Annotated in this window: 47 protein-coding genes and 1 tRNA gene (2 of these 48 only partly in view); 33 read left to right on the top strand and 15 right to left on the bottom strand. The window is 69.7% G+C overall.

Features of this window, described 5'->3' with window-relative positions:
• The 7 genes from AC4PMY_RS11485 to AC4PMY_RS11455 all read left to right on the top strand — a co-directional run.
• Positions 1-2704: the final stretch of a hypothetical protein gene (locus tag AC4PMY_RS11485; RefSeq protein ID WP_491622766.1), read on the top strand. 5684 nt of this gene lie to the left of the window's left edge; 2704 of the gene's 8388 nt are visible here — the last part of the coding sequence; its start codon lies off the left edge, out of view; its stop codon occupies positions 2702-2704.
• Positions 2705-2821: 117 nt separating this feature from the next.
• On the top strand, positions 2822-3772 hold the full coding sequence (locus tag AC4PMY_RS11480; RefSeq protein WP_491622765.1) for a DUF5819 family protein: 951 nt from the start codon (positions 2822-2824) through the stop codon (positions 3770-3772).
• On the top strand, positions 3769-4794 hold the full coding sequence (locus AC4PMY_RS11475) for an HTTM domain-containing protein (RefSeq protein ID WP_491622764.1): 1026 nt from the start codon (positions 3769-3771) through the stop codon (positions 4792-4794). Before AC4PMY_RS11480 ends, AC4PMY_RS11475 begins: the two co-directional genes overlap by 4 nt.
• Before the next feature lie 257 nt (positions 4795-5051).
• Positions 5052-5840, top strand: coding sequence for a DeoR/GlpR family DNA-binding transcription regulator (locus tag AC4PMY_RS11470; RefSeq protein ID WP_085512485.1), 789 nt, complete (start codon positions 5052-5054; stop codon positions 5838-5840).
• A complete protein-coding gene (locus AC4PMY_RS11465; protein WP_491622763.1) occupies positions 5837-6838 on the top strand; it encodes a 1-phosphofructokinase family hexose kinase in 1002 nt (333 codons plus the stop codon). The genes AC4PMY_RS11470 and AC4PMY_RS11465 overlap by 4 nt, the downstream gene beginning before the upstream one ends.
• Before the next feature lie 98 nt (positions 6839-6936).
• Positions 6937-8979 (top strand): PTS fructose transporter subunit IIABC, encoded by a 2043-nt coding sequence (locus tag AC4PMY_RS11460; protein ID WP_491622762.1) that lies wholly within the window; start codon positions 6937-6939, stop codon positions 8977-8979.
• A 79-nt stretch (positions 8980-9058) separates the two neighbouring features.
• Positions 9059-9328, top strand: a complete 270-nt coding sequence (locus tag AC4PMY_RS11455) for an HPr family phosphocarrier protein (protein ID WP_056014456.1) — start codon at positions 9059-9061, stop codon at positions 9326-9328.
• 197 nt (positions 9329-9525) lie between these two features.
• On the opposite strand, the gene AC4PMY_RS11450 is transcribed toward AC4PMY_RS11455, so the two are convergent.
• Together AC4PMY_RS11450 and AC4PMY_RS11445 are read right to left on the bottom strand one after the other, a co-directional pair.
• Positions 9526-10161, bottom strand: coding sequence for a response regulator (locus tag AC4PMY_RS11450; RefSeq protein ID WP_491622761.1), 636 nt, complete (start codon positions 10159-10161; stop codon positions 9526-9528).
• Positions 10155-11351, bottom strand: a complete 1197-nt coding sequence (locus AC4PMY_RS11445; RefSeq protein ID WP_491622760.1) for a sensor histidine kinase — start codon at positions 11349-11351, stop codon at positions 10155-10157. Before AC4PMY_RS11445 ends, AC4PMY_RS11450 begins: the two co-directional genes overlap by 7 nt.
• Before the next feature lie 193 nt (positions 11352-11544).
• Here AC4PMY_RS11445 and AC4PMY_RS11440 point away from each other — a divergent pair, with 193 nt between their 5' ends.
• On the top strand, positions 11545-12111 hold the full coding sequence (locus AC4PMY_RS11440) for a heme-binding protein (RefSeq protein WP_079003139.1): 567 nt from the start codon (positions 11545-11547) through the stop codon (positions 12109-12111).
• Between the two features lie 86 nt (positions 12112-12197).
• Here AC4PMY_RS11440 and AC4PMY_RS11435 read toward each other — a convergent pair whose 3' ends face one another.
• Both AC4PMY_RS11435 and AC4PMY_RS11430 read right to left on the bottom strand, forming a co-directional pair.
• Entirely contained in the window at positions 12198-16106 is a 3909-nt protein-coding gene (locus AC4PMY_RS11435; protein ID WP_491622759.1) for a glycoside hydrolase, read from the bottom strand.
• A 202-nt stretch (positions 16107-16308) separates the two neighbouring features.
• Complete coding sequence (locus AC4PMY_RS11430) at positions 16309-17349, bottom strand: LacI family DNA-binding transcriptional regulator (protein ID WP_064296049.1); 1041 nt, start codon at positions 17347-17349, stop codon at positions 16309-16311.
• Between the two features lie 150 nt (positions 17350-17499).
• Between AC4PMY_RS11430 and AC4PMY_RS11425 the strand changes: the two genes are divergently transcribed.
• The 6 genes from AC4PMY_RS11425 to recR all read left to right on the top strand — a co-directional run bounded on the left by AC4PMY_RS11425 (position 17500) and on the right by recR (position 26181).
• Entirely contained in the window at positions 17500-18423 is a 924-nt protein-coding gene (locus AC4PMY_RS11425) for a carbohydrate ABC transporter permease (protein ID WP_064296050.1), read from the top strand.
• Positions 18423-19373, top strand: coding sequence for a carbohydrate ABC transporter permease (locus AC4PMY_RS11420; protein ID WP_064296051.1), 951 nt, complete (start codon positions 18423-18425; stop codon positions 19371-19373). Before AC4PMY_RS11425 ends, AC4PMY_RS11420 begins: the two co-directional genes overlap by 1 nt.
• Before the next feature lie 137 nt (positions 19374-19510).
• A complete protein-coding gene (locus AC4PMY_RS11415; RefSeq protein WP_064296052.1) occupies positions 19511-20863 on the top strand; it encodes an ABC transporter substrate-binding protein in 1353 nt (450 codons plus the stop codon).
• 117 nt (positions 20864-20980) lie between these two features.
• A complete protein-coding gene (locus tag AC4PMY_RS11410) occupies positions 20981-22738 on the top strand; it encodes a glycoside hydrolase family 35 protein (RefSeq protein WP_491622758.1) in 1758 nt (585 codons plus the stop codon).
• A gap of 248 nt (positions 22739-22986) precedes the next feature.
• Entirely contained in the window at positions 22987-25578 is a 2592-nt protein-coding gene (locus AC4PMY_RS11405) for a DNA polymerase III subunit gamma and tau (protein WP_491622757.1), read from the top strand.
• 3 nt (positions 25579-25581) lie between these two features.
• A complete protein-coding gene (gene recR, locus AC4PMY_RS11400) occupies positions 25582-26181 on the top strand; it encodes a recombination mediator RecR (protein ID WP_056014479.1) in 600 nt (199 codons plus the stop codon).
• Positions 26182-26443: 262 nt separating this feature from the next.
• Here the strand turns inward: recR and AC4PMY_RS11395 are convergent, their stop codons facing one another.
• Positions 26444-27196: a GNAT family N-acetyltransferase gene (locus AC4PMY_RS11395; RefSeq protein WP_064296091.1), complete on the bottom strand. Its 753-nt coding sequence runs from the start codon at positions 27194-27196 to the stop codon at positions 26444-26446.
• 212 nt (positions 27197-27408) lie between these two features.
• Between AC4PMY_RS11395 and AC4PMY_RS11390 the strand changes: the two genes are divergently transcribed.
• The 6 genes from AC4PMY_RS11390 to AC4PMY_RS11365 all read left to right on the top strand — a co-directional run bounded on the left by AC4PMY_RS11390 (position 27409) and on the right by AC4PMY_RS11365 (position 34251).
• A complete protein-coding gene (locus AC4PMY_RS11390; protein WP_064296092.1) occupies positions 27409-28695 on the top strand; it encodes an aspartate kinase in 1287 nt (428 codons plus the stop codon).
• 113 nt (positions 28696-28808) lie between these two features.
• Positions 28809-29876 carry an aspartate-semialdehyde dehydrogenase gene (locus tag AC4PMY_RS11385; RefSeq protein WP_071259000.1) on the top strand — a complete coding sequence of 356 codons (1068 nt, stop codon included), beginning with the start codon at positions 28809-28811 and terminating at the stop codon, positions 29874-29876.
• Between the two features lie 34 nt (positions 29877-29910).
• On the top strand, positions 29911-30642 hold the full coding sequence (locus AC4PMY_RS11380; RefSeq protein ID WP_082916156.1) for an SGNH/GDSL hydrolase family protein: 732 nt from the start codon (positions 29911-29913) through the stop codon (positions 30640-30642).
• Positions 30643-30757: 115 nt separating this feature from the next.
• Positions 30758-32224, top strand: a complete 1467-nt coding sequence (locus AC4PMY_RS11375; RefSeq protein ID WP_064296094.1) for a malate:quinone oxidoreductase — start codon at positions 30758-30760, stop codon at positions 32222-32224.
• A 72-nt stretch (positions 32225-32296) separates the two neighbouring features.
• Positions 32297-32944, top strand: a complete 648-nt coding sequence (locus AC4PMY_RS11370) for a thymidine kinase (RefSeq protein ID WP_071259006.1) — start codon at positions 32297-32299, stop codon at positions 32942-32944.
• Positions 32941-34251: a UDP-glucose dehydrogenase family protein gene (locus AC4PMY_RS11365; protein WP_064296096.1), complete on the top strand. Its 1311-nt coding sequence runs from the start codon at positions 32941-32943 to the stop codon at positions 34249-34251. The genes AC4PMY_RS11370 and AC4PMY_RS11365 overlap by 4 nt, the downstream gene beginning before the upstream one ends.
• Here AC4PMY_RS11365 and AC4PMY_RS11360 read toward each other — a convergent pair.
• Entirely contained in the window at positions 34227-34664 is a 438-nt protein-coding gene (locus tag AC4PMY_RS11360) for a VanZ family protein (RefSeq protein WP_079003130.1), read from the bottom strand. The genes AC4PMY_RS11365 and AC4PMY_RS11360 overlap by 25 nt on opposite strands.
• A 179-nt stretch (positions 34665-34843) precedes the next feature.
• Here AC4PMY_RS11360 and AC4PMY_RS11355 point away from each other — a divergent pair, with 179 nt between their 5' ends.
• The 4 genes from AC4PMY_RS11355 to AC4PMY_RS11340 all read left to right on the top strand — a co-directional run bounded on the left by AC4PMY_RS11355 (position 34844) and on the right by AC4PMY_RS11340 (position 38345).
• A complete protein-coding gene (locus AC4PMY_RS11355; RefSeq protein WP_064296098.1) occupies positions 34844-36643 on the top strand; it encodes a DUF4012 domain-containing protein in 1800 nt (599 codons plus the stop codon).
• Positions 36644-36766: 123 nt separating this feature from the next.
• On the top strand, positions 36767-37300 hold the full coding sequence (locus AC4PMY_RS11350; protein ID WP_491622756.1) for a hypothetical protein: 534 nt from the start codon (positions 36767-36769) through the stop codon (positions 37298-37300).
• Between the two features lie 308 nt (positions 37301-37608).
• Positions 37609-38148, top strand: a complete 540-nt coding sequence (locus AC4PMY_RS11345) for a hypothetical protein (RefSeq protein ID WP_491622755.1) — start codon at positions 37609-37611, stop codon at positions 38146-38148.
• A gap of 123 nt (positions 38149-38271) precedes the next feature.
• Positions 38272-38345, top strand: a tRNA-Pro gene (locus tag AC4PMY_RS11340).
• Positions 38346-38502: 157 nt separating this feature from the next.
• On the opposite strand, the gene AC4PMY_RS11335 is transcribed toward AC4PMY_RS11340, so the two are convergent.
• The 3 genes from AC4PMY_RS11335 to AC4PMY_RS11325 form a co-directional block, all read right to left on the bottom strand.
• Positions 38503-39477 carry a metallophosphoesterase gene (locus tag AC4PMY_RS11335; protein WP_254773548.1) on the bottom strand — a complete coding sequence of 325 codons (975 nt, stop codon included), beginning with the start codon at positions 39475-39477 and terminating at the stop codon, positions 38503-38505.
• Positions 39478-39626: 149 nt separating this feature from the next.
• Complete coding sequence (locus tag AC4PMY_RS11330; RefSeq protein WP_138945022.1) at positions 39627-42179, bottom strand: transglycosylase domain-containing protein; 2553 nt, start codon at positions 42177-42179, stop codon at positions 39627-39629.
• A gap of 121 nt (positions 42180-42300) precedes the next feature.
• Positions 42301-44640, bottom strand: a complete 2340-nt coding sequence (locus AC4PMY_RS11325) for a transglycosylase domain-containing protein (RefSeq protein ID WP_071259016.1) — start codon at positions 44638-44640, stop codon at positions 42301-42303.
• A gap of 108 nt (positions 44641-44748) precedes the next feature.
• Here AC4PMY_RS11325 and sp36 point away from each other — a divergent pair, with 108 nt between their 5' ends.
• A complete protein-coding gene (gene sp36 / locus AC4PMY_RS11320; protein WP_162852301.1) occupies positions 44749-44904 on the top strand; it encodes a Sp36 family protein in 156 nt (51 codons plus the stop codon).
• Positions 44905-44927: 23 nt separating this feature from the next.
• Positions 44928-45398, top strand: a complete 471-nt coding sequence (locus AC4PMY_RS11315; RefSeq protein ID WP_064294650.1) for a RidA family protein — start codon at positions 44928-44930, stop codon at positions 45396-45398.
• A gap of 75 nt (positions 45399-45473) precedes the next feature.
• On the opposite strand, the gene acs is transcribed toward AC4PMY_RS11315, so the two are convergent.
• Entirely contained in the window at positions 45474-47465 is a 1992-nt protein-coding gene (gene acs, locus AC4PMY_RS11310) for an acetate--CoA ligase (RefSeq protein WP_491622754.1), read from the bottom strand.
• A 411-nt stretch (positions 47466-47876) separates the two neighbouring features.
• On the opposite strand from acs, the gene AC4PMY_RS11305 reads away from it, so the two are divergent.
• Positions 47877-48521, top strand: a complete 645-nt coding sequence (locus tag AC4PMY_RS11305; RefSeq protein ID WP_491622753.1) for a SatD family protein — start codon at positions 47877-47879, stop codon at positions 48519-48521.
• Positions 48518-49315, top strand: a complete 798-nt coding sequence (locus AC4PMY_RS11300; RefSeq protein ID WP_491622752.1) for a hypothetical protein — start codon at positions 48518-48520, stop codon at positions 49313-49315. The genes AC4PMY_RS11305 and AC4PMY_RS11300 overlap by 4 nt, the downstream gene beginning before the upstream one ends.
• 43 nt (positions 49316-49358) lie before the next feature.
• On the opposite strand, the gene AC4PMY_RS11295 is transcribed toward AC4PMY_RS11300, so the two are convergent.
• The 3 genes from AC4PMY_RS11295 to uriH are packed head-to-tail and all read right to left on the bottom strand — an operon-like array spanning position 49359 to position 52673.
• Positions 49359-50282 (bottom strand): ribokinase, encoded by a 924-nt coding sequence (locus AC4PMY_RS11295; RefSeq protein ID WP_491622751.1) that lies wholly within the window; start codon positions 50280-50282, stop codon positions 49359-49361.
• A 10-nt stretch (positions 50283-50292) separates the two neighbouring features.
• Positions 50293-51729: a uridine transporter UriT gene (gene uriT / locus AC4PMY_RS11290; RefSeq protein WP_491622750.1), complete on the bottom strand. Its 1437-nt coding sequence runs from the start codon at positions 51727-51729 to the stop codon at positions 50293-50295.
• Entirely contained in the window at positions 51726-52673 is a 948-nt protein-coding gene (gene uriH / locus AC4PMY_RS11285; RefSeq protein ID WP_064294656.1) for a uridine-preferring nucleoside hydrolase UriH, read from the bottom strand. Before uriH ends, uriT begins: the two co-directional genes overlap by 4 nt.
• A gap of 150 nt (positions 52674-52823) precedes the next feature.
• Here uriH and AC4PMY_RS11280 point away from each other — a divergent pair, with 150 nt between their 5' ends.
• The 3 genes from AC4PMY_RS11280 (at position 52824) to AC4PMY_RS11270 (ending at position 56110) form a co-directional block, all read left to right on the top strand.
• Positions 52824-53903 (top strand): LacI family DNA-binding transcriptional regulator, encoded by a 1080-nt coding sequence (locus AC4PMY_RS11280; protein ID WP_371263738.1) that lies wholly within the window; start codon positions 52824-52826, stop codon positions 53901-53903.
• A 111-nt stretch (positions 53904-54014) separates the two neighbouring features.
• On the top strand, positions 54015-55049 hold the full coding sequence (locus AC4PMY_RS11275; protein WP_491622749.1) for a TadA family conjugal transfer-associated ATPase: 1035 nt from the start codon (positions 54015-54017) through the stop codon (positions 55047-55049).
• The gene (locus AC4PMY_RS11270) at positions 55046-56110 is read left to right on the top strand and encodes a type II secretion system F family protein (protein ID WP_491622748.1); all 1065 of its coding nucleotides are present in this window, start codon (positions 55046-55048) and stop codon (positions 56108-56110) included. The genes AC4PMY_RS11275 and AC4PMY_RS11270 overlap by 4 nt, the downstream gene beginning before the upstream one ends.
• A gap of 45 nt (positions 56111-56155) precedes the next feature.
• On the opposite strand, the gene AC4PMY_RS11265 is transcribed toward AC4PMY_RS11270, so the two are convergent.
• Together AC4PMY_RS11265 and AC4PMY_RS11260 are read right to left on the bottom strand one after the other, a co-directional pair.
• Entirely contained in the window at positions 56156-56719 is a 564-nt protein-coding gene (locus tag AC4PMY_RS11265; RefSeq protein ID WP_491622747.1) for a hypothetical protein, read from the bottom strand.
• A complete protein-coding gene (locus AC4PMY_RS11260; protein ID WP_079706884.1) occupies positions 56716-57066 on the bottom strand; it encodes a PadR family transcriptional regulator in 351 nt (116 codons plus the stop codon). Before AC4PMY_RS11260 ends, AC4PMY_RS11265 begins: the two co-directional genes overlap by 4 nt.
• Before the next feature lie 175 nt (positions 57067-57241).
• Between AC4PMY_RS11260 and AC4PMY_RS11255 the strand changes: the two genes are divergently transcribed.
• Together AC4PMY_RS11255 and AC4PMY_RS11250 are read left to right on the top strand one after the other, a co-directional pair.
• A complete protein-coding gene (locus AC4PMY_RS11255; RefSeq protein ID WP_191941614.1) occupies positions 57242-57454 on the top strand; it encodes a DUF4244 domain-containing protein in 213 nt (70 codons plus the stop codon).
• Positions 57455-57499: 45 nt separating this feature from the next.
• Positions 57500-57671, top strand: the 5' portion of a protein-coding gene (locus AC4PMY_RS11250; protein ID WP_491622746.1) for a TadE family type IV pilus minor pilin. Its footprint extends 140 nt past the window's final position; 172 of the gene's 312 nt are visible here — the first part of the coding sequence; its start codon is at positions 57500-57502; the stop codon falls past the right edge of the window.

The following is a 57671-nucleotide window of genomic DNA, read 5'->3' as shown; positions in this document are numbered from 1 at the left end:
CCCGGTCACGGTAACCGCACTCGGCGTCGTCTCGGCGACCGAGGCGACCACCACCGTCACGGTCGAGGCGACGGTCTACGACACGGCGATCACCCTCACACCGGACACGGTGAACCCGGGCCAGACCACCACGGTCACCGGTACCGGCTTCCAGCCGAACGAATCGATCAGCGTCTCGATCCCCGGCGGCAACCCCGTCGTGGTGACGGCGGACGGCGACGGTGGGTTCACCGCGACGCTGCCGGTGCCGCCCGGAACGCCCGCCGGTCCCGTCACGGTGACCGCGGTCGGTGAGACGTCAGCGACGCCTGCTGAGGCGGAGCTCACGGTCGAGGCCTACGAGACGGCGATCACCGCCGACCCGAGCACGGTCACGGCCGGCGGAGCGACGCTCGTCACAGGCACCGGCTTCGCCGCGAACGAGTCCGTCACGGTCTCGGTCCCGGGCGGCACTGCTGTCCCGGCGACGACGAACGGCGGCGGTGAGTTCTCGGTCGGGATCACCGTTCCGGCGAATGCGCCGGTCGGTCCGCTGGTCGTCACGGCGGAGGGAGCGGTGTCGCAGGCTCCGGCCACCGCGACCGTCACGGTCACCGCCATCGTGTTCTCGCCCGTCATCACCGCTTCCCCGGACGCGCTGATCGCCGGTGACACGACGGTCATCACCGGATCGGGCTTCGCAGCCAACGAGACGGTCACGGTGTCGATCCCGGGCGCTCCGGTCGTCACGCAGGTGACGAACGCCGGCGGCGGCTTCACCGTGACCCTGCCGGTCCCCGACGGCTACGCGCTCGGCGACGTCACGGTGACGGCACTCGGTGCTGCATCGGACGAGCCGGCGACGACGATCATCGAGATCCTCGCGTACGACACGGCGATCACGGTCGATCCGTCGTCGGTCCTGCCGGGTGAGTCGGTCACGGTCGACGGGACGGGCTTCGCCGGTGGGGAGACCGTCACGGTGTCCATCCCGGGCGCACCGTCCGTCACCGTGGTGACGAACCCCGATGGTTCCTTCACCGTGGACCTGCCGATCCCGGACGACTACACGCCTGGCCCGGTGACCGTCACGGCCGAGGGCGACGTCTCCGAGACGCCGGCCGAGTCCGAGGTCACCATCGAGGACGGAGCGGTCGACGTGGACACCGACGCCGCTGCGGTCGACGTGGACGCCGCTGCTGACGTCGACGCCGCGGCCGACGTGGACGCCGACGTGGACGTGGACGTGGACGCTGCTGCCGACACTGACGCTGCTGCCGACACCGATGCTGCAACGGATGTGGATGCGGATGCGGATGCGGCTGCTGACACGGATGCTGCCGCCGACGTCGACGCTGCTGCGGACGTGGATGCTGCTGCTGATGTGGATGCCGCGGCCGACACGGATGCTGCTGCGGACACTGACGCTGCCGCCGACGTGGATGCTGCTGCTGACACGGATGCTGCTGCCGACACGGATGCTGCTGCTGACACTGATGCAGCATCCGTGTCGGCAGCAGCATCAGATGTGGATGCTGATGCGGACACTGACGCTGCGGCCGACGTGGATGCTGCGGCTGACACTGATGCTGCGGCCGACGTGGACGCTGCGGCTGACACCGATGCTGCGGCCGACGTGGATGCCGCTGCCGACACGGATGCCGCTGCTGACGTTGATGCCGCGGCCGACACGGACGCTGCTGCGGACGTGGATGCTGCTTCTGACGCTGATGCCGCAGCCGATGTGGACGCTGATGCGGACACTGACGTTGCTGCCGACACGGATGCCGCTGCTGACACGGATGGTGCTGCGGATGTGGATGCCGCTGCGGATGTGGATGCCGCTGCGGACGTGGACGCTGCTGCCGACACGGACGCTGCGGCTGACACTGATGCTGCTGCCGATGTGGATGCTGCTGCGGACACCGATGCTGCTGCGGACGTGGATGCCGCGGCCGACACGGACGCTGCTGCGGACGTGGACGCTGCTGCGGACGTGGACGCTGATGCTGACGGAGATACTGCGGCCGACACGGATGCTGCTACAGATGCGGACGTCTTCGTCGATGCCGATGCGGCTGCTGATGTGGACGCTGTCGACACGGACACAGCCGCGGATGTCGATGCAGCCGCTGACACCGATGCAGCGTCCGACGGAGTGGATGTCGACCTGAACGCAGATGTCGACACCGACACCGCGGCGGACGCGGACACGGCGACCGACGCGGACACGGCGACCGACGCGGACACGGCGTCCGACGCCGACACCGCAGCTGACGCCGACGGTGACACCGATGCCGGCGACGACCGCCTGGCTACCGTCAAGTACTCGACGATCGTCCGTGACACCGGCGTCATCCAGGAGGTCTACGCCACCGGCTTCGAGCCCGGCGAGACCGTCTCGGCGACCGTCTTCTCGACGCCGTTCGCCCTGACGCCCGTCATCGCAGACGCCTCCGGCAACGCCACCCTCACTTTCCCGGTCGACTCGTCGATCGAGCTGGGTGCCCACCGGGTGGAGCTCTCCGGATCCGTGACCGGCGACCTGCCGCTTGACCGCGAGGCGACCGCCTTCACGGTCACCGCGGTGGCCGCCGCAGCACCGGGGTCACGCCCCGGTCTCCCGAGCACCGGTTTCGACGGCCTGTGGCTCGGGGGACTCGGCGCCACGATGCTCCTCCTCGGAGGTGCCTTCGTGGCTACGCGACGGGCGCGTCTGGAGTGACCCCGCCGAGTGGGCCGCGCCGCATTCGGGTCGGCGCGGCCCACTCCTTCCCCCGCGGACGGCACCACCGAACGGGTGCCCCCGCGGTTCATCACCACCCAGCACCAAGGAGGAACCGTGACTCCGATCACACGCACATCCGTGGGGGAGCGTTCTGACGCCCTTCGACAAGCTCAGGGACCGGAAGGGGCTCAGGGACCGGAAGGGGCTCAGGGACCGGACGGCGCCGAGGAACCGGACGGCGATCAGGCACCGGCGTCCGGTCGGCAGGACCGGGGAGCGGGATCGTCTCGGGACGAAACCGCCCCGCCGAAGCGGGCCGCGCGCATCGCCGCCGCGGTCTCGATCGCCCTCGTCGGCGTCTACGTCGCCGGCACACTCGTCATCGTCTCGCCGACCACGCCCGTCCGCGGAGCCGTCGTCGCCGCGGCCGGCCCGTACTTCACGCAGAAGTGGAACGTCTTCGCGCCGAGCATCATGAAGACGAACATCACCTTCTCCGTGCAGGCCCAGTGGCGCGACGCCGACGGCACGCTCGTGAAGTCCGACTGGGTCAACGTCACGAAGCTCGAGCAGCAGGCGGTCCCCGGCCACGCCGAGCCGTCGCGGATCCAGAAGTCCTCGTGGAACGCGATGCTCGCCTACAACACCCGGTACCTCGCGCTCGACGCGAAGCAGCGCGAGATCGTCCGCGACACCTTCATCCAGCGCGCCGACGGTGGCGGGTATCGCGCGCAGTCGGCCGAATCGCTCATCGCCGACCTCGACGCCGTCAGCACGACCCCAGGCTCAGGGCAGGGCGACATCGTCCGGTTCCTCCGCTACGACTACATGCTCAAGGAGTACGCGACCGCGTTCTCGACGGCGTACTTCGACCAGGACGTCGAGCGCGTCCGATGGCGGATCGACCGCACCCGCCCGAACGACTTCGACAACCGTTTCTCCGAGGAGCAGCAGTTCGACGACACCGCCGTCACCTTCGGCTGGCGGCACGTCGACGACGTCATCGACCCGGAGACCCTCGCCGTCTACCGGGACGTCATCGCCCGCTACGGGGGTGCACGATGAACGCCGTCCGCGCGCGGTTCGACCGGTTCGCCGGCTGGGTCACGGGTGCCAAGCACGCCGGCTACAGCCTCTCCGCCCTCCGGATCCTCTACGGTGTCGCGATCGTCAGCTTCCTGTTCACGAGCCTCGCCGATCGCCACTACCTGTGGGGCGTCGCATCGAAGTGGGTCGACCCGGAGGCGGACCGTCGCGCGTGGTTCCCGCTGTTCGAGCTCGTCTTCACGAAGGACAGCGCCTTCGTCTTCGACGTCGCCTACGGGGTGCTCATCGTGCTCGGACTGCTGTTCCTCATCGGCTGGCAGACCCGGTTCGTCACACCCGTCCTCCTCGTGTTCTGGGTGGGGCTCGCGACCAACAGCACGGTGCTGACCAATGGCGGCGACACCATCATCCGGATCACGCTGCTCTTCCTCGTGTTCGCCGACCTGTCGCGTCATTGGTCCGTCGACGCGTGGCTCGCCAAGCGGCGGGGTCGAGCGCCGCGGCCGATCCTGCGCGGTCGGTTCGCGATCCCGGCGTGGCTCGCGAACGCCGCCAACAACACGGCGGTCCTGCTCTGCGCGTACCAGATCATGCTCGTCTACGTGAACTCCGGCATCTACAAGCTCATGGGTCCCGAGTGGCGTGAGGGCACGGCGTTCTACTACTCGCTCGTCCTCGACGTGTTCCGGCCGTTCCCCGCACTCAGCGACCTCGCCTGGCAGGTCGGTCCGTTCGTCTGGGTCGCCACGTTCCTGTCGGTCTGGGTGCAGCTGCTGTTCCCGGTGCTGATCCTGTGGCGGCCGACGCGGATCCTCGCGCTCGGCTTCACGATCCTGATGCACCTCGGCATCGGCCTCTTCCTCGGGCTGTGGCCGTTCTCGCTCGCGATGATCGCGCTCGACCTGCTCTTCGTCCGCGACCGCAGTTGGGTCGCCGTCGGTCGGTGGGCGTCGCACGCCGGGGGAGTGCTCCGCCAGCTGCTGCCGGAGCGCCAGAGGACCGAAAGACCCGTCACGACGTCGGCCGGTTCGCCGTCGTGACCACAGCCGTCTCGCGCGTTCGGGTGCGAGACGAACCGGCGGTCGGCGCCACGGTTGCGCCGACCGCCACCTCCTTGCCGGTCCCGTCCCTCGCGCCCTGAGGTCCCCTTCCGTTCGCCCATCTTTGGGCGAACGAACGCTCCCTCGCCCAAAAATGGGCGAACGGACGCGACTGGATCTGTGTTTCTCTGTGTTTGTGTGATACTTTCTTCGCACTGCAAGCCTGCAACACCGGAAACGAAGGTCAAGGACGACGCATGTACGCGACGGAGCGGCACGAGCACATCACCAGCCGGGTGAAGACGAGCGGACGGGTCTCCGTCGCCGACGTCTCCCGCGAGCTGGGCGTCACCGCCGAGACGATCCGCCGCGACCTCGACCAGCTCGAAACCTCCGGCGTCCTGCGCCGCGTCCACGGCGGCGCCGTCTCCGCAGCGCGTGCCTCCGTCGCCGAGGCCAGCCTCGCCGATCGCCAGGGCCAGCGGAGCGACGCGAAGGCCACGATCGCCCGTGCTGCCCTCCGGCTCATCCCGGCCACGTTCAGCGGCTCGATCGTCATCGACGCCGGGACGACCACGGCCCACCTCGCCGACCTCCTCGTCACCTGGCGCCCGGCCACCGCCGGCCAGACGCTCACGGTCATCACCAACTCCGTCCCGATCGCCGCGACGCTCCACCACTGCGACCACGTCGAACTCCACCTCCTCGGTGGACGCGTCCGCGGCATCACGAGCGCGGCGGTCGGCAGCACGACCGTCGACGAGCTCGGCCGGTTCCGCCCCGACATCGCCTTCGTCGGCGCCAACGGGGTCAGCGCCGACTTCGGCCTCAGCACGCCGGACGAGCTCGAGGGTGCCGTGAAGTCGGCCATCGTCCGCGGTTCGCGCCGGGCCGTCGTCCTCGCCGATGCCGCCAAGCTCGGTGAGGAAGCGCTCATCCGCTTCGCCGCCCTCGACGAGATCGACACCGTCATCACCGACGAGGTCGTTCCGACGACCCTTGGGGACGCCCTCGAGGCTGCGGGTGTCGAGGTGGTCGTCGCATGATCATCACCCTGACCGCCAACCCCTCGCTCGACCACACGGTGGAGCTCCCCGGTGTCGTCGAGCGCGGTGAGGTCCTCCGCGCCCTCGCCAGCCGGGAGCAGCCGGGCGGCAAGGGCGTCAACGTCTCGCGGGCCATCGCCGCAGCCGAGCTGGCGACCATCGCCGTCCTGCCCGGTGAATCGACCGACCCCATGATCGAGTCGCTGCGCGCGCAGGGGATCGACGTCCTCGCCGTCCCGACCGGGCAGCCCGTGCGCCGCAACATCACGCTCACCGAGCCCGACGGCACCACCACCAAGATCAACGAGCCGGGCCCGCTCCTCACCGAGGACGACGCTGCACGTCTCGTCGACGCGACCGCCCGTGCCGCCGCGAGTGCCGAGTGGCTCGTCATCGCCGGTTCGCTGCCGCCCGGCCTCCCCGCCGACTTCTACGCACGCATCGTCCGGGCCGCTCGCGCCCTCACCGACGGCACCCGCCCGCTCGTCGCCGTCGACAGCTCGGGGGAGCCGCTCGCCGCCCTCCTCGCCGCCTTCGCCGCCACCGGGGAGCGCGTCGACCTCATCAAGCCGAACGGCGCCGAACTCGCCGAACTCACCGGCACCGCGTCCGGCGACGAGATCGAGGCAGACCCGGCGCTCGCCGCGTCCGTCGCCGCCACGCTCATCGGCACCACGGACCGACCCGGTCCGGTCGCCGCCGTCCTCGTCACCCTCGGCTCCCGTGGCGCCGTTCTGGTGGAGGGTGACACCGCCTGGTCGGCCCGGGCCCCGAAGATCGTCGCGCGCAGCACCGTCGGCGCGGGGGACTCCTCCCTCGCCGGCTACCTGATCGCCCGAACCGCAGGTCTCGCACCTGCAGCACGCCTCGCGCAGGCCGTCGCCCACGGAGCCGCAGCCGCGGCACTCCCCGGCAGCGACGTACCGGCGCTCAGCGGGACGGACGCCGCCGCCATCGGCGTCGTCCAGCTCCCGCAGCGGATCCCCTCCGCCCCCTGACCACCCCGGTCCCTGACCGCCCACCCCGGTCCCTGAGCTTGTCGAAGGGCCGCCCCGACCACCCGAAGCACCAGCATCCGTTTCGAAGGAGAACCCAGATGTCCACCCCACTCATCACCCCAGGGCTCGTCGCCCTCGACGCCGACCTCGGCACCGATCGCGCGGGTGTCATCCGCGCGCTCGCCGAGCTCGTCGTCCGCGCCGGCCGTGCCACCGACACCGAGGCCCTCTTCGCCGACGCCTGGGCGCGGGAGAGCAAGACCGACACCGGCATCCCCGGCGGCATCGCGATCCCGCACTGCCGCTCGGCCGCCGTCACCGAGCCGACGCTCGCGATGGCCCGCGTCTCGCCGCTCGTCGACTTCGGTTCCGACGACGGCCCGGCCGACCTCCTCTTCTTCATCGCAGCCCCGGACGGCGCCGACCAGGCGCACCTCGCCCTGCTGTCGAAGCTCGCGCGCTCGCTCATCAAGCCCGAGTTCGTGACCTCGCTGCGTGAGGCGCCCGACGCCGCCGCGGTGGTCGCCCTCGTCGATGGTGCGCTCGGTGATGCACCCAAGCCGGCAGCGGCTCCTGCGGCCGAGCGCGCCGCGACGGCTCCCGTCGAGGCCGGCGACCAGACCGCAGGGCCCGTGCTCATCGCGGTCACCTCGTGCGCGACAGGCATCGCCCACACCTACATGGCGGCCGACTCGCTCGCCGCCACCGCCAAGCGCCTCGGTGTCGAGCTGCACGTGGAGACGCAGGGCGCCTCCGGTGCGACCCCGCTGCCCGCCGACGTCGTCGCGAAGGCGCAGGCGGTCATCTTCGCCGTCGACGTGGACGTCCGCGACGTCACGCGCTTCGCCGGGAAGCCGGTCATCAAGGCTCCCGTGAAGCGCGGCATCGACGCCCCGGAACAGCTCATCAACGACGCGGTCGCCGCGATCTCGAACCCGAACGCCCCGCGGGTCGCCGCCGCCGCCGGTGACGCCTCCGCGTCGACGTCGGACAAGAAGGACGCCAACGTCGGTCAGTCGATCAAGCGCTGGCTGCTCACCGGTGTCAGCTACATGATCCCGTTCGTCGCGGGTGGCGGTCTGCTCATCGCCCTCGGCTTCCTCCTCGGGGGCTACGACATCACCGAGAACGCCGGCAAGATCATCGTCGAGAACAGCCTCGTGAACCTGCCGGCCGGTGGACTCGGCGCCTACCTCGGCGCCGTCGCGTTCTCCATCGGCAACGCCTCGATGGCGTTCCTCGTCCCGGCCCTCGCCGGCTACATCGCCTACGCCATCGCCGACCGACCGGGCATCGCGCCCGGGTTCGTCGCCGGTGCCGTCGCCCTCCTCATGAGCGCCGGCTTCCTCGGCGGGCTCGTCGGTGGTCTGCTCGCCGGTGGTGTCGCCTACGGCCTCGGTCGCCTGAACGTGCCGCGGTGGTTGCGTGGGCTGATGCCCGTCGTGATCATCCCGCTGGTCGGTTCGATCGTCGCGTCCGGTCTCATGATCCTCGTCCTCGGCGGCCCGATCGCCGCGCTCATGAACGGCCTCAACGGCTGGCTCTCCGGCCTCACCGGCGTCTCGGCGATCCTGCTGGGCGTGATCCTCGGCACGATGATGGCCTTCGACCTCGGCGGCCCCGTCAACAAGGTCGCGTACTCGTTCGCCGTCGCCGGTCTCGGTGCTGGCACGCTCGCCAACCAGGCACCGTGGCAGATCATGGCCGCCGTCATGGCTGCCGGCATGGTGCCGCCGCTCGCGATGGCGCTCGCCTCGACCGTCCTCAGTCGTCGTTCGTTCACCGCGGTCGAGCGGGAGAACGGCAAGGCCGCCTGGCTGCTCGGTGCCGCGTTCATCAGCGAGGGTGCGATCCCGTTCGCCGCGGCCGACCTGTTCCGCGTCATCCCGGCGTCGATCCTCGGTGGTGCCGCCACCGGTGCGCTCGTCATGGCGACCGGCGTGACCTCGCAGGCGCCGCACGGTGGCATCTTCGTGTTCTTCGCCATCGGCAACATCGGGATGTTCGTCCTGTCGGTCGCGATCGGCACAGTCATCACCGCGATCGCCGTCGTCCTGCTCAAGCGGTTCGCCCGTCGTCGTCCGGTGGAGGGTGCCGACACGGCAGCCCCCGCGGTCGCCACCGAGCCCGCGACCGTCTGATCCGTACCCGTCCGATCCACAGCCTGACCTGATCCACTGGTCCGGCCGGCACCAACCGAACCGCAGAAGGAGCATCATCATGGCCGAACGCCAAGCCACCATCGCCAGCCGCGTCGGGCTGCACGCCCGCCCCGCCAAGCTCTTCATCGAGACGGTCAAGCGCCAGCCGGTGCCCGTCACGATCGAGCTGGGCGACTCTGGCCCGCTCGACGCTTCGAGCATCCTCACGATCATGAGCCTCGGCGCCACCAACGGCGACGTCGTCACCCTCCGCGCTGAGGGCGAGGGTGCCGACGAGGCGCTCGCCGAGCTCGCCGGTCTCCTCGAGACGGACCTCGACGCCGAGTAGTCACCCCGCACCACGAAGCCCCGCCGCCCGAGTCATCTCGGACGGCGGGGTTTCCTCGTGGGCCCGTCGACAGGCTCAGGGAGCGTGGAACCGTTCCGGTCACTGAGCTTGTCGAAGTGCCCTCGGGGAACCGTTTCGTGTCGTGCGTGGTTGCTCGTGGACCCTTCGACAGGCTCAGGGAGCGGGCTTTCGCGGGTTCAGCGGTGCTCGGGCGGGCGGACGATGCCGCGCTGTCGAGCCGCGGCGATAGCGGCGCCGCGACCGTCCACCCCGAGTTTCGTGTCGATGTGCGCGAGGTGGGTCTTGACGGTCGTCTCGCTGATGAACAGCCGACGCGCCAGTTCGCGGTTGCCGAGACCGTCCGTGAGCAACTCCAGGATCTCGGCCTCGCGCGGAGTCAGGGCTTCCTGGCGATGTTGCAGGTGATGCATGAGCCGTGATGCCACCGGTGTGCTCAGCGCGCTCTGTCCCATCGCTGCCGTTCGCACCGCGCGGAAGATCTCCTCGGGCGACGACGTCTTGAGCACATACCCGACGGCTCCTGCGTCGACGGCCCGGACGATGTCGGCATCCGTGTCGTACGTGGTGAAGATCAGTACTTGCGGTGCCGGGCTGAGCGCGCGGAGACGCCTGGTCGTCTCGATCCCGCCGATCCCGTCGCCCATCGCGAGATCGACGACCACGAGGTCCGGCTGCACCTCGGCGACCAGTGGAACCGCGTTCTCGCCGGACGACGCCTCACCCACGATCTTGAGGTCGGGTTGGGTCTGCAGGATCAGGCGCAGACCCGCTCGCACCACGGCATGATCGTCGACCAGGACGAGCCTCAGCACGTCGACCCCGCATCGGTCGGGAGCTGGGCGACGATCACGGTGCCGTCACCGGGGGCACTCTCCACCGTGAACCGACCGCCGAGTTGCTCGATCCGCTGCCGCATCGCCCGCAGCCCGTAGCCGCCGGTGCTCGACGGTTCGGGGACCGCCGACGCATCGAATCCGACCCCGTCGTCGGCGATGTCGACGACGACCTGGTCGGCCAGACAGCTGAGGGTGACGTGGATCGCCGATGCGCCGGCATGGTGATCGGCGTTCTGCACGGCACTCTGACAGACGCGCAGGATCGCATGGGCGATCTCAGGCGGGTAGGGCCTCGGCTCGCCGTCGATGCGCAGCTGGGCGGCGGGGGTCTCCGCGACCAGATGTCCGAGCGCGGATGCGAGACTGATGCCGTCGAGCCGGGGTGAACCGAGGTCGTGGACCAGGTTCCGCGCCTCGCCGAGCGTCGAGCGGATCAGCTCGACCGCCTCGCGCAGACGGGCGCGGCTGGTGGCCGGAGACGTGTCGATCGTCTGCGCGGTGGCCTCCATGATGAGGAGCGAACTCGCGAGTCCCTGGGTCACGGAGTCGTGGAGTTCGCTCGACACCCGTGCTCGCTCCTGAGCGATCCCGGCTTGTCGCTCGGTCGCGGCGAGTCGCTCCTGGGCTTCCGTCAGTCGACGGATGAGCGCCGCCTGTGTCCGGTTGTCCGACTCGATCCGTGAGGTGACGACGCTCACGAGCGCAGCCACCACCGCTGTCCCCACCACGATCGTCCAGTCGAAGCCGCCGGTGAGGACGAGGAGCGAGCGCGCACAGACCGCGGCGAGACCGACGGCGATCCACGCGGTCGGGAAGGCGCGGCGTGCGAGGAAGTAGACCGAGAACGCCGTCCACCAGAAGCTCGGGGCGATGAGCACGAGCAGCGTCCACAGTGCGAGCAGGATCACGACGAGGATCCGGTGTCGGACGCCCGTCTTCCGCGTGGCGAGGAGGTAGGCGGCCGCGGTCGCGACGGTCAGCGCAGCGACGGTCCAGTTCACCGCCTCGACCCCGTGACTCATGACGTATCGCACGGCCGAGGTCACGAGCAGCGCGAAGAAGGTGAGGTTGAGCACGACGTCGAGGGGCGTCGCGCCGAGGGCTGCGGCTCGGCGGTACGGGCGGGAGTCCGGGGTCGATTGGACTGATGTTCGAGCGTCTGACATGGGACCTTTCCGGCGATCCCTCCATGCTAGGCGAGCCTTCGAGGGCCTGCCTCATCCGAAGGGATGAGGGCCGGTCCGCCGTCGGCCCGACCGGATCCGGGCGGCGCGGACGAGGTGGAGGCAGCACCGCCCGGACGAGAGTTGTCGGAGCGCATCATCCGATGCCGAAGCACGAACAACCCAGAGGAACACCATGAAATCGTCACGCACCGCACGCCTCGGCACCATCGTCGCCGGACTCGCCGTCCTTGGAACCTTGACCGCCTGCACCGGCCCCGCCTCGCCGACGACCGCGACCTCGGCGTCGCCGGTGGCCGAGGCCGCGGAATCCCGGACCGTCGAGCTTCCTCGGCTGTCCGCCGACGCAGCATTGGAAGCTGCGACCGCCGCGCTGGACTCGTGTCGAGCGAGCGGGGTCGGGTTCGTCACCGTCTCCGTCGTCGACCGCTTCGGTCAAGTGCAGGCCGTGGTCCGCGGTGACGGCGCTGCGGAGCACACCCTCTCGGCGTCGGCCGAGAAGGGATACACGGCGGCGGCGTTCGGAGCCAACACCTCCGAGCTGACGGAGCGCCTGCCGGAGGGCGGCGGGGCGACGCTTCGCGACCTCGAGGGGACGCTGTTCCTGGCAGGCGGGGTGCCGATCAAGGTCGGTACGGCGACGATCGCGGGTATCGGCGTCGGTGGGGCCCCGGACGGCATGGTCGACGAGGGTTGTGCGGCGGCGGGCGCTGCGGTCCTGGCGGAGGACGCGGCGAGCTGACGGTCGGCTCACCGGAACGCGAACGCCCGTTCGCCCACGTTTGGGCGAACGGGCGTTGCGTCGCCCGAAGATGGGCGAATGGAGGGCTAGCTGGCTGTGCGACGGCGACGCGCGAGCAGCACCGAGGCGAAGCCGACGAGGCCGAGGAGCAGCGCGACGAGCCCGACGCCCGATACGTCCACGCCCGTGCGCGACAGCGAGTCGGCGCCGGCGGCTGAACCACCCGAGGGCGAGCTCGTGCCGTCACCACCACCGACCGCGCCACCACTGGAGCCCGTGCCAGGACCGGTTCCGGGGTTCGTCCCCGGGCCGGTTCCGGGATCGGTCCCCGGGTCTACCGCGGCGGCGAGCACCGTCACCGGCGAGGACGTCGTCTCCACCGGCGCGAAGCCATCGGCCGAGACCGTGACCCGCACCGCGAGCGCGGCACCCGCACTGCCGGCGGGCGGCGTGAACGTCGCCGTGTCGGCACCGTCCACGACCTCGTCGTCGAGCAGCCAGGCGTAGACCACGGTGGCGTCCTCCGGGTCCACCACGACCGCCGCGGTCGTCGGCACGCCCTCGCGGGCCACGCTCGACAGCGTCGCGGTCGCGACCGCCGTCCGGGCGAAGGTGATCGTCGTCGACTGCGTGGTCACCCCGTCAGCCGCCGTCACCGTGATGACGACACCGTCGGTCGCGTCAGCCGCAGCGCGGGCGGTAGCCGCCGGTGCCGCTTCGAGCGGCTCGATCGTGACCGTCGCGTCGCGGTCGGCCGGGATGGCGTCGACCACCGGGTCGGCGGACCCTGCCAGCGGCACCTCGTACTCGAGGACGCCTGCATCGAAGCCCTCGACCGGCGTGCCGTTCACCCGCAGCGCGGCGAGGCTCGCCTCGGTCGCTACCGACGGTGCGAGCGCGTAGATCTCGACCTCCGAGACGACCAAATGGGTGTTCGCATACGCCGTCATGACGACACGAACGGCACTCGTCGTGACGCCACCGAGGTCGACGTCGACGATCGGAGCCGTCCCATCGGTCGGGACCGGCACGGCGACCGCCCCACCCGGAGCGTCGATCCAAGCGCCGTCGGCGTCCCGGAACTGGACGGTCAACGCACTCGGCCAGCTGTTCGTGCTCCCGTCCTTGTAGGCGTAGAACGTGACGTGCTCGATCGTGTGCTCACCGCCGAGCTCGTAGCTCAGCGTGTCGCTCGCCGGCTTGTTCGACGAGCGCCAGTTCGACCAGCCCTTGTCGTTCCGCTCACCGTTCTTCGTGTTGCTCGCCGGATAGCCGGACTCGGTGGACGTCGCACTCGCGACGGTCGTGGCGTCCGGCGCGATGTTCCGCTCACCTGGCGCCGTGACGATGATCGACAGGAGTGCGTCGATCGGTGCCGCGGCCGGGTCGTTCGACGCAGCCGCGCCGCGAACCTGCACCACACCGGTGTCGGCGAGGTCGGCGTCGTCGAGCGTGCTGAAGTCCCACGTGACGGCCGTGTCGAAGCGGTTGACACTCGCGCCGATCTGCGCCGGGACCGTGGTGGGTGCCGCTGCGATGACGGTGCTCGCCGGGGACCCTGCCGCGACCGTCAGGGAGACCGGCTCGGTGGTCGTGAAGCCGCCGATGTCGACGGTGGCCTGCGCGGTGAACGCCGCGCCCCACCCGTCGGTGCCGGAACCGTTCACGACGATCGTGCCCGGCGTGTTCCAGTCCACGGCGGAGGTGTCCCAGGTGACCGGCACCGGAGCGCCCTGGACCGCGCCGTACAGCGGCACCACGGTCGCGGGCAGCGCCGCCGGAACACCGGCGACGGTCTGGAGCGTGACCGGCTGCACCCCCGTGAGGGCGGTGTCGACGAAGCTCCAGGTCTGGTTCGCGCCGTTGTTCGACTGGTAGACGCCGACGGCGGCGCCCGTGGTGGTGGACTGCCCGCCGACCTCGAGGGCCTGGCTGGTGCCGACGTTCACGAGGCTCCATTCGGAGCCGTCGGTCGTCGTCGGGATCCACTGCAGCGAGGGGTCGGCCGCAGCCTGTTCCCGCGTCGCAACGACGAGCGAGGCGCCGGCGGAGTTCGCGGAGAGGAGTGCTCCGGACGAGCTGCGGACGGCGTAGCGGTCGGTGTTCGTGCCGCCGCCCGAGAGTCGCTCGGCGGTCCACACCTGTGCGGCACCGGCCGTGGCGTCGGAGGCACGCGGGGTGATCGTGCCGGCCGGGACGGTCCCGGTCGTGGCTGCGGCGGTGAACGCCTTCGAGCTCTGCTTGCCGACGAGCTGGTAGGCGTGCCCGTCCTGGAACGGTGCCGCATCGGCTGCGACACCGGTCGCGCCGTCGACGAGGAAGGTGGTGACCGACTTCGCCGGGATGGTGAGTGTCGTCTGCTTGGTCACCGGGTCGATCGACACGGCGTCGCCCCGCACGAGTGCGTTGGCGGTGACGTCGTCCGCGGGGGACTCCGTCGTCACGATCGGCGTGACCGTCGCGCCGGGAGCGATGTCCGCGAACTTCGACAGGTCGATCGTGATCGTCCGAGCCGAGGTCGACGGGTTGGCGTGCACGAGGGTCGCACCGGTGCCGTCGGCACGGAGCGCTGTGGTGGTCTGCGCGTCGGTGGAGGGGATGAGGTGGTCACCGGGCTGCACGTAGTGGGTGAAGTTGCGGAGCGTGTTGTACTTCGCGTTCGTCTTCACGGAGCAGCTCGGGTCGGCGTCACCGTCGGCGATGCGTCGCTCGGAGTCGCCCTCGGCGTTGCAGTCGAAGTCGATGAGGACGCTGCCCCAGTTGAGCTTCTCGACCTTCTCCATGTTGTAGAGGTCCTCGACGGGCTGCCAGAGCACCCACGCGGTCGGCTCCAGGTTGCGGAGGTCGTCGATGAGGTGCGTGGCCATACCGATGCCGTTGTCGATGTTCGTGAGGTTGTGCTTGCCGCTGGAGTCCCAGTTGCCCTCGACCTCGCTCATCCACAGCGGCTTGCCGGCGGTCTTCGCGATGTCTCGTGCAACGACGCTGCCGCCCTGGCCGTAGCTGTGGACGTTGAGCTGCGTGACGAGGTCCTTGGCGGTCTGCGACCAGCCGTTCCAGTTCGTCGCGAAGATGCCGGGGTTGGTCTCGTCCATGGCCGCGATGACGGCCTCGGTCGAGGTGCCCTCGGCGGCGAGGCGCTCGGCGAGGGCCTTGATGACGGTGTCCTGCATGGCCGGGCCGATGTGTGCACCCTCCTGGCGTCCGCCCTTCGGCCAACCGGTGGCCTCGTCGATCTGGGTGCCCCAGTAGTTCGTGTTCGGCTCGTTGAAGGGGTCGATGGTGTCGAAGTCGACACCGGTGTCGGCCTCGAGGTGGTCGACGACGGTGGTGAGGTAGGCGACGAAGTCGTCGACGCTCTCCGGCTTCAGCTGCTCGTCGGCGGCGTTGAAGTTGCCCGACGCGTAGCCGCTCTCGGTCATGAAGTACGGCGGGGAGTTGCTGAACGCCTCCCACTTGGTGATCTTGTCCTTGAGTGCCGTGAGCCACCAGCGCTGGGTCTCGTCGGCGTCGAAGTCGTAGGAGGCCGGGTCGTCGGCGTCCCAGGCGGCGGCGTATCGGTCGCGGTCGGCGTAGTCGGAGGTGATGGGGCCGTCGGCGTCGCTTGCTGCGAGGTCCGGGTTCCACCAGCCGTCGACCGCGCCCCCGGCCCGCAGGTATGGCGGGACGTCGGTCGCGTTGCCGCCACCGATGTTGTAGCGCGCGATGTTGAGGTTGAGGCCGTCCTCACCGAACACCTTGTCGAAGAGGTCCTGGCGGACGTCCTCGGGGTAGTCGCCCGTGGCGTTGGCGAACCAGACGAGGCTCGTTCCCCAGCCTTCGAACGCCTCGTTCTGGTAGGCCGGGTTGGGGGTGATGGTGAGGGGAGTGCTCTCCGCGGCGGCCGCAGGAGCGGCGTCCACGGTGGCGAGTGCTGGTGCGATCGCGGCGATGCCGAGGGCGACGGCGACGGTCGCTCCGATCGTTCGTCGGCGGACTGGTGACGGCAGTGTCATCGGTGGTTCCTTCGTTGGAGGCCGTGGTGCAGGGGATGTTCACGTGAACATTTAGCGGCGTCGAACCACCGTGTTCACGTCAACATTTCCGACGAGTATGGGCGACCCCTCGCTCGGGTGTCAAGCGATGGCCGGTCGCTGAACCCGTCGAAGTGCGGCACATCGTCGTTCCTCGGTGGCGCGGACGACGAACTGCCTCGCCTCAATGCGCGGGCGGGGGAGCCGTGCTCGCGCGGACGACGAGGGACGTCGGCGTGAGGGGCTCGGTGGAGAGCTGCGGGCCCTCCTCGATCTCGCGGAGGAGCGTGGTGATCGCCCGGCGTCCGATCTCGTCGAAGTCCTGGTGCACCGTCGTGAGTGGCGGCCAGAACGAGTCCGACTCCGGGGTGTCGTCGAAGCCGACGACGCTGATCGACTCCGGCACGGCACGGCCGCGCTCGTGCAGGGCGCGCAGGAGTCCGAGCGCCATCTGGTCGTTCGAGGCGAACACGGCCGTGATCTCCGGGCGCTCGGCGATCTCGAGGCCGATCTCGTACCCCGAGGTCGTCGACCAGTCGCCACGGAACGCGGGCGGCGGCGTGATGCCGGCCTCGCGCAGGGTGTCGGCCCAGCTCTGCTCGCGACGAGCCGCCGAGTACGAGGTGCGGGGTCCGGCGATGTGCCAGACGCCCTGGTGCCCGAGGTCGAGCAGGTGCTGGGTGGCGAGCGCCGCGCCCTGCGCCTGGTCGTTGTCGACGACCGGGTAGTCGGTGCGTGCCGCGGAGTCGATGACGACGACCGGGAGACCTGCGGGCAGTTCGACGTCGGCGCCGTCGACGATGTGCGACTCGATGACGATGATGAGTCCGTCGACGTCCTGCTCGCGGAGGCTGTCGAGGGCGACCGCGACATCGCGTTGCGTGGGGTACTCGACGGGGACGACCGTGACCGAGTAGCCGGCCCGTGCGGCCTGGACCGTGATCGCGTCGAGCGTGCGCATGTTGCCGTAGGAGGAGAGCGTGAACATCGTGATCCCGATGCTGCGGGTGCGACCCGACCGCAGCGCTCGCGCGGCCTTGTTCGGGCGGTAGCCGAGCTCGGTCATCGCCTCGAGCACGCGGTCGCGGGTGCCGTCGTCGACGTTGGTCAGGCCGTTCGCGACGCGGGAGACGGTCTGCGAGGAGACGCCGGCGTGCGCCGCGACGTCCGCCATCGACGGTGCTCGCCTGGCGCGGCCAGGCGCTCTCCGGGTGGTGTCCGTCATGGTCTCCCTATCGTCGCATCCATCCTTGCATGTTGACGTGAACATGCTATGGTACCGATCAGATGTTGACGTAAACATCCATCGTGATCCCTCCCCCGCACGGCTCCACCGCACGACGGTTCCGCCCGAATCCCAGCAAGGAAGCTGCCCATGACCACCACGACCGCTCGCACCGGCCGGCCACCAGCGGTCCGTGTCCACCGACGCGACCGCCGGGATTGGAAGGGCTGGGCGTTCATCGCCCCCTTCATGATCGTCTTCGCGCTGATGATCATCGCGCCGCTCGTCTACGCGCTCTACCTCAGCTTCTTCCAGGAGAAGCTCATCGGCGGCAACGCCTTCGTCGGTTTCGAGAACTACGCCCAGGTCCTCCAGGACCCGAAGTTCTGGGAGCCGTTCGGTCGCGTCGCACTGTTCTTCGTCGTGCAGGTGCCGATCATGCTCGCCCTGTCGCTCACCGCCGCGCTCGCGCTCGACAGCGCCAGGCTCCACGGCGCCGCCTTCTTCCGCATCGCACTCTTCCTGCCGTACGCCGTCCCGGGCGTCGTCGCGGCGCTCATCTGGGGCTTCATCTACGGCGACCAGTTCGGTCTCGCCGGCAGCTTCAACGACCTCGTCGGCGCGCAGATCCTCGAGCCGTTCAGCTCCCAGGCCGTCCTCGCCTCCATCGGCAACATCGTGACGTGGGAGTTCATGGGCTACAACATGCTCATCTTCTACGCCGCCCTCCGCGTCGTGCCCGGTGAGATCTACGAGGCGGCCGAGATCGACGGGGCCGGACAGTTCCGCACCGTCTTCAGCATCAAGATCCCCGCCCTCCGCGGAGCCCTCGTCATCGCGACGATCTTCTCCGTCATCGGCTCGTTCCAGCTCTTCAACGAGCCGAACCTGCTGAAGAACCTCGCGCCCAACGTGATCACGAGCAACTTCACCCCGAACATGTACGCCTACAACCTGTCCTTCGCCGGCCAGCAGTTCAACCTCGCGGCGACGGTCGCGATCATCATGGGCGTCATCACCGCCGTCATCGCCTACGTCGTGCAGGTGCGCGGCTCCCGACAGGAGAACAGCTGATGGCCACCGTCTCGAACCCGACCGTCCGTCCGCAGACCGTGTCGACCAGGACCGCCCGCAACCCGCGTGCCTTCGACCGGCCCACCCGGAAGCGCCACGACCCGCGCCGCAAGCGCTCGATCGTCCTCACGATCGTCATGGCCGTCTTCCTCATCTACTCGGTCGTCCCGATCTTGTGGCTCGTCATCAACGCGACGAAGTCCCAGCCCGACCTCTTCACCTCCTTCGGCCTCTGGTTCGGCGACGGCGGGTTCAACCTCTGGCAGAACATCGTCGACACCCTGACCTACCGCGACGGGCAGTTCGTCGGCTGGTTCGGCAACACACTGCTCTACGTGGTGGTCGGTGCCGGTGGGGCGACGCTCCTCGCGACGATCGGCGGGTACGGCCTCGCGAAGTTCCGGTTCCCCGGCAAGCGCGCCGTCTTCGCGATCATCCTCGGCTCCATCGCGGTGCCGGGCACGGCGCTCGCCGTCCCGACCTTCCTGATGTTCAGCCAGCTCGGCCTCACGAACACGCCGTGGGCCGTCATCCTGCCCTCGCTCGTCAGCCCGTTCGGCCTGTACCTCATCTGGACGTACGCGGTGGACGCGGTCCCGACCGAACTGCTCGAGGCCGCCCGCATGGACGGCGCGGGGGAGTTCCGCACCTTCTTCACGATCTCGCTTCGACTCCTCGGCCCCGGCATCGTCACGGTGCTCCTCTTCGCGATCGTCGCGACCTGGAACAACTACTTCCTGCCGCTCATCATGCTGTCGGAGCCCACCTGGTATCCGCTCACCGTCGGCCTCAGCCAGTGGAGCGCCCAGGCCACCGGTGTCGCCGCGCAACCGATCTTCAACCTCGTGATCACCGGATCGCTCCTGACCATCGTCCCGATCGTCATCGCGTTCCTCTTCCTGCAGCGCTTCTGGCAGTCCGGCCTGAGCGCCGGCAGCGTCAAGGGCTGATCCCCGCCGTTCCCAACCCGCACCACCGCATCACCAACCGGTCCCTGAACTTGTCGAAGGGCACCACCTCCGCCCGTCGACAGGCTCAGGGACCGGGGCATCACCTCCTCCTCCCAACGCAGTGAAAGGAAACACCCATGAAGCGCATCTCACCGTCTCGCACGGTTCTGCGCCGCGCGGCCACGGCGGCCGTCGCGTCCGCGATGATCGGAGCCTCGCTCGTCGCCTGCTCGTCCGGCGGCGGCAGCACCGCCTCCGGCGACGCCAAGGACATCGAGTCCGCCCTCGAAGCCGGTGGCGAGATCACCTACTGGTCCTGGACGCCCTCCGCCGAGGCGCAGGTCGCCGCGTTCGAGAAGGCCTACCCCAAGGTCAAGGTCAACCTCGTCAACGCCGGGACCAACACCACCGAGTACACGAAGCTGCAGAACGCGATCAAGGCCGGTAAGGGTGCCCCCGACGTCGCGCAGGTCGAGTACTACGCCATCCCGCAGTTCGCGCTCAGCGACTCCCTCGTCGACCTCAACGCCTACGGCTTCGGCGACCTGAAGGACGACTACAGCCCCGGCCCGTGGAGCTCCGTCAACATCGGCGACGGCCTCTACGCCCTCCCGCAAGACTCCGGCCCCATGGCCATGTTCTACAACAAGACGGTGTTCGACCAGTACGGCATCGCCGTGCCGACCACCTGGGACGAGTACATCGCGGCAGCCGCACAGCTGCACGCGGCCGACCCGTCGAAGTACATCACCAACGACTCCGGTGACTCCGGCTTCGCGACCAGCATGATCTGGCAGGCCGGTGGACGTCCGTTCACCGCCGACGGCACCAAGGTGAGCGTCAACCTCGCCGACGAGGGCTCCAAGAAGTGGGCCGACACCTGGAACCAGCTCGTCGAGGGCGACCTGCTCTCCGACGTGCCCGGGTGGAGCGACGACTGGTACAAGTCGCTCGGCAACGGCAGCATCGCGACGCTCATCACGGGCGCCTGGATGCCCGGTGTGCTCGAGTCGTCCGTCGCCGAGGCCTCCGGCCAGTGGCGCGTCGCCCCGATCCCGACCTACGACGGCAAGCCCGCGAACGCCGAGAACGGCGGCGGTGGCCAGGTCGTGCTGAAGCAGAGCAAGAACCCGGCGCTCGCCGCGGGCTTCCTCAAGTGGCTGAACAACGACGAGGACAGCGTCAAGGTCTTCCTCGACAACGGTGGCTTCCCGGCGACGACCGCCGACCTGAACTCCGACGCGTTCCTCTCCGCGGCTCCCGAGTACTTCGGCGGCCAGAAGATCAACGAGGTCCTCGTGCAGGGCGCGAAGGACGTGTCGACCGGTTGGCAGTACCTGCCGTACCAGGTCTACGCGAACAGCATCTTCGCCGACACCGTCGGACAGTCCTACGCGAACAAGGCCGACCTGAACGACGGTCTCGCCGACTGGCAGAAGCAGCTCGTCGAGTACGGCAACACGCAGGGCTTCACGGTCACCGAGAAGTAGCCGAACGGCACCTGTAGCACCAGCACCATCGACCGCGGCCGGTCGGAGGGTCCTCCGGGATCCGCTCCGGCCGGCCGTGGTCGCTCCATCCGCACCCCTTCATCACGGAGCCCCAGCATGCCCACCTTCTCCATCGGCGACGACGACTTCCTGCTCGACGGTCAGCCGTTCCGGATCCTCTCCGGAGCCCTCCACTACTTCCGGGTGCACCCCGAGCAGTGGGCGGACCGCATCGCGAAGGCGAAGCTCATGGGGCTCAACACCATCGAGACCTACGTCGCGTGGAACCAGCACAGCCCCGAGCGCGGCGTGTTCGACACCACGGGCGTGAACGACCTCGAACGCTTCCTCGGCCTCGTCGCCGACGCCGGTATGTACGCGATCGTGCGTCCCGGCCCCTACATCTGCGCCGAGTGGGACAACGGCGGCCTCCCCGGCTGGCTGCTGCACGACCCCGAGCTCGGCCTCCGTCGCAGCGAGCCCCGCTACCTGGCCGCCGTCCGCGAGTACTTCGAGGCGCTGCTGCCGATCATCGCGCCGCTGCAGATCGACCGCGGCGGTCCCGTCATCCTCGTGCAGGTCGAGAACGAGTACGGCGCCTACGGCGACGACCACGACTACCTCCGGACGCTGACCGACTGGACCCGCGAGCTCGGCATCACGGTGCCGCTGACGACCGTCGACCAGCCCACGCCCCAGATGCTCGAGGACGGGAGCATCCCCGAACTCCACAAGACCGCCTCCTTCGGCAGCCGCTCGCTCGAACGCCTCGCGACCCTGCGCGAGCACCAGCCGACCGGGCCGCTCATGTGCTCCGAGTTCTGGGACGGTTGGTTCGACCACTGGGGCGAGCACCACCACACGACGCCCGTCGCGGAGACGGCGGCGGACCTCGACGCGCTCCTCGCGGCCGGCGCGTCGGTGAACATCTACATGTTCCACGGCGGCACGAATTTCGGGTTCACCGGTGGCGCGAACGACAAGGGGCAGTACCGCTCGCACGTCACCTCTTACGACTACGACGCGCCACTCGACGAGGCAGGCCACCCGACGGAGAAGTTCTTCGCCTTCCGCGACGTGATCGCGAAGTACGCCGAGGTGCCGACCGAGATCCCGCCCGCTGCGTCGGACGCCCCGGCGTTCACCGCGTCCTTCGAGCAGGAGGTCCCGTTCGCGGACGTGGCCGACGAGATCGCACCGCTCCAGGCGTTCGACCGGATCCCCACGATGGACGAACTCGGGGCGTTCAGCGGTCTGGCGCGATACCGGGCGTCGCTCGGTGGACGCGGCGGGGTGCTCCGGTTCGCCGAGGTGCGCGACCGCGTGGTCGTCTCCGTCGACGGCGTGCCGGTCGGTGCACTCACCCGCGAGTTCAAGGAGCGGTCCATCGTCATCCCGGCGGGTGAGACGCTCGAACTCCTGCTCGAGAACCAGGGCCGCGTCAACTACGGCAAACGCCTGGGAGAGCCGAAGGGGATCATCGGGCCCGTGTCGCTCGACGGCGTGGAACTCACGTCGTGGGGCATCGCCCCCGTGGCCCTCGACCGCCTCGACGCAATGGTGGACGCTGCAGCCACGCGCACGGCTGACGCCACGATCAGCGGTGCCGGGCCGGTCCTGCTCACCGCCACCGTCACGCTCGACGCGCCCACCGACCTGTTCCTCGACACCGCGGCCTGGGGCAAGGGGCTCGTCTGGGTGAACGGCTTCCTGCTCGGCCGCTACTGGTCGCGGGGGCCGCAGCACACGCTCTACGTCCCCGGCGGCCAGCTCCGTGCTGGGGAGAACCGCTTCACGGTGTTCGAGTTCCATGCGCTCACGACGCCGACGCTCTCTTTCCTCGCCCGCCCTTCGCTCGGCCCGACCGAGTTCTAGCCGCCCACGATCCGGTCGGCGTCGCCCGCACAGACGCGGCGCCGACCGCACCACCCGGTCCCTGACCCCTGACCCCTGTCCCGGTCCCTGACTCCAACCTCGGTCCCTGACTCCAACCCCGGTCCCTGAGCTTGTCGAAGGGCACCAGGATGGCCCGTTCCCCGCGTCGCGCCAGGCTCGAGCCCTGGTCCCGATCGAGGAGTCCGATCCCCGACTCCGATGTCGGGGGCGACGGCTACCATTGGTGGGTGGTCACAGCTCTGTATCGCCGGTATCGGCCCGAGACGTTCGCCGACTTGATCGGTCAGGCGCAGGTGACCGATCCCCTCATGACGGCCCTGCGCACCAACCGCGTCAACCACGCGTACCTGTTCAGCGGTCCACGTGGTTGCGGCAAGACGACGTCCGCGCGCATCCTCGCCCGCTGCCTCAACTGCGCCGAGGGGCCGACCGACACCCCGTGCGGTGTCTGCGCGAGCTGCGTCGACCTCTCCCGCGACGGCTCCGGCTCGCTCGACGTCGTCGAGATCGACGCGGCCAGCCACAACGGTGTCGACGACGCCCGCGACCTCCGCGAGCGCGCGATCTTCGCACCCGCACGCGACCGCTACAAGATCTTCATCCTCGACGAGGCGCACATGGTCACCCCGCAGGGGTTCAACGCCCTGCTGAAGATCGTCGAGGAGCCGCCGGAGCACGTGAAGTTCATCTTCGCGACGACCGAGCCCGACAAGGTGATCGGCACGATCCGCTCCCGCACCCACCACTACCCCTTCCGGCTCATCCCGCCGGCGCAGATGCTCGACTACGTCCAGCAGCTGTGTGAGAGCGAGCACGTGGGTGTCGAGGCCGGGGTGCTGCCGCTCGTCGTCCGGGCCGGTGGCGGTTCCGCCCGCGACACGCTGTCCCTGCTCGACCAGCTGATGGCCGGGTCCGAGGGTGACTCCGTCGACTATGAACGCGCGGTCGCCCTGCTCGGCTACACCCACACGGCCCTGCTCGACGAGGTTGTCGACGCCCTGGCCGCCCGCGACTCCGGTGCCGCCTTCAGCACCGTCGACCGCGTCATCCAGACCGGCCAAGACCCACGCCGCTTCGTCGACGACCTGCTCGAGCGACTCCGCGACCTCATCGTCGTGGCCGCCACGGGCGAGAACGCGGCGGCGGTCCTCCGCGGGCTCCCGCAGGACGAGCTCGACAAGATGCTCGCCCAGGCGCGGGCGTTCGGCATCGCCGAGCTGTCCCGCACGGCCGACGTCGTGAACGAGGCGCTCACCCAGATGACGGGCGCGACGTCGCCCAGGCTTCACCTCGAGCTCATGATGGCGCGGATCCTGGTGCCCGCAGCCGACGACTCCGCTCGTGGTGCATTGGCCCGGGTGGAGCGGCTCGAGCGTCGCATCGGTGTCGACGGTGCTGCCGCCGAGGGCGGTCAGGCCGCGGTCTCGGCGCAGCCCGTGGTCGCCGACCGCGCTCCGGCCCCTGCCGGCGCGGCCCCCGCGAGCACGGCGGCGAGCTCCGCCCCGGCTCCCGCCCCGGCCGCCGCCTCGACAGCATCCGCGGCCGCCGACCGTCGACCGGCGCAGGAGCCCGACCACGCGCAGACCGCCGCACCGACCCCCGCAGCCCCTCGCGTCGGCCCGGTCACCCTGCAGCACATCCGCGACGCCTGGCCCGAGATCGTGGCGCAGGTCGAGAAGGCCGACCGCAAGGCGTGGATGATCGTCGTCAACACCCAGGTCGGCGGGTACTCGGACGACGACGTCCTCACGCTCGTGTTCGCGAACAACGGCGACCTCAACGACTTCAAGGCACGTCATGCGCCCGGCACCGGTGTCGCGGAGGTCCTGCGCACGGCGGTCCTCGACGTCCTCGGCGTGCGGGTGAAGTACCTCGCCAAGGTCGCCGGTGCCGACGAGCCGCCGGCACCGCGGGCCACTGCGCCCGCCGTCGGCGCTCCGTCGTCGGAGTCGTCCGCCTGGTCGACCCCGAGCCTGCCGCAGACCGTCCCCGCCCCCGCTGCCCCGTCGTCGTCCGACGGCAGCGGCGGGTCGGGAGCCCGCTCGTCGTGGCCCACCGTCGCACCAGCCGGTGGCGAACCCGTGTCCGCTGCGCCGGTCGACGCCGAGCCGTCAGCTGTTGCGCCATCGGCACCCGCCTCGTCGGTCGCCGCGCCGGCCGAGGAGAAGACCGCCGTCTCCGCCTCCTCGTGGGCGACGGTCGCGCCGCCGCCGGCCGACGAGCCCGAGCCGTCCTCGGTCCCAGAGCCTGTCGAAGGGCATCCCCCGGTCCCAGAGTCTGTCGAAGGGCCCGAGCCCGCCTCGTCGACGCAGCCGTCTCCGGTCCCTGAGCCTGTCGAAGGGCAGCCCGGGCGACCCGCCGGATCCGGAGCCCCCGGGACGCCGGCCGGCTCACCCGCGCAGCGGCAGCCGTCGGCCCCGCCGCGCCAGCAGGCACCCGCCCGAGGCCCGTCCAACGGCGACGCGCTCGGCTCTCGCACCGTCACGTGGGACGTCGTCTCGATCCCGTCCGACGACGACGCACCGCCGCCCGACGACGAGCCGCCCTACCCCGACCCGTTCGAGTCGTCGGCCCCCGCTCCGGCCCCGTCGGCCGGCGCGCCGTCCGCAGCGCCCGCCGGCTCCCCGCAGGTCACACCGCCTGCGGCGCCGGTCGCCGAGCAGCGCCCGCAGCCCCCGGTCCGGATGCGCCAGGCGCCCCCGGTGCCGACGTCCCACCCCGCGGGTGACAACCGGTACGGCGAGAGTGTCGTCCGCGAGCTCCTCGGCGCCACATTCATCGAGGAGCAGCCGCACGAGCCGCGCTCCGGAGGGCGGTAGGACATGTACGAGGGAATCGTCCAAGATCTGATCGACGAGTTCGGGCGGCTGCCCGGCATCGGTCCGAAGTCGGCGCAGCGCATCGCGTTCCACATCCTCCAGACGGAGTCGTTCGACGTGTCGAAGCTCGCCGAGCTGCTCACCGTCGTCCGCGAGAAGGTCAAGTTCTGCGAGATCTGCGGCAACATCTCCGAGCAGAACCTCTGCAGCGTGTGCCGCGACCCGCGCCGTAACCCGGCCCTGATCTGCGTCGTCGAGGAGCCGAAGGACGTCGTCGCCATCGAGCGCACGCGTGAGTTCCGCGGCTTCTACCACGTGCTCGGCGGCGCCATCAGCCCGATCGACGGCGTCGGACCCGACGACCTGAACATCCGTCGTCTCATGCAGCGCCTCGCCGACGGCACCGTCACCGAGGTCATCATCGCGACCGACCCGAACCTCGAGGGGGAGGCGACCGCCACCTACCTCAGCCGGCTGCTCCTCCCGATGGGGATCCGCATCACGCGCCTCGCTTCCGGCCTTCCCGTCGGCGGCGACCTCGAGTACGCCGACGAGGTCACCCTCGGTCGTGCCTTCGAGGGTCGCACCGTCGTCAGCGGCTGACCCCCCGCCTCCTCGCCCGCCCCTCCACCCCTTTTGCCATCGGCCCTTTCTCAGGAGTCGTCGGGTGTGTCGGGGCTGGTGGGTTCCGCCGCGCCGACGGACTCCTGAGTTGGGGCAGCCGGGCCGGCGTCAGGCTCGGGTCGGTTTGCCGAGCGACGCGTCTGCTTCCGGTTGTTCCCTTTCTCAGGAGTCGTCCGGTGTGTCGGAGCTGGTGGGTTGCGCCGTGCCGAGGGACTCCTGAGTCAGGGCAGCCGGGCGCGCCTCAGGCGTCGGCGGAGGGCGCCGGCCACTCAGCGACCACCGGCCGGGCCGACAACTGTCGTCCGATCGCGGAGAAGCCGAGCTTGCGGGCGACGGCGCGTGAGCCGGGGTTCGTGTCGGCGGCCCGCCACTGGGGGAGGAGTCCGGCTGCGAGGGCGTGCTCGACCGCGGTCGAGGCGAGCCGAGTCGCGAGACCGGTCCCGCGAGCCTCCGGTGCGGTCAACGCCGTGACGTGCGCGACGCCCAAGGGCCACGACCGGTAGCCGGCGACGGCGAGGACCCGACCGTGCTCGCGCACCGAGAACAGCGGAGACGTGATGCCGAAGATCCCGCTCTCCGAGGCCTCGTCATCGCCGACCTTCGACAGCAGCGACTCGATGGCGGGGTCACTCGCCTTGCTCGCCACCACGTCGATCTCCTCGGCCGGTCGGAACCGCCCGGGCAGCAGGTAGTCGAGCGTCGCCGGCCCGAGGACCTCGGCGACCTGCACGCGCGAGCGGAGGAACTCGACCGTCCCGACGCTCCTCGGCGATTCGTCCTCGATGGCGAGTCGCCTGGCGGTGTCCTCGTCGGGCACGATCGCGAGGGCGCTGCCGTCGATCTCGACGACGCCGATCCATCCGGGCGGGCACGCCATCGAGCCGGCGTTCACGACGACGGCGACGCGGCCGGCGGAGAACCGCGCGGTCGGCGAGGCGAGCCCCTGCCAGAGGCGTCGCACCGTCGCGAGCACCCGCGCGTCTTCCTGCTGCATAGGCCAACCCTACCGAGGCACATCCGCCTCCCCGCCGCAGGAGATCGGCCCGACAGCAGGACCCGACGGGCCGGAGCGTCCTGCTGCGAGGCGGATCTCCTGCCCTTGAGCGGGTGAGGGTGCCCTTCGTCACATGAACGGCGCGGAATGCCCGGATGGGTAGGATGATCGCTGGGCCGCTCGTGCCCGCACCGACTTCCCCAGGAGATCCGATGGCATTGATCGTGCAGAAGTTCGGCGGGTCCTCCGTCGCGGACGCCGAGAGCATCAAGCGCGTGGCGAAGCGCATCGTGGAGACCCGCAAAGCGGGCAACGAGGTCGTCGTCGCCGTCTCGGCGATGGGCGACACGACCGACGAACTGCTCGACCTCGCCCACGAAGTGACGCCCATCCCGGCGCCCCGCGAGCTCGACATGCTGCTGTCCAGCGGCGAGCGCATCTCGATGGCACTCCTCGCCATGGCGATCAGCAGCATGGGCTACGTCGCACGCTCCTTCACCGGCAGCCAGGCCGGCATGATCACCGACGCCCAGCACGGTGCAGCGCGCATCGTCGACGTCACCCCAGTGCGCCTGCGCGAGGCCCTCGACGACGGCGCCATCGTCATCGTCGCCGGTTTCCAGGGCTTCAACCGTGACACCCGCGACATCACCACGCTCGGTCGTGGCGGCTCCGACACCACGGCCGTCGCGCTCGCCGCCGCCCTCGACGCCGACGTCTGCGAGATCTACACCGACGTCGACGGCATCTTCACCTCCGACCCCCGCGTCGTCCCGAAAGCCCGGAAGATCGACCGCATCTCCAGCGAGGAGATGCTGGAGCTCGCGGCCTCGGGCGCCAAGGTCCTTTACATCCGCGCCGTCGAGTACGCACGCCGCCACGGCGTGACGCTCCACGTCCGGTCGTCCTTCAACAACAACGAAGGCACGCTCGTCCTCAACGACGCGGGCCGCAACAACCCAGGAGCAGGTGAGGCACCCATGGAGCAGCCCATCGTCGCCGGAGTCGCGACAGACCTCAGCGAAGCCAAGATCACCGTCGTCGGCGTCCCCGACCTGCCGGGCAAGGCGGCGGAGATCTTCACCATCGTCGCGAAGTCGGGCGGCAACGTCGACATGATCGTCCAGAACGTGTCGACCGCCGTCTCCGGCGTCACCGACATCTCGTTCACCCTGCCGAAGCCCGAGGCGCAGCAGGTCCTCCGCGCGCTCGCAGCCGAGCAGGAGCGGGTGGGCTTCTCGGCCATCCAGCACGACGACCAGATCGGCAAGCTCGCCCTCGTCGGTGCCGGCATGCGCACGAACACCGGCGTCTCGGCGAAGCTCTTCGAGGCGCTCAGCGCAGCGGGCATCAACATCGAGATGATCTCCACCAGCGAGATCCGCATCTCGGTCGTGACGCGTGCCGACACCCTCAACAAGGCCGCGAACGTGGTCCACTCCGCGTTCGGTCTCGACGGCGAGGACGAAGCCGTCGTCCACGGTGGCACCGGCCGCTGAGCCGGCTCGTCCACAGGTTCCGGAACCGCCCTTCGACAGGCTCAGGGGCCGGAGCCTGGCCGATCCTGATGCAAGATGGTTCACAACAACCCCCTGAAACCAGAGGAATCCCCATGAGCAACGGTGTACGTGTCGGTGTCGTCGGAGCGACCGGTCAGGTCGGCAAGGTCATGCGCCGCCTGCTGGAGGACCGCGAGTTCCCGATCAGCGAGATCCGCTTCTTCGCGACGGCTCGTTCGGCGGGCACGACGCTCCCGTTCCGTGGCCAGGACATCGTGGTCGAGGACGTCGAGACGGCCGACCCGAGCGGCATCGACATCGCCCTGTTCTCGGCTGGCGCGACCGGCTCCCGCACGCAGGCTCCGCGGTTCGCCGCCGCCGGTGCGCTCGTCATCGACAACTCGAGCGCGTGGCGGATGGACCCCGAGGTCCCGCTCGTCGTCAGCGAGGTGAACCCGCACGCCATCAAGGACGCGGTGAAGGGCATCGTCGCGAACCCCAACTGCACGACCATGGCGGCCATGCCGGTCCTCAAGGTCCTCGACGCCGAGGCCGGCCTCACCCGCCTCATCGTCAACACCTACCAGGCCGTCTCCGGTTCCGGGCTCGCCGGTGCAGCTGAACTCGCCGGCCAGATCGAGGCCGCGGTCGCCCAGGGCGACCTCACCCGACTCGTCCACGACGGTTCGGCGATCGACTTCCCGGCTCCCGAGAAGTACGTCGCCCCGATCGCCTTCGACGTCATCCCGCTCGCCGGTTCGATCGTCGACGACGGCCTGGGCGAGACCGACGAGGAGAAGAAGCTCCGTAACGAGAGCCGGAAGATCCTCGAGCTCCCCGAGCTGCTGGTGTCGGGCACCTGCGTGCGCGTGCCCGTGTTCACCGGCCACTCGCTCGCCATCAACGCCGAGTTCTCGCGCGACCTGTCGCCGGAACGTGCGATCGAGCTGCTCCGTGACGCTCCGGGCGTCCAGCTGTCGGACGTTCCGACGCCGCTCGAGGCCGCCGGTGCGGACCCGTCGTTCGTGGGGCGCATCCGTCCCGACCAGAGCGCGCCGGCCGGCAAGGGCCTCGCGCTGTTCATCTCGAACGACAACCTGCGCAAGGGTGCGGCCCTCAACGCGGTGCAGATCGCCGAGATCGTCGCCGCCGAGCTGCTCGCACAGCCCGCAACGGTCTGACCGGCCCTCCCTCCACCCGATCGGGGACGACGACATGGCCCGCCAGCGACCACGCCTGCGCCGACGGTGGCTGGCCGCGTTCATCGCGGCCGCCATCGCCGTCACCGCGGTGATCACCGTGAGTGGCCTGCGTGCCGACGTCCAGCAGACGACGGTCGCCCGCGCCGACACCTCCGGGTCCGAGGTCGCGGTCGGACCGCTCGTCGCGTTCTACGGCGACTCGTACACGAAGGGGTCGGCAGCGTCGTCGCCGGCCGCCCGTTGGTCCTCGCTCGTCGCGAAGGCCGAGGGCTGGACGGAGTACAACGCCGGCTACCCGGGCCTCGGGTTCGTCCGCAAACGCGACAAGGTCGGCGATGTCACGGCCGACGTCATCGCGCAGCACCCCGAGGTCCTCATCGTCGCGCTCGGCATCAACGACAACTTCGAGTGGACCGGCAACGAGCAGGCGATCCGGGAGGCGATCCTGCCGGAGTTCCAGCGGCTGCGCGACGGGCTGCCCGGCACCCGCATCATCGTGGTGGAGCCCTGGTGGTACACCGCCGAGCGACCGGCCTCCGTCGAACAGATCATCGGATGGGTGCACGACGCCGCCGACACCATCGGGGCCGACTACATCTCCGGGGCGTCGCACTGGCTGGACGAGGACCCGGCGACGTGGATCTCCGCCGACGGCCTCCACCCGAGCGACGCCGGGTACGCGCACCTCGCGCAGCGCATGCTCGAGGAGCTCGACGCCCTCACCCCCGCGCTCCCCGGACGCTGACCCGGCGGTCGGGCAGTCGGGCCGAAGTGTCTCGACATCGAGCGATCTCACAGCATGCGATCAGCGACAGCACGCGGGTGGAGAGCTCGGGCCTCGCCGCGACTAGACTGCTCTGGTGACCGAAACCATCGACGTAGCCCTCATTGGTGGTGGCATCATGAGCGCCACGCTCGCCGCCCTCATCCACCAGGTGCAGCCTGACTGGAAGGTCGAGGTGTACGAGCGCCTGAGCGACGTCGCACTCGAGAGCTCCAACCCCTGGAACAACGCCGGGACGGGCCACGCCGCGCTGTGCGAGCTCAACTACATGCCCCAGGACGCCCACGGCCAGGTCGACCCGGCGAAGGCCATCGGCATCAACGAGCAGTTCCAGCTCAGCCGCCAGTTCTGGTCCCACCTCGTCGAGGAGGGTCTGCTCGGCGCACCCGACACCTTCATCAACCCGACCCCGCACATGACGTTCGTCCGCGGCGAGAAGGACGTCGAATACCTGCGGAAGCGTTACGAGGCGCTCAAGGACCAGCCGCTCTTCGCCGGCATCGAGTTCTCGGAGGACCCGGCCGTCATCGCCGAATGGGCTCCGCTCCTCATCAACCGTCGCGCCGTCGGTGAGCGCATCGCGGCCACCCGGATCACCGCGGGCACCGACGTCGACTTCGGGTCGCTCACGCACAAGCTCTTCGGCGCAGCGCCGAACGCCCACGTCCGCACCAACCACGAGGTCCGCTCGCTCAAGCGGCTGAAGGACGGCACGTGGCGCATCCGAGGCCGCCAGACGCTCGGACGATCACCGATGGAGATCAACGCCCGCTTCGTCTTCGTCGGCGCCGGCGGATGGGCGCTCAAGCTGCTGCAGAAGTCCGGGATCCCCGAGATCAAGGGCTACGGCGTCTTCCCCATCGGTGGGCAGTTCCTCCGCACCGACAATCCCGCGGTGGTCTCGAAGCACCAGGCCAAGGTCTACAGCCAGGCCTCGGTCGGGGCCCCGCCGATGTCGGTCCCGCACCTCGACACCCGCGTCGTCGACGGTCAGGCGAGCCTCCTCTTCGGCCCGTACGCGACGTTCAGCCCGAAGTTCCTCAAGCGCGGATCGATGCTCGACCTCGTCACCCAGGTGCGCCCGCACAACCTCCTCCCGATGCTGGCGGTCGCGAAGGACAACCCGAGTCTCATCACGTACCTCATCGGGCAGCTCCTGCAGTCCCGTAAGCAGAAGATGGACAGCCTCCGCGAGTTCCTGCCGACGGCGAAGGACGAGGACTGGTACCTCATCGAGGCCGGGCAGCGAGCCCAGGTCATGAAGAAGGACAAGGCCAAGGGCGGCGTCCTGCAGTTCGGCACCGAGGTCATCACGGGTGCGGACGGCACGATCGCGGGACTGCTGGGCGCTTCCCCCGGCGCGTCGACGGCAGTGCCGATCATGCTCGACGTCCTGCGCAAGTGCTTCCCCGACCGGATGACCGCGTGGGAGCCGAGGCTCCGGGAGATGATCCCGACCTACGGCTCGACGCTGAACGACGTCCCCGAGACGGCGGCGAAGGTCCTCGAGAGCACCGCCGAGGCCCTCGACATCTCGCTGTAGCCCCGACACGGGTGCTCGCCCGGCCCGTCGTCGGATGCGACAGGTGCAGCTTGGGAACCCTAAGCTTGCCTGGTGGCGAAACTGTACTTCCGATACGGGGCGATGAACTCCGGCAAGAGCACCGCTTTGCTCCAGGCGGCGTTCAACTACGAGGAGCGCGGCCACCGCGTCCTCCTCGCGAAGCCCTCGCTCGACACGAAGGGCGACGCCGCCATCGTCAGTCGCCTCGGCGTGACCCGCGACGCCGACTTCCTGCTCGCTCCTGACGACGACGCCGTCCTGGTGTTCGCGGAGCACCGTCGCCGCGTCGTGCAGGAGACCGGCGAGGACGTCAGCTGCCTGCTCGTCGACGAAGCCCAGTTCCTCCACGGGGAACAGGTCGACGACCTGCTGCGCATCGCGCTGCTCGAGGGCATCCCGGTCCTCGCCTACGGCATCCGGACCGACTTCCAGACCGTCGCGTTCCCCGGGAGCCGCCGCCTCCTCGAGGTGGCCCACAGCCTCGAGGAGCTCAAGACGATCTGCCGGTGCGGTCGGAAGGCGATCTTCAACGGCCGCCGGTTCGGCGACACCTTCGTGTTCGACGGCGACCAGGTCGCCATCGACGGCACCACCGTCACCTACGAATCGCTCTGCGGCGTCTGCTACCTGCAGGAGTCCGGCGGTCGCCTGTCCAGCACGCCCACCGCACCTCCCACCAGCGAAGGATCACACGCATGAAGCTCTCCGTCATCGGCTGCGGCTACCTCGGGGCCGTGCACGCGGCCGCCATGGCGTCGATCGGGCACGAGGTCGTCGGCATCGACGTCGACCCCGCCAAGATCGAGGCACTCTCCGCCGGACGCTCGCCGATCTTCGAGCCCGGCCTGCCGGAGCTGCTGCTGGCCGGCGTCGAGTCGGGCCGCCTGCGGTTCAGCACGGACATGGCCGACGCGGCCGGGGCCACCATGCACTTCGTCGCGGTCGGCACACCGCAGAAGGCCGGCTCCAACGCGGCCGACCTGCGGTACGTGGACGCCGCGGTGACGGCCCTCCTGCCGCACCTGTCGGCAGGAGACGTCGTCGTCGGAAAGTCGACCGTCCCCGTCGGCACCGCTGCGCGCCTGGCCGAACTCGTCGCCCCGACCGGCGCCGTGCTCGCCTGGAACCCCGAGTTCCTGCGGGAGGGCTTCGCCGTGCAAGACACGATCGCGCCCGACCGACTCGTGTACGGGCTGCCGCCGGCTCCCGAGGACGCCGCCGTCGCTCGAGCCGCCTTCGACGAGGTCTACGCGCAGGCACTCTCCACCGGCACGCCGCTCGTCGCCACCGGGTACTCGACCGCGGAGCTCGTGAAGGTCGCCGCGAACGCGTTCCTCGCCACGAAGATCTCCTTCATCAACGCGATGGCGGAGATCGCCGAGGTCACCGACGCCGACGTCACGGAGCTCGCCGACGCGATCGGTTACGACGCCCGGATCGGTCGCCGCTTCCTCAACGCCGGTGTCGGGTTCGGCGGCGGCTGCCTGCCGAAGGACATCCGCGCCTTCACCGCTCGCGCCGAGGAGCTCGGTCGTGGGGAGTCGGTGGCCTTCCTCAAGGAGGTCGACGCGATCAACCTGCGTCGTCGTCAGCGCGTCATCGACCTCGTCGTCGAGGAGCTCGGCGGGAGCGCCTACCAGAAGCGGGTCGCGGTGCTCGGGCTCGCGTTCAAGCCCGACAGCGACGACGTCCGAGACTCGCCGGCCCTCGACGTCGCCGTCGGCCTCAACGGACTGGGTGCGAAGGTGCTCGCCTTCGATCCGGAAGCGGTCCCGAACGCGCGGCGACTCCACCCGCAGCTGACGTTCGCTGACTCGGCGGAAGAGGCCGTGACGGACGCGGACATCGTCGTGGTCGTGACCGAGTGGAAGGCGTTCCGAGCCCTGGATCCCTCGGCCGTCGCCGAGCTGACCGCGGGCAAGACGATCGTGGACGGACGCAACTGCCTCGACGTGGACGCCTGGCGGGGCGCCGGGTGGCGTTACGTCGGTCTCGGTCGTCCGTGACCGGTGACGAGTAGCCGGACGACGAGCACGATCGTCGCGCCGAGCAGCCCTCCGGCCGCATTGGCGTAGACGTCGGCGATCGTCGCGACCCGCTCGGGGAGCAGGGTCTGTCCGAGTTCGATCGCGACCGAGAACAGGGTCGTCGTCAGTGGTGCGACCCACCAGAGCCGCAAGGGCAGCTCCAGGGCGAGCAGGGCGCCGAGCGGGATGAACAGCACGACGTTCGCGGCCGATTCGACGAAGCGGTAGTCGAACCAGGTCGGCGCGCCCGCAGCCTGCAAGCGATCGAGGATCGCCAGCAGCGTCGTCCGGCCGTCGGCGTCGACGGGCGTCGGCCAGAACGCGATGCCGAGCATGACGCACAGGCAGAGCAGCAGCAGGATCCCGATCACGATGCGCGGCGTGCGGGTCATCTGCGGTGCGGCTCCAGATCGGTCGACGAGGGTGCTGACAGCACCTCGCAATCGTAGGCCATGAGCGGTCGTGAGCCCGGTTGCCGCGTGTGCCGTCCACCCCTGAAAGGGGGCGTGCACCGTCCTTCGGTGGCCGTCATCCGGCGGTTAGGCTGTGCCTACCCGAACAAGGAGCACTCTTGGCTGACCCACGCCCGGCGACGGCCGGCATCCGCCTGCCCGGTCGACGGCGTTCGCGACTGTGGTGGATCGCACTCGCCGTCCTCCTCGTCGTCCTCGCGCTCGGAGCCTGGCTCGGCGTCCGGGCGTCCCTGGCGAAGAACGCGCTCGAAGCCGCCCAGTCGGAGGCGAAGTCGCTCCAATCGGCCGTGCTCGACGGCGACGCGAGCGGCACCGAGGCCACGCAGCGTGCCCTCACCACGCACACCGGCGAGGCGGTGTCCCTGACGAGTGATCCCATCTGGCGGGCGGCCGAGGCGGTCCCGTTCCTCGGCGTGAACTTCTCCGCAGTGCGACAGGCTGCCGCTGCGACCGACGACGTCGCGGTCGATGTCGTGCCGAAGGTCGTGGCGATCGCCGATCAGGTCAACCTGTCGTCCCTGCTCCCCGGGGACGGATCGATCGCGACGGAGCCGCTCCGCACCGTCGCGCCGACCGTGGCCGAGGCGGCCGCAGCGGCTGACACCATCGCCGGGCGCGTGGACACGATCGGCACTGACGGTGCGCTGCCGGTGGTCGCCGACGCCGTCGAGAAGCTCACCCGGACGATCACCGGTGCCTCCACGATGCTCGACACCGCGGCGCGGGCGACGGCGCTCCTGCCGGACATGGCGGGCGGCGCCGGACCTCGGAACATCATGGTGATGATCCAGAACAACGCGGAGCTGCGCTCGAGTGGCGGCATCGCCGGAGCGGTGGCCCTCCTCCATGCGGAGAACGGCGTCATCTCCTTCGTCGGGACCAGGGGGAGCGACGACTTCTCCGGATTCCCCGCCCCCGTGCTACCGCTCACCCCGTTCGAACAGAACGTCTACACCGACAACCTCGGCCGGTACATCCAGGACACCAACCTCACGGTCGACTTCAGCCGCACCGGCGAGCTCGCCGCAGCCATGGGGACCCAGGTCTTCGGCGTGCCCATCGACACCGTCGTCGCCGTCGACCCGTATGTCCTCGCACATCTGTTGGAGGCGACCGGACCCGTGAACCTCCCGGACGGCACCGAGCTCACCGCCGACAATGCGGCGAAGACACTGTTGAGTGACGTCTACGCCCGGTTCCCCGACCGGCTCGTGCAGGACGCGTTCTTCGCCGCGGTCTCGGGTGAGGTGTTCGAGGGCATGATCTCCCGCTCGCCCGACCCCGGCGCCCTCGTCCAGGCCCTGTCCGCGTCCGGTGCGGAGAACCGTCTCCACGTGTGGAGTGCGGTCCCCACCGAACAGGCGTTGATCGCCGAGACGAGCCTCGCCGGGATCCCACCGGCGACCGACGACGCAGCCGTGTACACCGGGGTCTACCTCGAAGACCTGACCCGCGCGAAGATGGACTACTACCTGGAGACGAAGGTCGACATCCGCGACGCCCGGTGCACGAAACAGGGCGCCGAATACGTCGTCGCCGTCACCCTGACGTCCACCGCACCGGCGGACGCCGCGACCTCCCTGCCCGACTACGTGACCGCGGGTGGGCGGTTCGGCACCCCCGCAGGAGACATCGCGACGCGCGTCGTGATCCACGGCCCGCTGGGTGCGAGCCTGCTCGGTGCGAGCGACGGCGAGGACCTGCCGGTCAAGGCCGTGACCGACCCGAACGGTCGTCTCTACGCCCAGACCGACGTGACCCTCACTCCGGGGGCGACAACGGAACTCGTCTTCACGGTGCTCGCTCCGAAGGCCTCCGATGTACCCCCAAACCTGGTCACAACCCCCGGAATCACGGGCAAAACGACCATTTCAGCCTTCCCTCGGTGCGGCTCCTGACATAGCATGACAACACCTCAGGAAGCCACGCACCCGAATTCGTGACCCTGGGGAACCTCGCGCGGACGCCCACCCGAAATCGGCGGACGCAGGGGGTATTCGACGTTCCTTGGGGATATCAACATGAAGCGCACCCTTGCCCTAGCATCGCTCTGCCTCCTGGCAGTCTTCGCGGCCCCGACCGCCGCGAGCGCAGCGACCGACTCGTCCACCTACGGCCCTGCCGGCTGTGCGACCCTCACACCGGTGTCGGTGACCCAGGGGGAGTCGACCGTCTTCCGCTGCGACGGCACCTTCGACCCCGGCACTCCGGTGACGGTCACCGTCGCCGGGCCCGGCTGCAGCATTCCCGCTGCGAAGCCGAACACCGCCGGAGCGACCGAGCAGGCCGCCGTACCCACGTCCGGCACGTTCAGCGCCGACGCCGCCCGCGCGTTCGCGGTGACGATCGAGACCAGCAAGACCGCCTCCGGCACCTGCATGGTCACGGCGACCCAGGGCGCCACCACGGAGAGTGCCTCGTTCCAGGTCTCGGAGCGCGAGTTCGCCTCGACCGGCTTCGACGGTGGAGCCCTGCCGTGGATCGGCGGAGGCCTCCTCGTCGTCGGTGCCGGCGTCGTCGGAGCGATGGCGATCCGTCGCCGCAAGACGGCCTGATCCGTCGTTCGGGATGCGTGGTCCGAGCGGTCCTCCGCTCGGACCACGGCCTGACGGGAGGGCACCTCACCCTCCTGGGCTTCGGCCTGGCACGGTCCTCACCCGGCGTGGCGTCAGGCGGACAGGGCGTACCCCCAAAGGTGGTCACATCCGCGGAATTCCGCGGTTTTTCAGCCCTGGCGAGCGAGCGGCTGCCCTAGCATGATGACGGCCATGGAGGCCACGAGTGAACAGCGCTCGGCTCCAGGCCGTGTCCGCATGTCGCATCACGCAGCGCATGCGCCATCCGCACACCTAGGGGCCCGCACATGAAACGAACTCTCTCCGCCGCCGCACTCGTCCTCCTCGCCGTCGTCGCGCTGCCCACCGCAGCCAACGCGGTCGAGGGCGACAGCTACGGTCCAGGCAGCTGTAACTCGATCACGCCGGCGAGCGTCGCGCGCGGCGCGGCGGTCTCGTACTCGTGCTCGGACTTCTGGGCCGCGAACCAGATCGTGTCGATCACCATCGACTCCTCGGTGGCCGGCGTGTCCGCTCGCACGCTGTCGACCGTCGCTGACGCCGCCGGAGACATCCAGGTCTCCATCGACACGGCTGCGGACCCCGCGGGCACCTACACGTTGACCGCGACCCAGGGCGCCGTGACTGATTCGTCCGACTTCACCGTGCTGGACCCCGCGGACGCCGCTGCTGCCGCCGCGTCGGCCTCCGACCCGTCTGCCGGGGGCAACGCCCTCGCCGACACCGGGTTCGCCGGAACCGCCCTCCCATGGGTGGCCGGTGGGCTCCTCGCCGTCGGTGCTGCCGCGCTCGGCACCGTGGTCGTGCGTCGCCGTCAGCAGGCGTGAGAGCACGGATCGGTCGGGCGGCGATGGCGGCGCTCGGCTGATCCGGTCCGGGATGCACCGATTCCAGGAAGTGGCGAACAGCCGCTGAAAAATCGGCTATCCTAGACAAGGCCTTCGGGCCATCGGGGTGTGGCGCAGTTTGGTAGCGCGCTTCGTTCGGGACGAAGAGGTCGTGGGTTCAAATCCCGCTACCCCGACAGCAAAGCCCGGTCGGACGAGAAATCGTCTGACCGGGCTTCTCTGTTTTCGTGGGCTGGCGGTCCGCTGGGCTGGCGGATTGCACAGCCCGCTACCCCGACAGCACAGCCCGGAAGGTCCCGGTCCCTGAGCCTGTCGAAGGGCAGTCCGGCCCGGTCAGACCACCGTGCGACGGGGGAGGAGCGTCACGAGCGACGCTTCCGGCCGGCAGGCGAAGCGCACGGGCGCATAGATGGACGTGCCGACACCCGCCGACACGTTCAGGTACGCCGAGCGGAGGGCGTGGCGCCAGACGCTGAGCCCCTTCACCTGCTTGCGAGGGATGTCGCAGTTCGTCACGAGTGCCCCGTAGCCCGGCACACAGACCTGACCACCGTGGGTGTGACCGGCGAAGATGAACTGCGCACCCTGCGTCACGAACGCGTCGAGCACCCGCCGATACGGAGCGTGCATCACGCCCACCGTTACCGTGTGCGCCAACGACGGGTCGTCGGTCTCCAACGTCTCGGCGTCCAGCCGTTCGTCGATGAGGGCCGTCAACGTGTCCAGACGGTCGAAGTGCTTGTGCGGGTCGTCGACGCCGAACAGGTCGAGGCGGGTCCCGCGGACCGAGATCTCACCGACCGCGTTGTTGAGGTCGATCCAACCGAGTTCGTCCATGAAGAACCGCTCGAGCGCACCCGTGTCGAGCGTCGTCGGGGAGACGTGCTTCGAGGAGGTCTGCGTGAAGTACTTGAACGGGTTCTTCGCGGTCGGGCCGTAGTAGTCGTTCGAGCCGTGCACGAACGCCCCGGGAACCCCCGCGAACACCGAGAGCGCAGCCCGGATCCCGTCGATGCCCTGCTCATGCCCCAGGTTGTCGCCCGTGTTGATCACGACGTCCGGCCGGAGATCGGCCAGTGACCGCAGCCAGGCCTGCTTCCGACGCTGCCAGGGCGCCATGTGGAGGTCGGAGAGGTGCAGGACGGTGATCGGCTCGGCGTCGGGCGGGAGGACCGGAGCGGTCACCCTGCGCAGCGTGAAGGCGTTGCGCTCGATCACCGACGCGTACCCGAAGGTGAGGGCCCCGAGGCCTGCCACGACAGCCGCTGCCGTTCCGAGTCTGCCGCCGGTGCTCATGGGTGCCGCCATCGATCGTCTCCTCCTTCGGTCGCCGAGTGGTTCCGACCGTCCCACGAGCGTACCCGCTGGCCCCTCCGAAGACGCCCGGAGCGCATCCGCGGCTACGACGAAGGGCCCGGTCGACATCCGACCGGGCCCTTCGTCATCGCGTCAGAGCGTCAACACTTGTCCTTCGTGATCGACACCGTGATCTTCGCGTCCTTCTTCGCCTGGGATCCGGCTGGTGGATCCACGCCGGTCACCTTCGTGGCCGTAGCCGCGGGATCCGCGACGCACTTCTGACCCACGTTCGAGAACCCGGCACCCTGGATGGCCGCCTTCGCCTCGTCGAAGCTGGCGGCAGCGCTCACATCGGGGATGACGCCCACCAGGCCGTTGCTCGTGTAGACGGTGATGATCGAGCCCTTCGGGACCGTGCCTGCAGGGTTGGTGCTGGCAGCCTGACCCACGGGGAGGGCGGAGTCGGCGGCGCCGCCGTTCGCGAAGCCGAAGCCGGCATCCTCGAGGATCTTCTGTGCCTCCTCGATGGACTTCCCGGCGACGTCCGGCACCTGGACGGACTGGCCGTTGATGAGGGATGGATCCGGGTCGCCGAACTCTGTGCCGCCGTACTTGCCGTTGGCGACCCTCATGATCTTCGGCCAGATGGAGTGACGGAGTACGGCCACCTGCGTGCCGTCGAAGTACGTGCGCCGGAGGTTGACGTGTCCGGTCGCGTTGAACACACCGACGATCGTGGCAGCGGAGGTGCTTGCGCCACTCATCCAGGTCGCCTCGTTGTTGTCGGTCGTGCCCGTCTTACCGATCAGCGGAATGCCGTCGCCGACAGTGGAAGAACTCGTCGTGCCGCCATTGAAGGTCGCCTTGAGGGCGACGTTCGCCGTCGACGCCACATTTGGCTCGAGCCCTTGACGGCAGTTCGCCGCGGGGACGGGGATCTCGGAGCCGTCGGGCTTGACGACGCGGTCGATCGCGATCGGGTCGCAGGTGATACCGCCGGAGGCGAAGGTCGCGAAGGCCGTCGCCATGCTGAGCGGGGCGACCTCGTTCGTGCCGAGCACGGTGGCAGGGGACTGCAGGAGCGGCCCGCCGTCGGCGCGGTGCACGCCCATCGACTCGGCCGTCTTGCGGATGCCACAGAGGTCGAGCTGCTTCGACATGGCGATGAAGCCCGTGTTGATCGAGTTCTTGGTGGACTGCATGGCGGTGTAGTACCCGCCGTTGCCGCCCTCGTCGTTGCCGGGGTTCCAGTCGGAACCTGCGTAGACCGTGCCGCCGTCGGCGCAGGAGTCCTTGAACGTACCCCACGGCGAGCGCTTGCGACCGTCGACGCCCTCATTCAGGCCGTGGCCCTCCTTCAGCCACTCGGCGAGGGTGAAGGTCTTGTACGTCGAGCCGGGCTGGAAACCGCTGGACCCGCCGTAGTCGTAGTCGGTGTTGTAGTTGACGCCGCTGAAGTTCGCTCCGGTCGCAGCGATCTCCGGATCGTTCGTGTAGTCCTTGTTCTGCGCCATCGCGAGGATCCGACCGGTCTTCGGCTGGACCGTGACGGCGACCGCTCCGATGTCGAGCTGGTCGCTCGCGTGCGGGATGTACGCGTCGAGCGCGCTCTGTGCGGCCCACTGCAGGTCGAGGTCGAGTGTGGTGAACACGCTGTAGCCGCCGCGGTTGAACGCCGCCCACCGCTCGTCCTCGGTCTCACCGAAGATCGGGTTGTTCTGGAACACGCGGGTGACGTAGTCGCAGAAGAACCCGGAGCCGGGGCTGATGTTCACGGCCGTCTGGCAACCGGTGCTCGCCGGCGTGATCGTGGGCGTGATCACGGTGGCGATGGCCACGTCGAACTGCTCCTGCGTGATCTTGCCCTCCTTGATCATCTGCTTGAGGACGTAATCGCGGCGGTCCTTCGTCAGCGCGTACCCGTTGGCCGCGCCGTTGGTCTCGCTCTCGGGGCGGTCGAGACGCAGCGTCTCGGGGTTGTTCACGATCGCCATCAGCGTCGCGGCCTGCTCCAGGTTGAGGTTCGCCGCGGTCGTGTTGAAGTAGTAGTTCGCTGCGGCTTCGATGCCGTAGGTACGGCCGCCGAAGCCGGCGATGTTCAGGTAGCCCCGGAGGATGTCCTGCTTGCCGTAGCGCTTCTCCAGGCCGATGGCCATGCGCATCTCCTTGAGCTTGCGCTCCGGAGTGGTCTTGGTGGCCTCGTCGTACGCGGCCTCCATCTTCTCCTTGTCGGTGATCGCCTCGGCCTTCTGCACGAGCACGTTCTTCACGTACTGCTGCGTGATCGACGAACCACCCTGGAGGTCGTTGCCGGACAGGCTGATCGCGGCCGCGCGGATCGTACCCGTGAGGTCGACACCGCCGTGCTCGTAGAAGCGCGGGTCCTCGGCCGAGACGGCCGCGTCCTTCACGAACTGGTTGATCTGGTCCCAACCGACCTCGATGCGGTTCTGCGTGTAGAACGACGCGAGCAGCTGCGGCGTACCGGCGCTGTCGGTCGCGTAGATGTTGGACTTCTGCGCCAGCTCGTCGAGGGCCAGGTAGTCGGGCAGACCGTCGAACACGTTGATCGTGCTGTTGGTCGCGATCCCCGTGACGGCGAGCGCCGGGGTGACCGTGGCGGTGACGAGGACGCCCGCGGCGACACTCAGGCCGAGGAAGCCGAGGAAGCCGCCGAGCACACCGGTGGCCGTGCGATGTTGTTGAGGCATGGATCGATGCTAAGCGACAATCCTGAAAAAGGCCCGCTCAGGGCTGCGTTGAAACCCGATCGTTGCCGCCGGGCGACGCGACGCGGCTGTCGGTCGGCGTGCGACCGGCAGCCGCATCCGATCATCCGGGCGAGCCGTTCCCGTTCCCGTTCCCGGCTCCGCCGCCGTTCCCTGGGGCTGCGGGCCCGCCGTCCTCGCCGGTCCCATCGGTGTCCGCGCCATCGCCCGGTGCCGGTGTCGGCGCCTCGCTCGGGGCCTGCGTCGGGTCGGCGGTGGGTGTCGGAGCGGGCGTCGAGTCCTCCTCGCTACTGCCGGAACCGTCGCCCTGCAGCGTCGCGCGGTCCGCCTCGGGGAAGTCGCCACCCGGATACTTGGCGAGCGCGGCGGACATGACCGCCGGCCAGATGTAGTGCCGCATGGACGCGACCTGGGTTCCGCCGATGTAGGTGTCGCGGAGGTTGACGTGTCCGCTGACGTTGAAGGTGCCGACGACCGTCGCGACCGTCGTGCTCGCGCCGCTCATCCAGGTCGCCTCGGCGTTGTCGGTGGTGCCGGTCTTGCCGATCAGCTCACCGACGCCGTCGGTGCGGGCGCCCGAAGCGGACGCGGTGCCGTTGGAGACGACCCCTTGGAGGACGTCGTCGGCCGCGGCCGCCACCTTCGCGTCGACCGACTGGCGGCAGTTCGCCGAGGGGACCTCGGCGGTGGAACCGTCGGGCTTCGTGATCGAGTCGATCGCGATCGGGTCGCACGTCTTGCCGCCGGCGGCGAGCGTCGCGAAGGCGGTCGCCATGCTCAGCGGAGCGACCTCGTTCGTGCCGAGCACGGTCGCGGGGGAGTTGTTCAACGGTGCGCCGTCGGCACGGTGCACGCCCATCGACTCGGCGGTCTTGCTGATGTCGCAGAGGTCGAGCTCCTGCGCCATCGCGATGAACGCGGTGTTGATCGACTGCTGCGTCGCGCGTCTGACGGTGTAGGACCCGGATTCGCCCTCGTCGTTCCGCGGACTCCACCCGGCCTCGGCCTGCTCCGTCCCACCCGGGACGCAACTGTTGGTGAAGGTGCCCCAGTCGGATCGACGGTTCGCGTTGATCGACTCGTTGACGCCCTTGCCCGACTTCAGCCAGTCCGTCAGGGTGAAGATCTTGTACGTCGACCCGGGCTGGAAGCCCGCCGATCCGCCGTAGGCCTGATCGGTGTTGTAGTTGATGGCGCTGTAGTTGGAACCCGTCGCGAGCACGTCGGGATCCTGCGAGTAGTCCTTGTTCTGGGCCATGGCGAGGATCCGGCCACTGCCCGGCTGGACACTCACCGAGACGGCACCGAGGTCGAGCTCGGTGGTCGTCTTCGGCACGTACTCGTCGATCGCGGCCTGCGACGCGGCCTGGAGGTCGAGGTCGAGCGTCGTGAACACGCTGTACCCGCCGCGCTTGAAGTTCGTCCACCGTTCGTCCTGTGTGGCGCCGAAGATCTCGTTGTTCTGCAGCACGTTCGTCACGTAGTCACAGAAGTAGGCGGATGACCCGGCTGCGGAACAACCGGTGATGGGAGGCACGATCGTCGGGGTGATCGGGATCGCCACGGCGGTGTCGTGCTGCTCCTTGGAGATCTTCTGCTCCTTGAGCATCTGGTCGAGGACGTAGTCCCGACGCGTCTTCGTCAGGGCGTAGCCGTTGGCCGCGCCGTTGTCGGCGCTGTCGGGCTTGTCGATCCTGAGGTTCTCGGGATTGTTGACGATCGCCAGCAGTGTCGCCGCCTGCTCCAGCGTGAGGTTGGCCGCCGTGGTGTTGAAGTAGTAGTTGGACGCCGCCTCGATCCCGTAGACGCGTCCGCCGAAACCGGAGATGTTGAGGTACCCGCGGAGGATGTCCTCCTTGCCGTACGTCTTCTCGAGACCGATCGCGAGTCGCATCTCCTTGAGCTTGCGCTCCGGGGTCGTCGCGGTCGCCTCCTCGTAGGCCGCGTCGCTCTCCTTCTTGTCGGGGATCGCCTCGGCCTTCTGCACCAGGACGTTCTTCACGTACTGCTGCGTGATGGAGGAGCCACCCTGCGTCGACCCGCCGGCGGCGTTGTTGACGACCGCCCGGACGGTGCCCGCGAGGTCGATGCCACCGTGTTCGAAGAAGCGGGGGTCCTCGGCCGAGACCGCGGCGTCCTTCGCGAACTGGGAGATCTGGTCCCAGCTGTCCTCGATCCGGTTCTGGTCGTAGAAGGAGGCGAGGAGCACCGGGTTGCCGGCGGAGTCCTTGGCGTAGATGCTCGACTTCTGGGCGAGCGAGTCGAGCTGGAGGTAGTCGGGGAGACCGTCGAAGACGGAGATGCCCGTGGAGGTGGCGAGACCGGTCATCGCGATGGCAGGGGTGACCGCGGCGGTGGCGAGCACACCGGCGGCGACGCTCAAGCCGACGAAGCCGAGGACGCTCTGCGCGACCGTCTTCGCGGGGGTACGTGGTTCAGGCATAGGATCGAAGGTAAGCGGGGAAACTGTGAGCGAGCTTCACTTGGGGCCCGCCATGAGCATCCCCTGCGCCTCCGCCTCTCCGTGCGGAGCGCCCGATCGAGGAGAGACATGACCCGCTGGGAGTACCTCACCACGCCGTTGATGATCCACAACACGGCAGCCATCCTGAACAACTGGGGCGGGGAGGGTTGGGAGCTCGTCCAGGTCGTCACCGGTCCGGAAGGTGGGCTCGTCGCCTACCTGAAGCGCCCCATCGCCGACTGACCCGACGCCCCGGAGGAACCCCCATGTCCCAGATCGCCGCCCGACTCGCCGAGCTCGGTATCACCCTGCCCACCGTCGTCCCGCCCGTCGCGGCCTACATCCCCGCGGTGGTCTCCGGTGAGCACGTCTTCACCTCGGGCCAGCTGCCCATGACCGACGGCAAGCTCCCCGCCACCGGCAAGGTCGGCGAGGGCGACGGACTCGTCTCGCCCGCCGACGCCAAGACCTACGCCCGGACGTGCGCCCTCAACGCGCTCGCCGCGGTGGAGAGCCAGATCGGTTCGCTCGACCGCGTCACCCGCATCGTGAAGGTCGTCGGCTTCGTCGCCTCCGACCCGGCGTTCACCGGCCAGCCCGGCGTCATCAACGGTGCGTCAGAGGTGCTCGGCGACATCTTCGGCGACCTCGGCGTGCACGCCCGCTCTGCCGTCGGCGTCGCCGTGCTCCCGCTCGACTCGCCCGTCGAGGTGGAGCTCATCGTCGAGTTCGCGTAGCGCATCCCGCGCCACATGCACGAGAGCCGGACGGAATGACTGATTCCGTCCGGCTCTCGTGCTTGGAGCATCGACCTACGTGTTCTTCACCATCTTGTCGGTGATGATCTGCATGACCGTGGTGTCGGCGAGCGTCGTCGTGTCGCCCACCTCGCGGCCCTCGGCCACGTCGCGCAGGAGACGGCGCATGATCTTGCCCGAGCGCGTCTTCGGCAGTTCGTTCACGAGGTAGACCTCGCGGGGGCGAGCGATCGGACCGATCTGTTCGCCGACCCAGCTGCGGAGCGCGCCGGTGATGTCCGCGAGTCCGGACGCCTGCTCGAGGTGGGACTCCTTGATGATGACGAAGGCGACGACCGCCTGCCCGGTGGTCTCGTCGACCGCACCGACCACGGCGGACTCGGCCACCATCTCGTTGGCGACGAGCGCCGACTCGATCTCTGCGGTCGAGAGTCGGTGCCCGGAGACGTTCATGACGTCGTCGACACGGCCGAGCAGCCAGACGTCGCGGTCCGAGTCGAGCCGTGCGCCGTCGCCTGCGAAGTAGAAGGGGCCGCCCTCGACGTCCCAGAACTTCTCCCAGTAGGTCTCCTTGAACCGCTCGGGGTCGCCCCAGATGCCGCGGAGCATCGACGGCCAGGGCTCGGTCACGACGAGGAGTCCGCCACCGCCGGCACCGACCGCGTCACCGGCGTCGTCGACCACGTCGATGGCGATGCCGGGGAGCGGGACCTGCGCGCTGCCGGGCTTCGTCGACGTCACACCCGGGAGGGCCGACACCATGATCGCGCCGGTCTCCGTCTGCCACCAGGTGTCGACGATCGGCGCGACCTTGTTGCCGATGATCTTGCGGTACCACATCCACGCCTCGGGGTTGATGGGCTCGCCCACCGAGCCGAGCAGGCGGAGCGACGACAGGTCGAACTGCTTCGGGATCTTCCGACCGAGCTTCATGAAGGAGCGGATCGCCGTCGGAGCCGTGTAGAAGACGCTGACGCCGTACTTCTCGATGATCTCCCACCAGCGTCCCGGGTGCGGGGCGTCCGGTGTGCCCTCGTAGAGGACCTGCGTCGCGCCGTTCGCGAGGGGGCCGTAGGTGACGTAGCTGTGGCCCGTGATCCAACCGATGTCGGCCGTGCACCAGTACACGTCGGTCTCGGGGTGGAGGTCGAAGACGTTCTTGTGGGTGAACGCCGTCTGCGTCAGGTAGCCACCCGAGGTGTGCAGGATGCCCTTCGGCTTCCCGGTGGTGCCGGAGGTGTACAGGATGAAGAGCGGCTGCTCTGCGGGGAACGGCTGCGCGTCGTGCTCGGGTTCGGCGTCGGCGATGGCCTCGTGCCACCAGAGGTCGCGTCCGGCCGTCCAGTCGACCTCGTTCTCGCCACGACGGACGACGAGCACGTGATCCACGGTCGCCTGCTCGGGCAGCTCGCCGCGGCTCGCGAGCGCCGCGTCGACGGCGGGCTTGAGCGCGGAGACCTTGCCCTTGCGGTAGCCGCCGTCGGCGGTGATGACGAGCTTGGCCTCCGCGTCGTCGATGCGGGAGCGCAGGCTGTCCGCGCTGAACCCGCCGAAGACGACCGAGTGGACCGCGCCGATGCGCGCGACGGCGAGCATCGAGACGATCGCCTCCGGGATCATCGGCAGGTAGATGGCGACCCGGTCGCCGGCTTCGACGCCGAGGCTGGTGAACAGGTTGGCCGCGCGCTTGACCTCCGCCGTGAGCTCGGCGTAGGTGATCGTGCGGGTGTCACCGGGCTCGCCCTCCCAGTGGAGGGCGACGCGGTCGCCGTTGCCGGCCTCGACGTGCCGGTCGAGGCAGTTGTAGGCGACGTTCAGCTCGCCGTCGTCGAACCAGGTCGCGAAGGGAGGGTTCGACCAGTCGAGGGTCTTCGTGAACGGCTTGCTCCACGTGAGCAGCTCGCGGGACTGCTCGGCCCAGAAGGCGAGTCGGTCACTCGACGCCCGCTCGTAGAGCTCGGCGCTGGCGATCGCCTGCGCGGCGAACTCCTCCGACGGTGGGAATCGTCGGTCTTCGTGCAGCAGGCTGTCGATCTGAGTGCTCATCGTGTGTGTCTCGCTCCCTTGCGAATCCGCGTTCCTGACCCGACCTGCCCAGGCGGGTCGAGTCCGTGCCATGCACGAGCGTAGCGTGTTCTCGGTTGCGGATTTGTCACTCATCCGAACAAATCCACCGGCCCAGTCTGTGAATGATCTGGGCATGGTAGGGAAACCACTCGATCTGGGGTCGTCTGAATGCTTGTATTCCCCGTCCGCTGGCGTACACTTGGACCCGGCCGAATATACATTCGTGCATGCAGTGCCAGCGATTCCCCCCAATCCGGCACTGTAGAGGCGGCACCCATTCCCCCCAATGGGTGCCGCCTTCTTCTGTTTCCGGCGCTTGCGGTCGGCGTCCACCGACGAGTATTCGGATATTGCTTATAGTTCCACTACTATCAGCTCTATGCTTCTGAGATGACCGATCTCTTCCTGGCCGTCGTCGTCGACATCGTCGGTTCCCGCCGTCTCGTCGACCGCACCGGTGCTCAGCGCGCGATCCAGGACGTCTTCCTCCAGGTGGAGGCCACCTGGCCCGCCGAGCAGCCGCTGCGCCCGACGGTCGGCGATGAGTTCCAGGTCGTCTACGCGGACGTCGCGACCGCACTGCGGGCCACGACCCTCGCGCGACTGCTGTTCCCCGCGGAGGTCGATTGCCGGTTCGGTCTCGGCTGGGGCGAGGTCACGGACATCGACGCCGGGCAGGAGGCCCGCATCCAGGACGGTTCCGCCTGGTGGCGGGCCCGAGCCGCCATCGACGAGGCGCATCGGCGAGAGGACAAACGTCAGCCGTACCTGCGATCGTGGTTCGAGGGCGAAGCGCCCCAGGACGGAGACGCCATCGTGAACGCACTCCTCACCCTGCGCGACCACACGATCGATCAGATGCGGAACCCCCGACAGCGTCAGCTCGCCGCGGGCGCGCTCCTCGGCCGATCGCAGGAGTCGATGGCTGCCGAAGCCGGCATCTCGCAGTCCGCGGTGTCGCAGAACCTGCAACGATCGGGCGGTGCCGCGCTCGTCTCGGCCCTCGACCTGCTCGCCGGAGCACCGACCCGATGATCGCGGCCGTCCTGGTGCTCATGATCGGGGTCGCCGACCTCTGTCGTGGTGTGGTCCGCGGCCCGCGCTGGTCTCCGGTGATCGGGCTGGTGGTGGTCTGGCTGTTCGCCGTGCTGGGCCTCGGGCTCGACTGGTGGTGGCCGACGCTGACCGGCCTCGTCTCCCTCGGATGGATCGTGACCATGCCGTCCTCGGACACGTCACGACCGCGCGGGTTCTGGCCCGTGCTCCTACTCGGGCTCCTCGTCGTCGCATCCACGCTCGTGTTCGGTGCTGGCGGGCCGGCCGACAGCCCCGCTGCACAGGTCTACGCGGGCTTCGACCTCGGCGTGCTGCAGGAGGTGCCCCTGGCTCTCGCCGTCGCAGCCGGGTCGACGCTCGTCTTCCTCACGCGGAGCAGCAACCTCATCGTGCGGGCGTCACTGCGCCGCGCGCGTGAGGACGACGAGCCGCAACCGACCGCGGCACCCGCCTCCGCCTGGACGGTCACGATCCGCGGACGCGAGTTGGGAAGCGTCGAGCAGAGCGCCACGCCGCGGCGTCCGACGACACAGCTGCTCGGTGGCCGACTCATCGGCCCGCTCGAACGCGTCTTCATCGTCGTCCTCGCACTGAGCGGCACCGGCACGGTGATCGCCGCCCTCGTCGCGGCGAAAGGCATCGTGCGCTTCCCCGAGATCTCCGAGGATCGCGGGGTCGGCGGCAAGGCGGAGGAGTTCCTCGTCGGCAGCTTCACGAGCTGGGCGATCGCTGCTGCCGCGGTGCTCTACCTCTGGGTGATCGCCGCCGGCTGAGGCGACACGGGGTCCCGCGTCGGTTCACGCGGGACCCCGTGTCTCATCGCTGCTCGAGGAACGCCGCGAGCTGCTCCTGATCGGGGTACGACGCCTGGGCGCCGGCCCCGGTCGCCGCGTAGCTGCCGACGGTCGAGGCGAATCGAGCCGCGTCGACGAGCTCGTCGCCGGCAGCGAGTCGCAGCGCGAGGGCGCCCATGAACGCGTCGCCGCAGCCGGTGGTGTCGACGGCGTCCACCGTCGGCGACGGAACCGGTGTCGGGGCGGCCTCGCCGTCGATCACGACACTGCCCGCGGCCCCGGTCGTGACGACGGCTCGTCGGATGCCGTGGCTGCGCAGCGCCGTTGCGGTCGCCTCCCACCCGGCCTCCTCCGGGTCGACCCCGGCGAGATCGGCGGCCTCGTGCTCGTTCACGAGGAGGACGCCGGTCGCCTGGAGGAGCTCCTCCGGCACCGGACCGTAGGGGGAGAGATTGAGGAGCACGAGCGCGCCGGCCGCGGCGCCCCGCCGGGCCGTCTCGAGCACGGTGTCGATGGGTACCTCGAGGCACAAGCAGACGACGCCGGCACCGTCGAGCGCCGTCCACGCCTCGCCGATCCGGCCGGGCGTGAGGGTGCCGTTCGCCCCGGGCGACACGATGATCGTGTTCTCCCCGGCGTCGTCGACGGTGATCACCGCGGTGCCCGTCGCGACGTCGTCACGTCGGGCGATCCGGGTGACGTCCACTCCCGAGCTCGAGAGCGACTCGAGCAGGAGGGACCCGTGCGCGTCGTCGCCGACCGCGCCGACCATGGTGACGTCGCCGCCGAGTCTGCCCGCGGCGACCGCCTGGTTGGCGCCCTTGCCGCCGGGGATGACGGCGAGTTCGGATCCCGTCAGCGTCTCCCCGGGCTGCGGGAATCGTGCCGTGCGGACGACGAGGTCCGCGTTCAAGGACCCGACGACGACGATGCGTGGACTCTGCATGGTGACCCTCCTAGGCTGCCGAGGCGGTCTCGGCCGGACGGACCTCGGCGCCGGTGGGCTTGGGGATGAGGAACGACACCAGCAGGGCGACCGCGGTGATGCCCGCGCCGACCAGCATGGCACTCGTGTACCCGGCCGTCGACGTCCCTCCGGCGGGTGCGACGGCGATCTGGACGGCGGGGAGGACGACGAAGCTGAGGCCGGCGCCCAGGTTGAAGGCGCCCGCGTTCAGTCCGGGCAGGAAGCCCGGGTTCTCCTTCGGCGACAGGACGATGCCGAGCCCGTTGAGCATGATGTTGCCGATGCCCGCGTAGGTCGCACCGATCAGGACGGTCGTCGCGATGAGGACGGGGAGCGAGTGCACGCCGACGAGCGCCATGATGACGATCGAGACGATGCTGCCGATGAGACCGATGCGGAGCACGTTCAGGTAGCCGAGCGTTGGCGCGAGACGACCGGCGAACGGGCCGACGAGCCAGCCGATGAGGGCGTACGGCGTCAGGAACGCGAGGGAGGCGAGGTCGGCCTCCATGCTGAACCCCGCGTCGGCGTTCTGGGCGATCGAGGTGACGAGGCCGTTGGCGACGGCGAAGACACCGGTCATGGTGAGCAGCGTGGTGAGCAGGAGTGCCCAGGTGCTCCGCTGGCGGAGGTACTTCGTGGCGACCAGTGGTTCGGCGACGCGGTTCTCCACGGTCCAGAAGATCGCGAACGCGACGAGGGCGACGACGATGAACCCGCCGACGAGCAGCCAGTTCGCCGCCGCGAGCTTGCCGGCCTCGTTGAACGCGGTGAGCAGTGCGGCGATCGACACGACGAGCGGGAGCACGCCCCACCAGTCCATCCTCGTGCCCTTCGACGGCTGCGAGTTCGCGGCCCACAGGACGACGAAGACGATCGCGACGGCTGCGACGACGGCCATGGTCCAGAAGACGGAACGGAAGCCGTGGTTCGTGACGAGCCAGCCGCCGGCGAGGGCGTCGATCCCGGCGATGCCGCCGTTGACTGCGGTGATGAGGCCCATCATGGCGCCGTACCGCTTCGGGTCGGTGACCTCGGCGCGCAGCATGAGCAGGGTGATGGGCACGACCGGCCCGGACACGCCCTGGATGATGCGGCCGACGAACAGCATCTCGACGTTCACGGCGAGGGCCGCGACGACGGTGCCGACGAGCATGACGACGAGCATCCCGGTCAGGACGCGCTTCCGGCCGACGATGTCGCTGAGGCGGGGGAGGAAGACCGAGAACAACGCCGCCGTGGTGAAGAACATGGTCTGCGACAGGCCGATGGTGGCGTCGTCGGTCTGCAGTTCGCGCGCCATGCTGACGAGCGCGGGGCTCAGCATGCTGGCGTTCAACTGGAACGCGACGCAGGCGGCGAGCAACGCCGTCATGAGGGCGCCGATGCGCACGGCGGGCCTCGTGGAGTTCAGGAGGTCGCTCACAGCTCGATCTCCCCGATGTTCTCGAGGGCGTCGGTGACGAGGCCCCAGAAACGTGCGTGGTCGAGTTCGGTCGCGGCCCAGGTGCTGCAGTCGTCCGGAGCCGGGCTGCGGAAGTCGGCGACCGTCATGCCGAGGGTGAGCGTGCCCGTGAGTTCGATGTCGATCGGCACCTTGACGGTCCGCACGATCGTCGGGTCGATCACGTAGGCGACGGCGCACGGGTCGTGCACGGGCGGGCTGTCGAAGCCCTGCGCGTCCTTGTAGGTGGTGCCGAAGAACTCGAGCAGCTCCTCGACGAAGCGTGCCGGGCCGGTGCCGATCGTGGCGATCCGCTCGACGACCTCCGGGGTGGCGAGGGCCTGGTGCGTGAGGTCGAGGCCGACCATGACGACGGGCCAGCTCTCGTTGAAGACGATGTGCGCGGCCTCAGGGTCGATCTTGATGTTGAACTCGGCCACCGCCGACCAGTTGCCGACGTGGTAGCCGCCGCCCATGAGGACGACCTCCTTGACGCGCTCCACGATGCGCGGCTCCTTGCGGGCTGCGAGGGCGATGTTCGTCAGGCCGCCGGTCGGGACGAGGGTGATCTCGCCCGGTTCGTGCGACATGACGAGGTCGATGATGAGGTCGATGGCGTGCCGGTCGTCGAGGGCGATCGCCGGTTCGGGGAGGACGGGGCCGTCCATGCCCGATTCGCCGTGGATGTCCGGTGCGTTCTCGAGTGGGCGCACGAGCGGGCGGTCGGCGCCGGCGGCGAACGGCACGTCGGTGATCCCGGCGATGCGGGCGACGGCGAGGGCGTTCCGGGTGACCTTCGGGAGCGTCTGGTTGCCGACGACGGTCGTGACGGCGAGCAGCTCGATCTCGGGGTTGCCGTGCGCCAGGAGGATGGCGATCGCGTCGTCGTGGCCTGGGTCGCAGTCGAGGATGATCTTGCGGGGCATGGTTCTCCACATCGTTGGGGTGCTGGGGAAGCGGGCGGCAGGGCACGTAAAGCGCTTCAGGTCAGCCGGGAGCAGCCTACGTCAAGCGCTTTAGGTTCGCCAAACCGGGTCGTTCGGCCCAGGGTTCCGCGGCCCCGATACGATCGACGGGTGCCCCTCGAACCGAACGATCCCCAGCCACGCGCCGCCCGTCGCGTGACGGCGGCGATGGTGGCGGAGCGGGCCGGGACGTCGGTCGCGACCGTGTCGCTCGTCGCCAACGGCAAGGACGCCGGTCACGTGTCGGCGCAGAACGCCGAACGGGTGCGTCAGGCGATCGCCGAGCTCGGCTACGTCGCCGACCACGCCGCGCGGGCGCTCGCGAGTGGGTCGAGCAACCTGGTCGTCTTCGTGACGCCGGATGCCTCGAACCCCTACTTCGGTGCGGTGATCCGAGGACTCAGGGCCGGCCTCGGCGACGCGTACCAGCTGCTCGTGTCGGTGACCGGGGAGGGCGACGTGCCCACGGCGGCGGCGCTCGGCCGATTGGCGGCCCTCCGACCGGCCGGGCTCGTGGTCGACGCGCCGAGCGAGGCCTTCCTCGAGGAGCTCAGGCTCGACACCGCGCTCGTGTTGCTCGACGCACCCCGCCTCCCGACGACGACGGCGGAGGCCGCGTCCGGTGCCGTCGTCGCCGACCGACGTGCCGTGTCCGTCGACTTCGACCTCCTCGGCGGTGTCCGAGCACTCCTCGACCACCTCCACGTCCTGGGTCACCGGCAACTCGGGTACCTCGGTGGGCGCACCGCGACGGACACGTTCCTCCTGCGTCGACTGCTGCTCGAGCGCGAGGCCGCCGTGCGCGGGATGCGCGTGCACGCGGACGATCGCGCGGAGAGCATCATCGACCTCGAAGCGGCGGCCGCGGCGTTCGTCGACAGCTGGCCGCGGTGGCGCGACGCCGGGGTGACCGCGTTGGTCTGCGCGACCGACACGCATGCGTACGGGGTGCTGCAGTCGGCGCGGGCGATGGGCATGCCGGTGCCGGCTGAGCTCGCCGTGGTGGGGTTCGACGACCTGGCGTCGTCGGTCGTGAGCGACCCGCCGTTGACGAGTGTGCGGTTGCCCGGTGAGGCGCTCGGTCGCGCAGGCGCCGAGCAACTCCTCGCCCGGATCGAGGGTCGGACGGTGGCACCCGCCCCGGTGATCGCCGCGGACCTCGTCATCCGCGCCTCGACGATCGGTCGCTGAGGTGCACTGAGGGTCGCCGACGACGCTCCACAAGCGAAGCCGGTCTCGTGAGTTTGCGAGGTCCGTGCCTCCGCGCCTCGGGGTTCGAGCCTGGGCTTCTACTCTCGCCGCATGTCCGATCGATTCGTCGTCTCCATCCCGCCCGAGGTCACCCCTCCTGATCCGCCGGGGGCGTCGGCCGACGCCGAACCCGCGCGAGCAGGCGAGTCGCGCGGTGTCACGGCGCTCGCCGACTTCGGCGCGCTCGCGCCCTACCTCGCCGATCCGGGGGTCACCGACCTCTTCGTCAACGGCTCGTCCGGCCTCTGGCTCGACCACGGTGCCGGGCTCGTCCGGGAGGCGGGATGGCGCTCCGATGAGGCGACCATCCGCGCGCTCGCGGTGCGCCTGGTCGCGAGAGGCGGGCGGCACGTCGACGAGGCGACGCCGTGCGTCGACGTGCGTCTGCAGGACGGGGTGCGGGTCCACGTGGTCCTCCCGCCGGTGTCGACGCGAGGGACGCTCCTGTCCATCCGGGTGCCACGGGACGAAGCGCTGGGGTTCGATGCGCTGCAGGCCTCCGGGATGTTCCCGGCGACGGTCGCCGAGCTGCTGCGCGACGCCGTCGCGGCCCGGACGAACATCCTCATCACCGGTGCGGGCGGCTCCGGGAAGACGACGCTCCTCGGCGCCCTGCTCGGCCTCGCCTCGCCCGCCGAGCGGCTCGTCGTGATCGAGGACGTCGCGGAGCTGCGGATCCTCCACCCACATGTCGTCGCACTCCAGTCGCGCCAGGCCAACCTGGAGGGGGCCGGCGGTATCGACCTCGAACGCCTCCTGCGCGAGGCGCTCCGCATGCGTCCCGACCGGCTCGTCCTCGGCGAGTGCCGGGGGCCCGAGGTGCGTGAGCTGCTGTCGGCGCTCAACACCGGGCACGACGGCGGTGCAGGCACCCTTCACGCGAACTCCGTGACCGACGTGCCCGCCCGTTTGGAAGCGCTCGGTGCGCTCGCCGGCATGAGTCAGGAGGCTGTGGCCCGTCAGGCGACGAGCGCGATCGGACTCATCGTGCATCTGGCGAGGCTCCCGATCGGTCGGCAGGTGGTCGCCGTCGGCCGCCTCCTGATCGACGAACACGACCGCCTCTCCGTCGAGGAGTTGCCGTGACCCGGCCCTGGGTCCTCCAACGGGTGCTCGCGGCGCTTCCCGGCGCGACTCCGCCCGAGGACGACGGTCCCGCCCGTGTTGCGCGCACCACCCGTCGTCTGGCCGTGCTGCTGGGTGCCGGCGTCGCACCCGGCAGTGCCTGGAGGCATCTCGCCGTGGAAGCGGACGCCGATGCGCGAACGCGATCAGCAGCGGTGTCCGTTGGCCTCACGGCGGATGAACCGGACGACGAAGCCGGCCCGGCGAGCGATCATCGGGCCGACACGGCGGTGTTGTCAGCGGTGGCCGATGCTGCCGCGCACGGCGGCGACCTGCCGGCGGCGATCGCCGCCATCGCTGATCAGGAGACGGGTGCCGGCGCGCGCACGGCCTGGGCGGGCCTGGCCGCCGCTTGGCAGGTCGCTGCCATCAGCGGCGCGCCGCTCGGCGTCTGTCTGCGCGACCTCGCCGGGTCGCTGCGCGAGTTGGACCGCATCGGTCGCGACGTCGGCACGGCGCTCGCCGGACCGTCCGCGACGGCGAGGCTGGTGCTCTGGTTGCCGCTCGTCGCCGTCCTCCTCGGGATGGCCCTCGGCTTCGACACGCTGCGGACGCTCTTCGCGACGCCTCCGGGACTCTGCTGTCTCGCGGCCGGCGTGGTGTTCCTCATCGTCGGTGCGCGCTGGAGTTCGGCGCTCAGTGCACGGGCGGCCAGGCGCGACCCCGCGCCGGGGTTGTCGCTCGACCTCGTCGCGGTGGCGATGGCGGGTGGAGGAGCGGCGACGGCGGCCCGGTCGATCGTCGAGGAGGCGTGCGAGCGGTTCGCCGTCCCCTACGACGGTGCCACGATCACGAGCGTCCTCGCGCTCTCTGCCAGGGCCGGGATCCCCGCCGGCGAGCTGCTCCGCAGCGAGGCGGAGCAGCAGCGTGATCAGGCGCGGTCCGATGGCGAGCGGGCTGCAGCGATCCTCGCGACCCGCCTCATGATCCCGCTCGGGGTCTGTGTGCTGCCGGCCTTCCTCCTCGTCGGTGTTGCTCCGCTCCTGCTCAGCGTCGTCACGTCGACGACGCTCGGGTTCTGACCAACGGTTCGACGCCGACCTGCCTGCTTCCGTCGCGGGGCTGCTTCAGTCGCGGGAGCGTGGCAGTGCGCGCCAGCAGCGTGCTCCGACGAGCACGGCGACGGCGATGATCACGAGTGGCACGAGGATCCACGCGACGTCGCCGGACCATCCGACGCCGATGCCGTCCTCGTTGGCGAAGGCGAGCACGTCGACGAAGAAGAACCGCGCCTGCGCTTCATCGAGTGTCGACTGCTCGACCACCGCGAGCATCCCGAGGGTGAACAGGGCGAACGAGAACCAGTAGGCGAGGATCGCGACGCCGCCCCAGATGACCCCGATCGACCAGGTCGGCCGCAACCGGGCCGGGTCGTCGGCGTAGCGGGCGGCCAGGGCGCGCGGTGAGCCGAGGTCGGCCAGAGCGATCGTCATCGGTCGCCGATCGACCGAGAGTTCGTCTCGGAGTGAACGGATGATCGAGCGGCGTTCCCGCCCCGTGACCACGGCCTCCAGGTGCCAGTCGAGGCGCTGGAGGTATGAGTCGCGTCGCCAGCGGTCAGCGAAGCTCAGTCCGCGTGCAGCGCGCTCGGCGAGCAGGTCGTCCGCTGTGGGGCGCTTCTGGTCGATCATGCTGATGCTCCTTCAGGGTCGATTCCTCGTTCGGCGATGTCGGTCATCGCCCTCCAGCGGGCGATGGCGTCGAGCCTCGCCGCGTCTCCTCGTTCGGTGATCGCGTAGTACTTCCGTGCTGGGCCGCCCGAGGAGGCGACCCGACGCGCGGTCACCAGTCCGTCGCGTTCGAACCGGCTGAGGACCGGATACACGACGCCGGTCGCCAGATCGGCCAGGCCGAGGGCCCGGAGGCGTTCGACGAGCTCATACCCGTAGGTCTCGCCGCGGTGCACGGTGGACAGGATGAGCATCGGCAGCACGCCCCGGAGGAGTTGCGAGTCGCGCGCCGCCAGCTGTTCATCCATGACTATTACTCAAGCATGAATAGCGGTCGGGTGCAAGGCGAGATCGCTCCACAACCGGCCGGTCGTCGCGGCCCGTCACCGACGTCGGCTCTGCTCGCGCGTCGCTGGACGCGTTCGCCGAACATGGAGGTGTTCGTGCCACGAGCGCAGCACTCCGGTGCGGGGAAGGAACATCATGATCACGATCGGTCGTCGAGTCGAGCACAGCGTCAGGCGCGAGGTGCGGCGCGTCCTGCAGGACGAACGGGGGTCCGCCACGGCGGAGTACGCGGTGGCCACGATGGCGGCCGTCGGGTTCGCCGGACTGCTCGTCGCCATCCTCCGCGGAGACGAGGTGCGGGGCATCCTCACCGACCTCATCCGGCGAGCCCTGACGGCGAACGGTTGAGCCGTGCGGCTGCAGGTGCCGACATGGCGTTCGGAGGACGGCGCGGTGACGGCGGAGTTCGCGGTCGTCGTCCCTGCCGTCGTCCTCGTGCTGGCGATGGGGCTCTCCGCGGTGCAGGTCGGGCTGACCCAGCTCCGTGCGACCGATGCGGCTGCGGACGCCGCCCGGAGTCTGGGGCGAGGCGACGACACCGGGACCGCGGCGGGCCGGGTCGCGC

This window comes from Plantibacter sp. MDV22-iso1, from assembly GCF_058408345.1.
This window is presented reverse-complemented; position numbering and strand designations above follow the sequence as displayed.

Excerpts from the sequence above, each read along its gene's own strand:
- AC4PMY_RS11385 (WP_071259000.1), top strand. The coding sequence starts at position 28,809 with ATGAGCAACGGTGTACGTGTCGGTGTCGTCGGAGCGACCGGTCAGGTC.
- AC4PMY_RS11445 (WP_491622760.1), bottom strand. The coding sequence starts at position 11,351 with ATGTCAGACGCTCGAACATCAGTCCAATCGACCCCGGACTCCCGCCCG.
- AC4PMY_RS11440 (WP_079003139.1), top strand. The coding sequence starts at position 11,545 with ATGAAATCGTCACGCACCGCACGCCTCGGCACCATCGTCGCCGGACTC.
- AC4PMY_RS11470 (WP_085512485.1), top strand. The coding sequence starts at position 5,052 with ATGTACGCGACGGAGCGGCACGAGCACATCACCAGCCGGGTGAAGACG.
- AC4PMY_RS11315 (WP_064294650.1), top strand. The coding sequence starts at position 44,928 with ATGTCCCAGATCGCCGCCCGACTCGCCGAGCTCGGTATCACCCTGCCC.
- AC4PMY_RS11360 (WP_079003130.1), bottom strand. The coding sequence starts at position 34,664 with ATGACCCGCACGCCGCGCATCGTGATCGGGATCCTGCTGCTGCTCTGC.
- AC4PMY_RS11295 (WP_491622751.1), bottom strand. The coding sequence starts at position 50,282 with ATGCAGAGTCCACGCATCGTCGTCGTCGGGTCCTTGAACGCGGACCTC.
- AC4PMY_RS11435 (WP_491622759.1), bottom strand. The coding sequence starts at position 16,106 with ATGACACTGCCGTCACCAGTCCGCCGACGAACGATCGGAGCGACCGTC.
- AC4PMY_RS11475 (WP_491622764.1), top strand. The coding sequence starts at position 3,769 with ATGAACGCCGTCCGCGCGCGGTTCGACCGGTTCGCCGGCTGGGTCACG.
- recR (WP_056014479.1), top strand. The coding sequence starts at position 25,582 with ATGTACGAGGGAATCGTCCAAGATCTGATCGACGAGTTCGGGCGGCTG.
- AC4PMY_RS11410 (WP_491622758.1), top strand. The coding sequence starts at position 20,981 with ATGCCCACCTTCTCCATCGGCGACGACGACTTCCTGCTCGACGGTCAG.
- AC4PMY_RS11365 (WP_064296096.1), top strand. The coding sequence starts at position 32,941 with ATGAAGCTCTCCGTCATCGGCTGCGGCTACCTCGGGGCCGTGCACGCG.
- AC4PMY_RS11390 (WP_064296092.1), top strand. The coding sequence starts at position 27,409 with ATGGCATTGATCGTGCAGAAGTTCGGCGGGTCCTCCGTCGCGGACGCC.
- AC4PMY_RS11415 (WP_064296052.1), top strand. The coding sequence starts at position 19,511 with ATGAAGCGCATCTCACCGTCTCGCACGGTTCTGCGCCGCGCGGCCACG.
- AC4PMY_RS11350 (WP_491622756.1), top strand. The coding sequence starts at position 36,767 with ATGAAGCGCACCCTTGCCCTAGCATCGCTCTGCCTCCTGGCAGTCTTC.
- AC4PMY_RS11265 (WP_491622747.1), bottom strand. The coding sequence starts at position 56,719 with ATGATCGACCAGAAGCGCCCCACAGCGGACGACCTGCTCGCCGAGCGC.
- AC4PMY_RS11455 (WP_056014456.1), top strand. The coding sequence starts at position 9,059 with ATGGCCGAACGCCAAGCCACCATCGCCAGCCGCGTCGGGCTGCACGCC.
- AC4PMY_RS11345 (WP_491622755.1), top strand. The coding sequence starts at position 37,609 with ATGAAACGAACTCTCTCCGCCGCCGCACTCGTCCTCCTCGCCGTCGTC.
- AC4PMY_RS11300 (WP_491622752.1), top strand. The coding sequence starts at position 48,518 with ATGATCGCGGCCGTCCTGGTGCTCATGATCGGGGTCGCCGACCTCTGT.
- AC4PMY_RS11420 (WP_064296051.1), top strand. The coding sequence starts at position 18,423 with ATGGCCACCGTCTCGAACCCGACCGTCCGTCCGCAGACCGTGTCGACC.
- AC4PMY_RS11425 (WP_064296050.1), top strand. The coding sequence starts at position 17,500 with ATGACCACCACGACCGCTCGCACCGGCCGGCCACCAGCGGTCCGTGTC.
- AC4PMY_RS11330 (WP_138945022.1), bottom strand. The coding sequence starts at position 42,179 with ATGCCTCAACAACATCGCACGGCCACCGGTGTGCTCGGCGGCTTCCTC.
- AC4PMY_RS11275 (WP_491622749.1), top strand. The coding sequence starts at position 54,015 with ATGTCCGATCGATTCGTCGTCTCCATCCCGCCCGAGGTCACCCCTCCT.
- AC4PMY_RS11380 (WP_082916156.1), top strand. The coding sequence starts at position 29,911 with ATGGCCCGCCAGCGACCACGCCTGCGCCGACGGTGGCTGGCCGCGTTC.
- AC4PMY_RS11335 (WP_254773548.1), bottom strand. The coding sequence starts at position 39,477 with ATGGCGGCACCCATGAGCACCGGCGGCAGACTCGGAACGGCAGCGGCT.
- acs (WP_491622754.1), bottom strand. The coding sequence starts at position 47,465 with ATGAGCACTCAGATCGACAGCCTGCTGCACGAAGACCGACGATTCCCA.
- AC4PMY_RS11465 (WP_491622763.1), top strand. The coding sequence starts at position 5,837 with ATGATCATCACCCTGACCGCCAACCCCTCGCTCGACCACACGGTGGAG.
- AC4PMY_RS11430 (WP_064296049.1), bottom strand. The coding sequence starts at position 17,349 with ATGACGGACACCACCCGGAGAGCGCCTGGCCGCGCCAGGCGAGCACCG.
- uriH (WP_064294656.1), bottom strand. The coding sequence starts at position 52,673 with ATGCCCCGCAAGATCATCCTCGACTGCGACCCAGGCCACGACGACGCG.
- AC4PMY_RS11260 (WP_079706884.1), bottom strand. The coding sequence starts at position 57,066 with ATGGATGAACAGCTGGCGGCGCGCGACTCGCAACTCCTCCGGGGCGTG.
- AC4PMY_RS11395 (WP_064296091.1), bottom strand. The coding sequence starts at position 27,196 with ATGCAGCAGGAAGACGCGCGGGTGCTCGCGACGGTGCGACGCCTCTGG.
- AC4PMY_RS11325 (WP_071259016.1), bottom strand. The coding sequence starts at position 44,640 with ATGCCTGAACCACGTACCCCCGCGAAGACGGTCGCGCAGAGCGTCCTC.
- AC4PMY_RS11460 (WP_491622762.1), top strand. The coding sequence starts at position 6,937 with ATGTCCACCCCACTCATCACCCCAGGGCTCGTCGCCCTCGACGCCGAC.
- sp36 (WP_162852301.1), top strand. The coding sequence starts at position 44,749 with ATGACCCGCTGGGAGTACCTCACCACGCCGTTGATGATCCACAACACG.
- AC4PMY_RS11255 (WP_191941614.1), top strand. The coding sequence starts at position 57,242 with ATGATCACGATCGGTCGTCGAGTCGAGCACAGCGTCAGGCGCGAGGTG.
- AC4PMY_RS11305 (WP_491622753.1), top strand. The coding sequence starts at position 47,877 with ATGACCGATCTCTTCCTGGCCGTCGTCGTCGACATCGTCGGTTCCCGC.